The 57,671-nt window shown below is 27.8% G+C and carries 65 protein-coding genes (2 of these 65 running past the window's edge); 33 read left to right on the top strand and 32 right to left on the bottom strand.

All coding sequences use genetic code 11. From position 1 onward, the window contains the following. From pabB to rpoD, 10 genes are all read left to right on the top strand, one after another. A protein-coding gene (pabB, locus tag ACUSRV_RS04965; RefSeq protein ID WP_490140818.1) for an aminodeoxychorismate synthase component I crosses the window boundary here: on the top strand, positions 1 to 1,345 show its 3' portion. It extends 5 nt beyond the left edge of the window; the window shows 1,345 of its 1,350 coding nt (coding positions 6-1,350); its start codon lies beyond the left edge, outside the window; the stop codon is at positions 1,343 to 1,345. After that, the gene (locus tag ACUSRV_RS04970) at positions 1,335 to 2,075 is read left to right on the top strand and encodes an aminotransferase class IV (RefSeq protein ID WP_490140819.1); all 741 of its coding nucleotides are present in this window, start codon (positions 1,335 to 1,337) and stop codon (positions 2,073 to 2,075) included. The genes pabB and ACUSRV_RS04970 overlap by 11 nt, the downstream gene beginning before the upstream one ends. Before the next feature lie 27 nt (positions 2,076 to 2,102). Next, positions 2,103 to 2,813, top strand: coding sequence for a hypothetical protein (locus tag ACUSRV_RS04975; protein ID WP_490140820.1), 711 nt, complete (start codon positions 2,103 to 2,105; stop codon positions 2,811 to 2,813). 12 nt (positions 2,814 to 2,825) lie between these two features. Then, on the top strand, positions 2,826 to 3,398 hold the full coding sequence (folE, locus tag ACUSRV_RS04980) for a GTP cyclohydrolase I FolE (RefSeq protein WP_490140821.1): 573 nt from the start codon (positions 2,826 to 2,828) through the stop codon (positions 3,396 to 3,398). 14 nt (positions 3,399 to 3,412) lie between these two features. Further along, on the top strand, positions 3,413 to 4,204 hold the full coding sequence (folP, locus tag ACUSRV_RS04985) for a dihydropteroate synthase (protein WP_490140822.1): 792 nt from the start codon (positions 3,413 to 3,415) through the stop codon (positions 4,202 to 4,204). A gap of 7 nt (positions 4,205 to 4,211) precedes the next feature. Further along, positions 4,212 to 4,577, top strand: a complete 366-nt coding sequence (gene folB, locus ACUSRV_RS04990; protein WP_490140823.1) for a dihydroneopterin aldolase — start codon at positions 4,212 to 4,214, stop codon at positions 4,575 to 4,577. Next, positions 4,570 to 5,064, top strand: coding sequence for a 2-amino-4-hydroxy-6-hydroxymethyldihydropteridine diphosphokinase (folK, locus tag ACUSRV_RS04995; protein WP_490140824.1), 495 nt, complete (start codon positions 4,570 to 4,572; stop codon positions 5,062 to 5,064). The genes folB and folK overlap by 8 nt, the downstream gene beginning before the upstream one ends. Next, complete coding sequence (gene aroF / locus ACUSRV_RS05000) at positions 5,057 to 5,848, top strand: 3-deoxy-7-phosphoheptulonate synthase (protein ID WP_490140825.1); 792 nt, start codon at positions 5,057 to 5,059, stop codon at positions 5,846 to 5,848. The genes folK and aroF overlap by 8 nt, the downstream gene beginning before the upstream one ends. 184 nt (positions 5,849 to 6,032) lie before the next feature. Next, on the top strand, positions 6,033 to 7,847 hold the full coding sequence (dnaG, locus tag ACUSRV_RS05005; RefSeq protein ID WP_490140826.1) for a DNA primase: 1,815 nt from the start codon (positions 6,033 to 6,035) through the stop codon (positions 7,845 to 7,847). A gap of 21 nt (positions 7,848 to 7,868) precedes the next feature. Then, a complete protein-coding gene (gene rpoD / locus ACUSRV_RS05010; RefSeq protein ID WP_490140827.1) occupies positions 7,869 to 9,023 on the top strand; it encodes an RNA polymerase sigma factor RpoD in 1,155 nt (384 codons plus the stop codon). A 47-nt stretch (positions 9,024 to 9,070) separates the two neighbouring features. Here the strand turns inward: rpoD and ACUSRV_RS05015 are convergent, their stop codons facing one another. Continuing rightward, the gene (locus ACUSRV_RS05015; RefSeq protein ID WP_490140828.1) at positions 9,071 to 9,259 is read right to left on the bottom strand and encodes a hypothetical protein; all 189 of its coding nucleotides are present in this window, start codon (positions 9,257 to 9,259) and stop codon (positions 9,071 to 9,073) included. 68 nt (positions 9,260 to 9,327) lie between these two features. Between ACUSRV_RS05015 and ACUSRV_RS05020 the strand changes: the two genes are divergently transcribed. From ACUSRV_RS05020 to ACUSRV_RS05030, 3 genes are read left to right on the top strand one after another with little or no spacing between them, the layout of a single operon-like run. Then, positions 9,328 to 10,026 (top strand): tRNA (adenine(22)-N(1))-methyltransferase, encoded by a 699-nt coding sequence (locus tag ACUSRV_RS05020; RefSeq protein WP_490140829.1) that lies wholly within the window; start codon positions 9,328 to 9,330, stop codon positions 10,024 to 10,026. Further along, positions 10,016 to 11,116: a Nif3-like dinuclear metal center hexameric protein gene (locus tag ACUSRV_RS05025; protein WP_490140830.1), complete on the top strand. Its 1,101-nt coding sequence runs from the start codon at positions 10,016 to 10,018 to the stop codon at positions 11,114 to 11,116. Before ACUSRV_RS05020 ends, ACUSRV_RS05025 begins: the two co-directional genes overlap by 11 nt. 37 nt (positions 11,117 to 11,153) lie before the next feature. Continuing rightward, entirely contained in the window at positions 11,154 to 12,551 is a 1,398-nt protein-coding gene (locus ACUSRV_RS05030; protein WP_490140831.1) for an MATE family efflux transporter, read from the top strand. 1 nt (position 12,552) lies between these two features. On the opposite strand, the gene ACUSRV_RS05035 is transcribed toward ACUSRV_RS05030, so the two are convergent. Next, the gene (locus ACUSRV_RS05035) at positions 12,553 to 12,792 is read right to left on the bottom strand and encodes a hypothetical protein (protein ID WP_490140832.1); all 240 of its coding nucleotides are present in this window, start codon (positions 12,790 to 12,792) and stop codon (positions 12,553 to 12,555) included. A 133-nt stretch (positions 12,793 to 12,925) separates the two neighbouring features. Between ACUSRV_RS05035 and splB the strand changes: the two genes are divergently transcribed. The 10 genes from splB (at position 12,926) to truA (ending at position 22,078) form a co-directional block, all read left to right on the top strand. Beyond that, positions 12,926 to 13,948: a spore photoproduct lyase gene (splB, locus tag ACUSRV_RS05040; RefSeq protein WP_490140833.1), complete on the top strand. Its 1,023-nt coding sequence runs from the start codon at positions 12,926 to 12,928 to the stop codon at positions 13,946 to 13,948. An 85-nt stretch (positions 13,949 to 14,033) separates the two neighbouring features. Continuing rightward, complete coding sequence (larE, locus tag ACUSRV_RS05045) at positions 14,034 to 14,849, top strand: ATP-dependent sacrificial sulfur transferase LarE (RefSeq protein WP_490140834.1); 816 nt, start codon at positions 14,034 to 14,036, stop codon at positions 14,847 to 14,849. Between the two features lie 10 nt (positions 14,850 to 14,859). Beyond that, positions 14,860 to 16,002: a THUMP domain-containing class I SAM-dependent RNA methyltransferase gene (locus ACUSRV_RS05050; RefSeq protein ID WP_490140835.1), complete on the top strand. Its 1,143-nt coding sequence runs from the start codon at positions 14,860 to 14,862 to the stop codon at positions 16,000 to 16,002. Between the two features lie 164 nt (positions 16,003 to 16,166). Next, positions 16,167 to 16,424, top strand: a complete 258-nt coding sequence (locus ACUSRV_RS05055; RefSeq protein WP_490140836.1) for a hypothetical protein — start codon at positions 16,167 to 16,169, stop codon at positions 16,422 to 16,424. 85 nt (positions 16,425 to 16,509) lie between these two features. After that, positions 16,510 to 17,136, top strand: a complete 627-nt coding sequence (locus tag ACUSRV_RS05060; RefSeq protein WP_490140837.1) for an HD domain-containing protein — start codon at positions 16,510 to 16,512, stop codon at positions 17,134 to 17,136. Between the two features lie 72 nt (positions 17,137 to 17,208). Continuing rightward, positions 17,209 to 17,736 (top strand): (Fe-S)-binding protein, encoded by a 528-nt coding sequence (locus ACUSRV_RS05065; protein WP_490140838.1) that lies wholly within the window; start codon positions 17,209 to 17,211, stop codon positions 17,734 to 17,736. Between the two features lie 73 nt (positions 17,737 to 17,809). Then, positions 17,810 to 19,174 carry a hypothetical protein gene (locus tag ACUSRV_RS05070; protein WP_490140839.1) on the top strand — a complete coding sequence of 455 codons (1,365 nt, stop codon included), beginning with the start codon at positions 17,810 to 17,812 and terminating at the stop codon, positions 19,172 to 19,174. A 15-nt stretch (positions 19,175 to 19,189) separates the two neighbouring features. Continuing rightward, positions 19,190 to 19,888 (top strand): cell wall metabolism DNA-binding response regulator WalR, encoded by a 699-nt coding sequence (walR, locus tag ACUSRV_RS05075; protein ID WP_490140840.1) that lies wholly within the window; start codon positions 19,190 to 19,192, stop codon positions 19,886 to 19,888. Positions 19,889 to 19,890: 2 nt separating this feature from the next. After that, positions 19,891 to 21,321, top strand: coding sequence for a sensor histidine kinase (locus tag ACUSRV_RS05080; protein ID WP_490140841.1), 1,431 nt, complete (start codon positions 19,891 to 19,893; stop codon positions 21,319 to 21,321). Between the two features lie 16 nt (positions 21,322 to 21,337). Beyond that, positions 21,338 to 22,078 (top strand): tRNA pseudouridine(38-40) synthase TruA, encoded by a 741-nt coding sequence (gene truA, locus ACUSRV_RS05085; RefSeq protein ID WP_490140842.1) that lies wholly within the window; start codon positions 21,338 to 21,340, stop codon positions 22,076 to 22,078. Positions 22,079 to 22,119: 41 nt separating this feature from the next. On the opposite strand, the gene ACUSRV_RS05090 is transcribed toward truA, so the two are convergent. Further along, positions 22,120 to 22,500: a DUF4363 family protein gene (locus ACUSRV_RS05090; protein WP_490140843.1), complete on the bottom strand. Its 381-nt coding sequence runs from the start codon at positions 22,498 to 22,500 to the stop codon at positions 22,120 to 22,122. 5 nt (positions 22,501 to 22,505) lie between these two features. Continuing rightward, entirely contained in the window at positions 22,506 to 23,177 is a 672-nt protein-coding gene (locus tag ACUSRV_RS05095) for a DUF421 domain-containing protein (protein ID WP_490140844.1), read from the bottom strand. Between the two features lie 188 nt (positions 23,178 to 23,365). On the opposite strand from ACUSRV_RS05095, the gene miaB reads away from it, so the two are divergent. From miaB to ACUSRV_RS05125, 6 genes are all read left to right on the top strand, one after another. Further along, positions 23,366 to 24,799, top strand: coding sequence for a tRNA (N6-isopentenyl adenosine(37)-C2)-methylthiotransferase MiaB (gene miaB, locus ACUSRV_RS05100; RefSeq protein ID WP_490140845.1), 1,434 nt, complete (start codon positions 23,366 to 23,368; stop codon positions 24,797 to 24,799). A gap of 52 nt (positions 24,800 to 24,851) precedes the next feature. Next, positions 24,852 to 27,494: a DNA mismatch repair protein MutS gene (gene mutS, locus ACUSRV_RS05105; protein WP_490140846.1), complete on the top strand. Its 2,643-nt coding sequence runs from the start codon at positions 24,852 to 24,854 to the stop codon at positions 27,492 to 27,494. 28 nt (positions 27,495 to 27,522) lie between these two features. After that, entirely contained in the window at positions 27,523 to 29,403 is a 1,881-nt protein-coding gene (mutL, locus tag ACUSRV_RS05110; protein WP_490140847.1) for a DNA mismatch repair endonuclease MutL, read from the top strand. Positions 29,404 to 29,423: 20 nt separating this feature from the next. Beyond that, positions 29,424 to 30,365 carry a tRNA (adenosine(37)-N6)-dimethylallyltransferase MiaA gene (gene miaA, locus ACUSRV_RS05115; protein ID WP_490140848.1) on the top strand — a complete coding sequence of 314 codons (942 nt, stop codon included), beginning with the start codon at positions 29,424 to 29,426 and terminating at the stop codon, positions 30,363 to 30,365. A 69-nt stretch (positions 30,366 to 30,434) separates the two neighbouring features. Next, positions 30,435 to 30,689, top strand: a complete 255-nt coding sequence (gene hfq, locus ACUSRV_RS05120) for an RNA chaperone Hfq (protein WP_490140849.1) — start codon at positions 30,435 to 30,437, stop codon at positions 30,687 to 30,689. A gap of 205 nt (positions 30,690 to 30,894) precedes the next feature. Beyond that, complete coding sequence (locus tag ACUSRV_RS05125; protein ID WP_490140850.1) at positions 30,895 to 32,172, top strand: methionine gamma-lyase family protein; 1,278 nt, start codon at positions 30,895 to 30,897, stop codon at positions 32,170 to 32,172. A 26-nt stretch (positions 32,173 to 32,198) separates the two neighbouring features. Here ACUSRV_RS05125 and lexA read toward each other — a convergent pair whose 3' ends face one another. The 23 genes from lexA to ACUSRV_RS05240 all read right to left on the bottom strand — a co-directional run bounded on the left by lexA (position 32,199) and on the right by ACUSRV_RS05240 (position 51,137). Continuing rightward, entirely contained in the window at positions 32,199 to 32,834 is a 636-nt protein-coding gene (gene lexA / locus ACUSRV_RS05130) for a transcriptional repressor LexA (protein ID WP_490140851.1), read from the bottom strand. Between the two features lie 93 nt (positions 32,835 to 32,927). Then, positions 32,928 to 34,085, bottom strand: coding sequence for a tyrosine-type recombinase/integrase (locus ACUSRV_RS05135; RefSeq protein WP_490140852.1), 1,158 nt, complete (start codon positions 34,083 to 34,085; stop codon positions 32,928 to 32,930). A 633-nt stretch (positions 34,086 to 34,718) separates the two neighbouring features. Further along, positions 34,719 to 35,054 carry a hypothetical protein gene (locus ACUSRV_RS05140; protein ID WP_490140853.1) on the bottom strand — a complete coding sequence of 112 codons (336 nt, stop codon included), beginning with the start codon at positions 35,052 to 35,054 and terminating at the stop codon, positions 34,719 to 34,721. Positions 35,055 to 35,182: 128 nt separating this feature from the next. Next, positions 35,183 to 35,443 carry a stage V sporulation protein S gene (locus tag ACUSRV_RS05145; RefSeq protein ID WP_490140854.1) on the bottom strand — a complete coding sequence of 87 codons (261 nt, stop codon included), beginning with the start codon at positions 35,441 to 35,443 and terminating at the stop codon, positions 35,183 to 35,185. Positions 35,444 to 35,572: 129 nt separating this feature from the next. Continuing rightward, the gene (locus ACUSRV_RS05150) at positions 35,573 to 36,529 is read right to left on the bottom strand and encodes an acetyl-CoA carboxylase carboxyltransferase subunit alpha (RefSeq protein ID WP_490140855.1); all 957 of its coding nucleotides are present in this window, start codon (positions 36,527 to 36,529) and stop codon (positions 35,573 to 35,575) included. A gap of 17 nt (positions 36,530 to 36,546) precedes the next feature. Next, a complete protein-coding gene (gene accD, locus ACUSRV_RS05155; RefSeq protein WP_490140856.1) occupies positions 36,547 to 37,401 on the bottom strand; it encodes an acetyl-CoA carboxylase, carboxyltransferase subunit beta in 855 nt (284 codons plus the stop codon). A 2-nt stretch (positions 37,402 to 37,403) separates the two neighbouring features. Next, positions 37,404 to 38,771 carry an acetyl-CoA carboxylase biotin carboxylase subunit gene (gene accC, locus ACUSRV_RS05160; protein ID WP_490140857.1) on the bottom strand — a complete coding sequence of 456 codons (1,368 nt, stop codon included), beginning with the start codon at positions 38,769 to 38,771 and terminating at the stop codon, positions 37,404 to 37,406. Positions 38,772 to 38,793: 22 nt separating this feature from the next. Then, on the bottom strand, positions 38,794 to 39,267 hold the full coding sequence (accB, locus tag ACUSRV_RS05165; protein ID WP_490140858.1) for an acetyl-CoA carboxylase biotin carboxyl carrier protein: 474 nt from the start codon (positions 39,265 to 39,267) through the stop codon (positions 38,794 to 38,796). Between the two features lie 167 nt (positions 39,268 to 39,434). Further along, the gene (locus ACUSRV_RS05170; RefSeq protein ID WP_490140859.1) at positions 39,435 to 40,481 is read right to left on the bottom strand and encodes a 30S ribosomal protein S1; all 1,047 of its coding nucleotides are present in this window, start codon (positions 40,479 to 40,481) and stop codon (positions 39,435 to 39,437) included. 21 nt (positions 40,482 to 40,502) lie between these two features. After that, positions 40,503 to 41,342 (bottom strand): 4-hydroxy-3-methylbut-2-enyl diphosphate reductase, encoded by an 840-nt coding sequence (locus tag ACUSRV_RS05175; protein WP_490140860.1) that lies wholly within the window; start codon positions 41,340 to 41,342, stop codon positions 40,503 to 40,505. Between the two features lie 14 nt (positions 41,343 to 41,356). Further along, a complete protein-coding gene (locus ACUSRV_RS05180; protein WP_490140861.1) occupies positions 41,357 to 41,956 on the bottom strand; it encodes a lysophospholipid acyltransferase family protein in 600 nt (199 codons plus the stop codon). Positions 41,957 to 42,039: 83 nt separating this feature from the next. Beyond that, positions 42,040 to 42,699 (bottom strand): (d)CMP kinase, encoded by a 660-nt coding sequence (cmk, locus tag ACUSRV_RS05185; RefSeq protein ID WP_490140862.1) that lies wholly within the window; start codon positions 42,697 to 42,699, stop codon positions 42,040 to 42,042. A 1-nt stretch (position 42,700) separates the two neighbouring features. Then, entirely contained in the window at positions 42,701 to 43,078 is a 378-nt protein-coding gene (aroH, locus tag ACUSRV_RS05190) for a chorismate mutase (protein WP_490140863.1), read from the bottom strand. Between the two features lie 39 nt (positions 43,079 to 43,117). Next, positions 43,118 to 44,323 carry a BaiN/RdsA family NAD(P)/FAD-dependent oxidoreductase gene (locus tag ACUSRV_RS05195; RefSeq protein ID WP_490140864.1) on the bottom strand — a complete coding sequence of 402 codons (1,206 nt, stop codon included), beginning with the start codon at positions 44,321 to 44,323 and terminating at the stop codon, positions 43,118 to 43,120. Positions 44,324 to 44,344: 21 nt separating this feature from the next. Beyond that, positions 44,345 to 44,983, bottom strand: coding sequence for a histidine phosphatase family protein (locus ACUSRV_RS05200; protein ID WP_490140865.1), 639 nt, complete (start codon positions 44,981 to 44,983; stop codon positions 44,345 to 44,347). A gap of 141 nt (positions 44,984 to 45,124) precedes the next feature. Then, on the bottom strand, positions 45,125 to 45,985 hold the full coding sequence (locus tag ACUSRV_RS05205) for a MurR/RpiR family transcriptional regulator (RefSeq protein ID WP_490140866.1): 861 nt from the start codon (positions 45,983 to 45,985) through the stop codon (positions 45,125 to 45,127). A gap of 13 nt (positions 45,986 to 45,998) precedes the next feature. Next, positions 45,999 to 46,547, bottom strand: a complete 549-nt coding sequence (locus ACUSRV_RS05210; protein ID WP_490140867.1) for a 2-oxoacid:acceptor oxidoreductase family protein — start codon at positions 46,545 to 46,547, stop codon at positions 45,999 to 46,001. A gap of 26 nt (positions 46,548 to 46,573) precedes the next feature. Next, positions 46,574 to 47,392 (bottom strand): 2-oxoacid:ferredoxin oxidoreductase subunit beta, encoded by an 819-nt coding sequence (locus ACUSRV_RS05215; RefSeq protein WP_490140868.1) that lies wholly within the window; start codon positions 47,390 to 47,392, stop codon positions 46,574 to 46,576. Further along, a complete protein-coding gene (locus tag ACUSRV_RS05220; protein ID WP_490140869.1) occupies positions 47,377 to 48,525 on the bottom strand; it encodes a 2-oxoacid:acceptor oxidoreductase subunit alpha in 1,149 nt (382 codons plus the stop codon). Before ACUSRV_RS05220 ends, ACUSRV_RS05215 begins: the two co-directional genes overlap by 16 nt. A gap of 29 nt (positions 48,526 to 48,554) precedes the next feature. Next, positions 48,555 to 48,752, bottom strand: a complete 198-nt coding sequence (locus ACUSRV_RS05225) for a 4Fe-4S binding protein (protein ID WP_490140870.1) — start codon at positions 48,750 to 48,752, stop codon at positions 48,555 to 48,557. Positions 48,753 to 49,048: 296 nt separating this feature from the next. Beyond that, complete coding sequence (gene surE / locus ACUSRV_RS05230) at positions 49,049 to 49,804, bottom strand: 5'/3'-nucleotidase SurE (protein WP_490140871.1); 756 nt, start codon at positions 49,802 to 49,804, stop codon at positions 49,049 to 49,051. 14 nt (positions 49,805 to 49,818) lie between these two features. Further along, on the bottom strand, positions 49,819 to 50,400 hold the full coding sequence (gene mnmM / locus ACUSRV_RS05235; protein ID WP_490140872.1) for a tRNA 5-(aminomethyl)-2-thiouridylate-methyltransferase MnmM: 582 nt from the start codon (positions 50,398 to 50,400) through the stop codon (positions 49,819 to 49,821). Between the two features lie 20 nt (positions 50,401 to 50,420). Next, positions 50,421 to 51,137: a pseudouridine synthase gene (locus ACUSRV_RS05240; protein ID WP_490140873.1), complete on the bottom strand. Its 717-nt coding sequence runs from the start codon at positions 51,135 to 51,137 to the stop codon at positions 50,421 to 50,423. 197 nt (positions 51,138 to 51,334) lie between these two features. Between ACUSRV_RS05240 and ACUSRV_RS05245 the strand changes: the two genes are divergently transcribed. The 4 genes from ACUSRV_RS05245 (at position 51,335) to ACUSRV_RS05260 (ending at position 53,160) form a co-directional block, all read left to right on the top strand. Next, entirely contained in the window at positions 51,335 to 52,426 is a 1,092-nt protein-coding gene (locus ACUSRV_RS05245) for an AI-2E family transporter (RefSeq protein ID WP_490140874.1), read from the top strand. 114 nt (positions 52,427 to 52,540) lie between these two features. Then, positions 52,541 to 52,735, top strand: a complete 195-nt coding sequence (locus tag ACUSRV_RS05250; RefSeq protein ID WP_490140875.1) for a hypothetical protein — start codon at positions 52,541 to 52,543, stop codon at positions 52,733 to 52,735. Between the two features lie 12 nt (positions 52,736 to 52,747). After that, positions 52,748 to 52,942 carry a hypothetical protein gene (locus tag ACUSRV_RS05255; RefSeq protein ID WP_490140876.1) on the top strand — a complete coding sequence of 65 codons (195 nt, stop codon included), beginning with the start codon at positions 52,748 to 52,750 and terminating at the stop codon, positions 52,940 to 52,942. A gap of 17 nt (positions 52,943 to 52,959) precedes the next feature. Further along, a complete protein-coding gene (locus ACUSRV_RS05260; RefSeq protein ID WP_490140877.1) occupies positions 52,960 to 53,160 on the top strand; it encodes a hypothetical protein in 201 nt (66 codons plus the stop codon). 19 nt (positions 53,161 to 53,179) lie between these two features. On the opposite strand, the gene ACUSRV_RS05265 is transcribed toward ACUSRV_RS05260, so the two are convergent. The 5 genes from ACUSRV_RS05265 to ACUSRV_RS05285 form a co-directional block, all read right to left on the bottom strand. Next, a complete protein-coding gene (locus ACUSRV_RS05265; protein ID WP_490140878.1) occupies positions 53,180 to 54,391 on the bottom strand; it encodes an ABC transporter permease in 1,212 nt (403 codons plus the stop codon). Positions 54,392 to 54,404: 13 nt separating this feature from the next. Next, positions 54,405 to 55,112, bottom strand: a complete 708-nt coding sequence (locus ACUSRV_RS05270) for an ABC transporter ATP-binding protein (protein ID WP_490140879.1) — start codon at positions 55,110 to 55,112, stop codon at positions 54,405 to 54,407. Beyond that, a complete protein-coding gene (locus ACUSRV_RS05275) occupies positions 55,112 to 55,993 on the bottom strand; it encodes an efflux RND transporter periplasmic adaptor subunit (RefSeq protein WP_490140880.1) in 882 nt (293 codons plus the stop codon). The genes ACUSRV_RS05270 and ACUSRV_RS05275 overlap by 1 nt, the downstream gene beginning before the upstream one ends. Positions 55,994 to 56,323: 330 nt before the next feature. Beyond that, complete coding sequence (locus ACUSRV_RS05280) at positions 56,324 to 57,109, bottom strand: TPM domain-containing protein (RefSeq protein WP_490140881.1); 786 nt, start codon at positions 57,107 to 57,109, stop codon at positions 56,324 to 56,326. A gap of 59 nt (positions 57,110 to 57,168) precedes the next feature. Continuing rightward, on the bottom strand, positions 57,169 to 57,671 hold the 3' portion of the coding sequence (locus ACUSRV_RS05285) for a LemA family protein (RefSeq protein WP_490140882.1). The gene runs 61 nt beyond the window's last position; the window shows 503 of its 564 coding nt (coding positions 62-564); the start codon falls outside the window, past its right edge; it ends in the stop codon at positions 57,169 to 57,171.

The following is a 57,671-nucleotide window of genomic DNA, read 5'->3' on the forward strand; positions in this document are numbered from 1 at the left end:
AATAGAATTAAATACAAAACTAAATTCTTTTGAATTATTTACTATATTTAAAAATGATGACCATAGTTTTATATTAGATAGTGCAATGGATGAAAATAAGTTAGGTAGATACTCTTTTATAAGCGCAAATCCATTTAAAATATTAAAATATAAAAATAGTAATGAAAACCCAATTAATTTTTTAAAAGAAGAATTAAGTAAATATAATGTAACTAATAATTCGGATTTGCCATTTATAGGAGGTGCAGTAGGGTATTTATCTTATGATCTAGGTAATTATATGGAGAAACTACCTAGAAATGCTGTAGATGATACTAATGTACCAGATCTATACTTTGGATTGTATAATTGGGTAATAGTAATAGATCATTTAGAACATAAAACTTATGTAGCTACCCCTGATATAGACAGACAGGAAGAAGAAATCCTAGTAGATAAAACAAGAAAAAAAATAGCTAAAGCTGAAATGTATGGAATAGATTCAATATGTTATGAAGAAAAAGAAATAGAACCAACTAAACTAGTTTCTAATTTCAAAAAAGAAAACTATTTACAAGCAGTAGAAAAGGTTAGAGAATATATAAGAAGTGGAGATATATATCAAGCAAATCTAACACAGAGATTTAGTGGTAAGACATCTCTTTCTAGTTATGAACTATATAGAGATTTAAGAAGAATAAGTCCAGCGCCATTTGGAGCATTTTTAAACTTCGAGGAAACACATATTATATCTAATTCTCCAGAGAGATTTATAAAATTTTTCGGAAATAATATAGAAACTAGACCAATAAAAGGAACAAGACCTAGGGGTAAAACAATAGAAGAAGACTTGTTACTTCAAGAAGAGCTTAGAAATAGTGAAAAAGATAAATCAGAGCTTTTAATGATAGTAGATTTAGAAAGAAATGATCTAGGTAAAGTATCTAAAATAGGAACTGTTAAAGTTCCTGAATTATTTGTAATAGAACCATATGCAAATGTTCATCATTTAGTATCAACGGTTATAGGAGAATTAGAAGAAGGAAAAAACTGTATAGATATAATAGAAGGAACTTTTCCGGGAGGCTCTATAACTGGAGCTCCAAAAATAAGATCAATGGAGATAATAGATGAACTTGAACCAACTCAAAGAAATGTATATACAGGATCTATAGGATATATAGGTTTTAATGGAGATATGGATTTGAATATAGCTATAAGAACTATTATAAAACAAGATGAAAATGTACACTTCCAAGTAGGCGGTGGTATAACTTGGGACTCAAATCCAGAGGATGAGTATCGAGAAACAATAGATAAAGCAAAATCTATGATGAAAGCATTAAGGGGATATTATGAAGAATAATGTGTCTTTTGATAGTACACTTTCTAAATTTGGAATAGGATTATTTGAAACTATAAAAATTAAAAATAAAAGCCCTATATATATAGATAAGCATTTAGAAAGATTATATAATTCTATTGATAAACTAAATATTAATTTTAGAATAGATAAAAATGAAATATATAAATTAATAAATTTATATATTGAAGATGAAAATATTTTAAATAGTGCTCTCAGAGTTACAATATTTGATGAAGGATATAACTTCTCCACAAGAGATATACCGTACACAAAGAAACATTATGAAATAGGATTTAAAGTAACTGTGTCTCCAATTAAAAGAGGTTTAAGTGAGATATACAGGCATAAAACTACAAACTATTTTGAAAATATATATTCTAAAAATTATGCATTACAAAAGGGATTTGATGAAGGGTTATTTATAGATTTAAATGGGTATATACTTGAGTGTTCTATGAGTAATATATTTTTTATAAAAGAAAATAAGTTATATACTCCAAAAAAAGAGTCATCAATATTAAATGGGATAATGAGAACTCGTGTTATAGATATTTGTAAAACTCTAGATATAATATGTATAGAAGATGATATAAATATAGGCGACTTAGATAAGTTCGATTTCTGTTTTATAACCAATAGCTTGATGGGACTTATGAAGGTACATTGTATTGATAATATCATATATGAAAATACAAATGCTATATTTGAAAACATACTAAATAATATATAATCATCTTTGTGTTAGGGGGCCTTATATATGGTGGATATAGAGTATACAAATATTAAAAAAATATATGAAAATGAACTTAATAACATAATACAAAATAAAAATGTAAAATCTGTATTGATAGTTGGATCAGCTAAAGATATAGATTTAGAAGATGACGAATATATAAACGATATAGATTTATTCGTTATTATAGAAGAAGGCTTAGGTCAAGTAAGAGAAATGAAATTAATTAACGGTATAGAATTTGATATAAACTATTTCCCTATATCTTTAGTAGACAACCTCGTAAGAAATAATGAATATTTCTTCATACAAGCTATGAAAAATGCAAAGCTTGTATATGATGAAGATGATTTAGGGAAATTATATATACAAAGATGTTTACGAAAATATAATCAAGGGCCAAATGAGCTTACTAAAAGTGAAAAATCTAAACTTTTATATGAAATCCAAAGTAGTTTAAAAAGATTAGAGAAAAATAATATTCATAATAAATTTGAATATGAATTGCTAGCTAATTTGTATATAAGAGATATTATGAGAAGTTATTTTATGCTAAATAAAAAATGGGTACCAAAAGATAAAAAGTTATTTAGTATTTTGAAAAAAGAAAATGAAGAATTATATGAATTAATCACAGAATTTTATCAAGATTACAGTCATGTCCAATTAGAAAAAATATATAATTATGTATTTAAAAATATAAAAATATCTGATTATATAAAGATAAATTATTAAGGAGGTATTATTATGGCAAATATGGATAGAGAAAAAATAAAAAGAGCAGTTAGGGATATATTAGAAGCAATAGGTGAAGATCCAGATAGAGAAGGACTTCTAGATACTCCTGACAGAGTAGCAAGAATGTATGAAGAGATATTTGGAGGCATTCATGAGGATGCTAGGAAACACCTTCAGGTATATTTTCAAGATGAAAAACATGAAGAATTAGTATTAGTTAAAGATATACCTTTTTATTCATGTTGTGAGCATCATCTAGTTCCATTTTTTGGTAAGGCACACATAGGATACTTGCCAAAGGATGGTAAGCTAACAGGCCTTTCAAAACTTGCGAGGGTAGTTGAAACTATAGCTAAAAGACCTCAATTACAGGAGCGTATAACTAAAGATGTAGCTGAGATAATAATGGAAGAGTTAGAACCTTACGGAGTTATAGTAGTTGTAGAAGCTGAACATATGTGTATGACTATGAGAGGTGTTAAAAAGCCAGGATCTAAGACAATAACATCAGCTGTAAGAGGTATATTCCAAAAAGACATAGCAGCAAGGGCTGAAGCAATGAGTTTAATAAATATGAGGTAGTAGGGGGTTATACAATGTTTGAATTTGGGGAAAAAACTTATATAATGGGAATACTGAATGTTACTCCAGATAGTTTTTCTGATGGAGGAGATTTTACAAATATAGATATTGCAATTGACCATGCCAAAAAAATGGCTAAACAAGGTGCAGATATAATAGATTTAGGGGCAGAATCTACAAGACCTGGATATACCAAAATTAGTGATGAAGAAGAAATAGAAAGACTTTTGCCAGTTGTAAAAAGATTAACAAAAGAAGTTAATGTTCCTATATCAGTAGATACTTATAAATCAGAGGTTGCTAATGCTGTTTTAGATAATGGAGTATATATGATAAATGATATTTGGGGACTTCAATATGATAAAAATATGGCAAATGTAGTAGCAAAGCATGATGCCTATGTATGTATAATGCATAATCAAGACGATACAAATTATAATAAAGATATAATGGATAGCATAAAAGATTTTTTATTAGAAAGTATAAAAATAGCAAAAGAATCTGGAATAAAAGATGATAAAATAATATTAGATCCAGGTATAGGATTTGGTAAAACATATGAACAAAATATAGAGGTATTAAGAAGATTAGGAGAACTTACTGACCTAGGATATCCTATACTTCTTGGAACATCTAGGAAATCTACAATTGGCAAAATACTTAATGTTGAGCCAAAAGAAAGAGTTGAAGGCACTATAGCTACAACTGTAGCGGGTATAATAGATGGAGTCGACATAGTTAGAGTACATGATGTAAAAGAAAATCTTATGGCAGCAAAAGTAGCAGACGCTATATATAGAAGGTAGGTATAGCATGGATAAAATATTGTTGAGTAATTTAGGATTTTATGGATATCATGGAGTTTTAAAAGAAGAAAATGTATTAGGTCAAAAATTCTTTTTAGATATTGAATTATATGTTGATACAAAAAAAGCAGGTATGACTGACAATATGTATGATTCAGTAAGCTATGCAGAAGTATATGAGTTAGTTAAAGATATAACGCAAAATGAAAGATTTAATCTAATAGAGGCTTTAGCGGAAAATATATCTACTAGTGTACTTGATAAATTTAACTTAGTTCAAGAAATAATGATAAGAGTAAAAAAACCTGAAGCTCCAGTTAACGGAATATACGATTATTTTGGGGTTGAAATAAGGAGAACTAGGAATGACTAAAGCTTATTTAGGATTAGGAACTAACATTGGAGATAGGCTGAACTTTTTAAGTGAAGCTTGTGAACTAATAAGTCAGATTCCCGAAACAAGTATAACTAAAAAATCTAAAATATATGAAACTAAAGCATGGGGATATACAGAACAAGCTGATTTCCTAAATCTGTGTTTAGAAATCAAGACAAACTTATCACCTATGGAACTACTAAAAACTTGCCAAAAAATAGAACTAGAATTAAAAAGAGAAAGAGTATTAAAATGGGGTCCAAGAACAATAGATATTGACATATTATTTTATGATGATATAATTTCAAATGATGAAATATTAACTATACCACATCCTAGAATTCATAAAAGAGCATTTGTCATGATTCCTTTAATGGATATAAATAAAAATTTAGTAATAAATAATAATACTATTAAGGAACATTTACAAAATCTTACTCAAGAAGAAATGGATGAAATAAAGGAGTTTATAGGTAATGAATAAAAACCTATCCAAAGATAATATAAATATAAAAATAAATGATAAATTGACAATACCTAAAGATAAACTTATAATAGCTGGACCCTGTGCTATAGAAAGTTATGAACAATTGTTAGAAACCGCGAAGTATGTAAAATCTAAAGGCGCCAATATGTTAAGAGGTGGTGCATATAAACCTAGAACTTCACCTTTTTCATTTCAAGGAATGAAAGAAGAAGGATTAGAAATATTAAGACAAGTTAAAAAAGAAGTAGATATGCCAGTTATAACAGAACTTATGGATATTAGAGAACTTGAAAAAGTTTACGAAGTTACGGATGTAATACAAATAGGATCTAGAAATATGCAAAATTTCTCTCTTCTTATTGAAGTTGGAAAACAAGATAAACCTGTTATGCTAAAAAGAGGGATATCAGCTACTATAAAAGAATGGATAAATTCAGCTAAGTATATATCAATGGGTGGTAATAATAATATAATTATGTGCGAAAGAGGAATAAGAACTTACGATGATTATACTAGAAATACACTAGATTTAGCTGCAGTCCCTATAATAAAAAAAGAAACAAATTTTCCAGTAATTGTTGATCCAAGTCATGCTACAGGAATAAGATATTTAGTAAAACCTATGTCTTTGGCTGCTTTTGCGGCTGGGGCAGACGGTATTATGGTTGAAGTTCATCCTAATCCCGAGCAAGCTCTATGTGATGGAGAACAATCTCTGTATTTTGAAGAATTTGAAGAACTTATTAATTCAATTAATTATATGAAAGAGAGGCTTAAATAAGCCTCTCTGTATTTTTTTGCTTATGGTGCAGATAATATCTTATATCATTAAAAAATAATTTTATAAATATAGAAGGATTTTTACAAAAAAAGTCGAAATATAGTAAAATGTGTATTTGACAAATTGTAAATATATTGTAAAATAGTAATGTTGCAATTACACCTATATTTAAGAAGGTGATAAAATGAGTACGAATATGCAAGATGTCATTGATGAAATCAAATCAAGATGCGACATAGTAGACATTATCTCAAACTATATATCTGTTAAAGCATCAGGAACAAACTATAAAGCAGTATGTCCATTTCATACGGAAAAGACACCATCTTTTTATATAAGTCCTCAAAAACAAATATATAACTGTTTTGGATGTGGTGAAGGTGGAGATGTAATAAAGTTTGTTATGAAAATGGAAAATATTGATTTTATGGATTCAGTAAAAATATTGGCAGAAAAATGTGGACTAGAGATAAATAATAACATGGATGAAGAAACAAAAAAGAATATTCAAAAGATGAAGCTTTTAACAGATATCCATGTAGAAACAGCTAGGTATTACTTGGCTATTTTAATCCAAACACAAAACAAAGGATATCAATATTTAAAAAACAGAGGTTTAGACGATAAGATTATGAAAAACTTTGGCTTAGGTTATGCACCTAATGATTGGCAAGGTTTATTTAACTATCTAACAAAGAAAGGTTATGAGATAGAAGATCTATTGGAAAGTGGATTAGTACTAAGGAAAAAAGATGGCAATGGATATCGTGATAGGTTTATAAATAGAGTTATTTTTCCTATATTTGATTATAGAGGTAGTGTAATAGGTTTTGGAGGTAGAGTGTTAGATGATTCACTGCCAAAATATTTAAATTCACCTGACACACCTATATTCAATAAAAGAAATAATCTTTATGGACTTAATTTTGCCAAAAAAAATATAGCAAATAACACTATAATATTAGTTGAAGGATATATGGACTTAATAAGTTTAGCCCAATATGGTATTAGAAATGTCGTTGCAACACTGGGTACTGCTCTTACAGAAAATCAAGGAAAATTAATTAAAAAATATATAGATACAGTTATAATTTCTTATGATTCCGATAATGCCGGAATAAATGCAACTTTAAGAGCAATTGATACTTTAATTAAACTAGATGTAAACGTAAAAGTATTAAATCTGGGAGAAAGCAAAGATCCAGATGAATTTATAAGAAATTATGGACTTCAAGAATTTAATAAAATTATAAATAATTCTATACATTACATACAATTTAAAATAAATATAATAAGAAAAAATTATAATCTAGACATTGGTGAAGATAAAATACAATTTACTAAAGAAATAGTAAAGTTGTTTAAATCTTTAAAGAGTCCAGTTGAAATAGATTATTATGTAAATTTATTAAGCAATGAAACTGGTATTAGTACAGATTCTTTGAAAAGAGAAATATATGGAAAAAACTATATAGAACCTATTAAAAAGAAAGGTTCTTGGCATAATAAATCTACAGATAATAAAGTAGAAAAACCTAAGATAATAGAAAAAGGTAAAGAAATAATAGAAAAGAAACTTATAAAAGTATTACTAGAAAATAAAGAAATTAGAAATAAAGCCTTATTAAAATTGGATAAAAAAGATTTTATATTGAAAGATAGCAAAGAAATAATAAATTATATGATTAAAAATGAAGATTTGGATAAAATAAGTATTGACAAATTAAAAGATTTGAACATATCTGAAAATTATATAAGTGATATAAATAATACTACAATGGATAATATAAATTATGAACATAACAAAAGTATGGAAGAACTTATAAAGACTATTAAAAAAAATAGTGTGCAATATAAAATAGATGAGTTGCTAAGAGAACAAAAAAATATAGAACGCTTATCAAAAAGCGAAAATATAGATGCGAAAGAGGTAGATGAAAAAGTTATGAAAATTGCTTTAGAAATAATACAACTTAGAAAATCTTTACATCAAATATAATTTAGGAAGGAGGTTATTGTGTTGGATAATGAAAATGTTAAAAAAAATAAAAAAGTAACAGCTAAGAGTTTAATAGAAAAAGGTAAAAAAGCGGGTTCTTTAACTCTTGGTGAAATAATGGAAGCTTTTGCTGAAACTGATCTAGATAAAGATCAAGTAGAAAATCTATATGAAACATTAGGTCATTTAGGTATAGAAGTTATTGAACAAAAAAATAATAAAGCGGATTTTGATTTTGGAAATGATGATTTGGAAGTCGGAGACATAGACGAAGATGGTAAGGAAGATGAAGAAGATGTTGAATTAATGGATTTACAAAATATAGACCTATCTCTTCCTAAAGGAATAAGTATCGATGATCCGGTTAGAATGTATCTTAAAGAAATTGGTAAGATACCTTTATTAAAGCCACATGAAGAGGTTGAATTAGCAAAAAGAATGCATGATGGAGACGAAGCAGCTAAAAAAAGACTAGTTGAAGCAAACTTAAGACTAGTTGTAAGTATAGCTAAAAGATATGTTGGAAGAGGAATGCTATTTTTAGATTTAATACAAGAAGGAAATTTAGGACTTATAAAAGCAGTTGAAAAATTTGATCATACAAAAGGATATAAGTTTAGTACTTATGCTACTTGGTGGATAAGACAAGCTATAACACGTGCTATAGCAGATCAGGCTAGAACAATAAGAATACCGGTTCATATGGTTGAAACTATAAATAAACTTATAAGAGTATCAAGACAACTTCTACAAGAATTAGGAAGAGAACCAAAGCCAGATGAAATAGCTGCAGAAATGGAACTTCCTGAAGAAAAAGTAAGAGAAATAATGAAAATAGCTCAAGAACCAGTATCTCTTGAAACGCCAATAGGTGAAGAAGAAGATAGTCATTTAGGAGACTTTATACCTGACGAAGATGCTCCAGCTCCAGCAGAAGCAGCTGCATATTCATTATTAAAAGAACAAATAGAAGAGGTTTTATCTTCGCTAAACGAAAGAGAACAAAAGGTCTTGAAGTTAAGATTTGGACTGGAAGATGGTAGAGCTAGAACTCTAGAAGAAGTAGGAAAAGAGTTTGATGTAACGAGAGAAAGAATAAGACAGATAGAAGCTAAAGCTTTAAGAAAGTTAAGACATCCGAGTAGATCTAAGAAATTAAGAGACTATTTAGATTAAAAAAATTCGCCTTTTGTATATAGGCGAATTTTTTTAATCTGCACTACTTAGTTCCAATAATTCTTTCTTTTTCCATAATCTATTTCCCTTTGAAGTTCTTGTTTACTTTTTTGAGGTTGTTTTTGCTTATCCTGTAATTCAGATAAAGCTTCAGTTTCATGTTGCCAAGTCACAGTATCCTCACCCCAACCATATTTTGGAATGTTTTTTAAAGCATCTTTATTGTTTTGAGACATAAGAAACACCTCCATGAACTTATTATTTGAATTTTATTAATATAAATACTAGGAAGGATGTGTATACATTGAAATTAAGTGATAGATTATTAGCAATTGCTAATTTAGTAGATAAAAATAATACTATAGCAGACATAGGAACAGACCATGGATATATTCCTGTATATTTACTAAATAATAATATTATACAATATGCTATAGCAGCAGATATAAATAAAGGTCCTCTTGACAATGCAAAAAAAGAGGTTCTGTTAAATAAACTGCAAGATAAAATAGACTTAAGATTAGGATCAGGATTAACAGTTTTAGAAGAAGGAGAAGTAGATGAGGCTATAATAGCAGGAATGGGTGGAGTTTTAATAAGTGAAATACTAGAAGTATCTAAAAAAGTTTCTAAGTCTTTTAAAAAAATTATACTTCAACCTATGCAAGCTTCTGATGAACTTAGAAGATATTTATGTGAAAATGGATATGAAATAATAGATGAAACCTTAGTAAGAGAAGATTTCAGATTATATGAGATTATAGTAGTTAAATATACAGGAAAAATAGAAGAATTAGAAAATGAAATATTTTATGAAGTAGGAAAAAAATTAATAGATAAAAAAGACCCACTAGTTTGTGAGTTTATCGATAAAAAAATAAAATCATATGAAAATGTATTAATTAAGTTAAAAGACAAAACTGGAGAAGTTATAGAAAATAGAAAAAAACAATGCTTAAATAAAATACATGAACTAAAGGAGGTCAAAAATATTGTACCTTAAAAAAATAATAAATATACTTGAAGAACAATATCCAAAAAATTTAGCTTATGATTGGGATAATGTTGGATTATTAATTGGAAATATAAATGCAGATATAAAAAATATATTAATATGTTTAGAGGCTAATGAATCCATAGTAGATGAAGCAATAGAAAATAAAGTTGACTTAATAATAACTCATCATCCATTTATATTTAAAAAGTTGTCATCTATAAATGAAAATGATATAAAAGGAAAATGTATATATAAACTAATTAAAAACAATATAAATATTTACTGTATGCATACAAATTTTGACATAGCATTTGGTGGCTTAAATGATGCTTTTGCTCATATGTTAAATCTTAAAAATGTAAATATATTGGAAAATACTAAAAGCGAAACCTTATATAAAATAGCAGTATATGTACCTAAAAGCCATGAAGAAGTAGTAAGAGAAGCTATGACTAATGCAGATGCAGGAAATGTAGGAAATTACAGTGATTGTACATTTAATATTAAAGGAATAGGAACGTTTAGACCTTTAGAAGGAAGTAATCCATTCATAGGAAGATCTGAGCTTTTAGAAAAAGTAGAAGAAGTTAAAATAGAGTCTATATGTGAGAAAAAGAATTTAAATAAAATAATAAATAATATGATAAAAGCCCATCCATATGAAGAAGTAGCATATGATACATATAAACTAGAAAACAACGGAAAATCATATGGCTTAGGAAGATATGGAAGCTTAGAATATGGAATGACATTAGAAGAATTATCTAACAAAATAAAAGTTGAACTAAATTCAAATAATTTAAGAATAGTAGGACCGCCAAATAATATTGTAAAAAAAGTTGCAATAGTTACAGGTTCTGGTGGTGAATTTGTAAAAAAAGCGTATCTAAGAGGATGTGATGTTTTAATAACTGGAGATGTAAAATATCATGATGCTCAAGATGCCATAGATTTAGGTATATCTATAATAGATGCAGGTCATTTTGAAACAGAAAATATTTTTATAGATATATTACACACTTATTTATATCAAAAATTATCTGATGTTAATATTATAAAGTCTAATATAGATATAAATCCTTTTTCTATAATCTAATGTTATATAAAATTTAGAATAATTATAGGAGTTTATAATGGAGAAAACTAGTAATTTAACTGAAGGTAGCATTATTAAATCGCTTATAAATCTTTCACTGCCTATTATGGGTACATCATTTATACAAATGGCTTATAACATGACAGATATGGTATGGGTAGGAAGAATAGGAAGTAAGGCAGTGGCAGCGGTTGGAACAGTTGGTTTTTTCCTTTGGTTTGCATTTGCATTTATACTTATATCGAAAATCGGTTCAGAAGTAATGGTAGGTCAGCATATAGGAAAAAAAGATTATACTGGAGCACGGGAATTTGCTATACATAGTATTCAAATAAATATTATACTGGCCATATTGTATGGAATATTTTTGATTGTATTTAGAGATAGCCTAATAGGCTTTTTTAACTTAGGAGACATGGAAGTTATAAAAATGGCTAAAAAATATCTCGTAATAGTATCTATCGGCATACCTTTTTACTTTATAACTCCTGTCTTAACAGGTATATTTAATGGTGCTGGAGACAGTAAAACACCCTTTATTATAAATACTATAGGACTAATTTCAAACATAATATTGGATCCTATATTTATATTTGGAATAGGTATATTTGAGCCTCTGGGCGTTTCTGGTGCTGCTATAGCAACTGTACTATCTCAACTTACTGTCACATTGTGTTTTATATATAAGATGAAACAAAAAGAAGAAGTTTACTTTAAAATAAACTTATTTAATAAACCTAAACTTTTTTATATAAAAACTATATTTAAATTGGGATTCCCTGTAGCACTTCATAATGGACTATTTACTATATGCTCTATGATATTAGCTAGAATTATATCTGATTGGGGACCAACTGCAATAGCAGTGCAAAAGATAGGCTCACAAATAGAGTCTATATCTTGGATGACTGCAGGAGGTATATCAACAGCATTAGGAGCATTTATTGCCCAAAACTATGGTGCGAAAAAATGGGATAGAATATTTAAAGGGTATATAACTACTATGATAATAGCTGCTTTTGTAGGAATATTTGCAACTATACTTCTTGTATTTTTCGGTGATACAGTATTTTCATTCTTTATACAAGAAAAACAGGCTATAAATATAGGGATAGATTATCTAAAAATATTAGGTTATTCGCAACTATTTATGTGTATAGAAATAGCAACAACTGGTGCGTTTAATGGTCTTGGAAAAACCACAATACCAGCAGTTATAAGTATACTATTTAATGCATTACGTATACCAAGTACTATATTTCTAGCCAAACCAGAACTACTTGGACTAGACGGAGTCTGGTGGAGTATAAGTATAAGCAGTATGATAAAGGGAATATTAGTTTTTATATTATTCGCTATACTAGTATTATATAAAGAGAGATACGTTATAAAAAGTTCTATTTTTCAGGAGCAACAAAAAAGAATTGCTGATTAATTTAGCAATTCTTTTTTGTATAATATATTTTTGGTATATATAAATTTATTCCATTTAAATTAGTAATAGTATCATATATAAGTGTGACATTATCTTTTATTATATTATTTTTAAGTTCTATGGTAGATAAAAGGTTATTATTAGATTTTATTTCTAAAACATTTGTATTTTCAATAAACTCAATTTTTATATGTTTATTAAGCCTTAATAAGTTTTCTAATATTTTAATATCTATAATCATTTCTATCACTCCTAAGTTGTCATTTGATTTTATATTATAACATCTATAAAAACTTTTCAAATTTAAATAATGTATAATAATATGTACCTTTAAAACAAACAATAGTTATATATTGTTTGAAAGGAGAGAAAATATGTTTGTACCTAAAAGAATAATTTTTGAAAAAGGTGCTCTTGATTATGAATTAGGAAAAGAGATATATAATGAGTTTAAAGATAAATTAGATGTGGAAATTATAAAATTATCATCAAATAAGATTAATACATATATACCTGGTGATAATTTACATGATAAGTATAGAGAAGGGAAAAAAACTTTAGTTGTTGGTATCAAGAAAAGTCTTAAATTTCAAACATGTAAGCCATCTGCTCATTATCAATTGCCGTTGGTTAGTGGATGTATAGGTCAATGTGAATATTGCTATTTAAATACTCAACTTGGAGACAAACCCTTTATAAAAGTACATGTAAATACTGACGAGATATTAAGGCAGACTCAAAAGCATATAGATGTAAGGTGTCCTGATATAACTATATTTGAAGGAGCTGCAACCTCAGATCCAGTACCAATTGAACCTTATACAAATTCACTAAGAAAAGCTATAGAATATTTTGGATCACAAGAACACGGTAGATTTAGATTTGTAACAAAATACAATGATATAGATACACTTTTAGATGCAAATCATAATGGACATACTGTAATAAGATTTAGCCTAAATACAGAGAAAATTATAAGTGAGTATGAACACTTTACAGCATCAGCTAAAAAAAGAATTGAAGCTGCAGCTAAATTATCTCAACATGGATATCCAATTGGATTTTTAATAGCTCCGGTATTTATATATGAAAATTGGAAAGAAGAATATAGAGATTTAATAAATAATTTAGCTAAAATTTTGCCTAAAGATACTCCATATCCTGTAGATTTTGAGGTAATATCACATAGATATACTACGAAAGCTAAAAATAGAATTAATGAAATATTTCCGAGTACTTCTTTACCTATGAAAGACGAAGAAAGAAAATTTAAATATGGTCAATTCGGATATGGAAAATATGTATATCCAAAGGAAGATATGAATGATATAAAAGAATTCTTTAAAGAAGAATTAGATAAAGCTTTTTCAAATAAAAACATTAAATATATAATATAAAATCTATCAACCTTTTATATTTGATTTTATTCTAACTATTAGTATATAATTAACATTAATAGAAATATATAGGAGGTCGTCTTAATTGGATAGATATCAAAAGCTAGATTTATTAAAATCTAATTTAAAAAAGTTAGGAAGTTTAGCAATAGCATTTTCTGGAGGTGTAGACAGTACATTTTTACTAAAAGTAGCTTATGATACTTTAGGAGAAAATGCTATTGCTATAACTATTAAAGGAATTATGCACAGTAGTAGAGAGATAGAAGAAGCCAAAGAATATGCAAAACAAATTGGCGCAAAGCATGTATTAGTTCCTGTTGAAAAATTTGATGTTAAAGAGTTTATAGATAATGATCCTCTAAGATGTTATTACTGTAAAACGGCAGTATTTACTAATATAAAAAATATAGCAGCATCAAACAATATAATATATGTTGCCGATGGTACAAATATAGATGATTTAGGCGACTATAGACCAGGAATGAAGGCTTTACAGGAATTAGATATTATAAGTCCTTTAAAAGAAGCGGGAATGACTAAAGAAGATATAAGAATGTTATCAAAAGATTTAGAATTAGAAACCTTCGATAAGCCTTCATTTGCTTGTTTGGCATCTAGAATACCTTATGGAGAAAAAATAACAAATGAAAAACTTAGAATGGTAGAAAAATGCGAAGATTATTTATTAAAATTAGGATTTAAACAGTTTAGAGTAAGATGTCATTTAGATATAGCTAGAATAGAAGTATCACCAGATGAAATATCAAAGTTTTTTGATGAAGATTTCATGAAACAAACCCATGATGAATTTCAAAGATTTGGATTTAAGTATGTAACTTTAGATATGTTTGGATATAGAACAGGAAGTATGAATGAAGTATTAGATACAAACAACTAGGAGGAATTATATGAATAAGTATACACTTGTAGCCCCATGTTTTTTTGGAGTAGAAAAAATGCTTTCCAGAGAAATAACAAATTTAGGATATGAAATCGAAAAAGTAGAAGATGGTAGGGTAACATTTTCAACAGATGAGTATGGTATAAGCAAATCAAATATGTGGCTTAGATGCGCAGAAAGAATACTATTAAAAGTAGGAGAATTTGAAGCTACTACATTTGATGATTTATTTGAAAATACTAAACGTATAGATTGGAGCAAGTTTATACCATATGATGGTGAATTTCCTGTACATAAAGCTACATCTATAAAATCAAAGCTTTTTAGTACACCAGATATACAAGCTATAGTAAAAAAAGCAGTTGTAGAAAGTATGAAGAAAAAGTACGATGAAAATTGGTTTCTAGAAAATAAAGAAAAATATCCAATATATGTGTTTCTAAATAAAGATAAAGTTACTTTATGTATAGACACAAGTGGAGAAGCGCTTCACAAAAGAGGATATAGAGAAAAATCAAACCAGGCTCCTATAAGAGAGACATTGGCAGCAGCTCTAGTATACTTAACACCATGGAGACCAGGAAGACCCTTAATAGACCCATTATGTGGATCAGGAACTATACTAATAGAAGCTGCTATGATAGGATTGAATATGGCACCGGGTTTAAATAGAGAGTTCATATCAGAAAAATGGAGATCTATAGATAAAAAAATATGGCCTAGTGTTAGAAAAGAAGCTCGTGATGCTGTAAAAAGTGAAAAATTCAAGATAAAGGGTTATGACATTGATTCAGAATCTATAGAAATAGCTAAAGAAAACGCAAAACTTGCAAATGTTAGTCAATACATAGACTTTGAAGTACAGGATGTTAAAGATTTGAAAATAAATGATGAGTATGGATTTTTAATAACAAATCCTCCTTATGGCGAAAGATTAGAAGATAAAGAAAGTGTCAAAGCGTTATATAAAGAAATGGGAAAAGTATTTAAAAAGTTGAATACATGGTCATATTATATTATAACTTCTCATGAAAAATTCGAATATGAATTTGGAAAAAAATCAGATAGAAATAGAAAGTTATATAATGGAATGCTAAAAGCCTACTATTATCAATACATGGGTCCAAAACCACCAAAAAACAATAATTAGTAATAAAAAGAGTCTGTGTCTTAATTATACAGGCTCTTTTTATTACTAATTATTGTCCTAGTAGGTTATAATACTTAATTAAATTTAAAATAAATGTAACAAAAACCTAAAAAATAAATATTATATATATTGGAATGAATAAAATTATTTGGGGGTATAGATTAATGTCAAAAATGAAATTTAGAATAAAAAAAAGAACTAAAAAAAACAACACAAATGTTAAACTAGACAATAATATAGAAAAGTATGACAACGATATAATACAAGAAGATAGAATAACAGAAAATTCATGTCAAGACTTAAATTTAGAACAAGATGCTACTGAGGAGATAATTGAAAAAAAATCTAAATCGAGAAAGAAAAAAGGAAAAATGAAAATGAGACTTAGAAATCCATTAGTAAAATTAATAAAAAAATTATAAATAAAAAAATATAAAAAACGTTAAAATAAATAATAGAGCTTAGTTATTCTAAGCTCTATTATTTATTTTAATAGGAGATGAATTTATGACTAATACACAATTATTTATCGATATAAATAATCATTTATTAAATGATGAAAAACCATCTATTTACTTAAATAAATTAAAAAATGAAGATCAATTAAATAAAGAACCCTTTGTTTGGTTACTTAACTTAGAAAAGATAGAACAATCTAAAAAATATCATCCTGAAGGTAGTGTATGGAATCATGTTATGTTAGTTATAGATAATGCAGCTAAATTAAAAAATAAAAGTGAAAATAAACAAGCATTTATGTGGGGTGCTCTTTTACACGATATAGGTAAGTTAACTACAACTAAATTAAGAAAAGGAAGAATAACATCTTATAATCATGATGTAGAAGGAGAACAATTAGTTAAAAAGTTTTTAAAGATGCTAATAGATGACGAAGATTTTATAGAAAAAGTATCAAAACTTACAAGATGGCATATGCAGCCTTTATTTGTTAGTAAAAATTTACCTTTCTCAGATTTAACAGAAATGATATCCCAAATCAATATTGATGAAATTGGTTTAATATCCTTAGCGGACAGACTTGGGAGAGGGAATATGACAGAGGAAATAGAAAACAAAGAAAGAGAATCTATAAACAAGTTTTTAAAAGTAGGTAAAGATATAGAGAATAACTAAAAAAGGTATATACTTTCTTATATTTAATATTATAATTATAAATAAAATATTAAATATAAGGAAGTGAATTTTATGTATTTAGATGAAATAAATATAACTTTTATGGAGCCATGCACATCCCTAGCTGGTTCTGTTTTATTTAAAGCAAAGCTTTCAAAAGATGTTTCAGAAATTTTACCATACATAAATGCTGTTATGAATGATGCTATGTATAACAAAAATTCTAATACTTTGAGTTTTAAACAAGGATTTACCATAATTACTATAAAAAATAATACTCTTTCAGTATGCAAAGCATTGAATGAAACACATGCATATGAGATAATAGACATGATAAAATCTTTGGTAAATAATACATATTCTCAAAAACAAAATATAACCCCTCTATATGATATGAGATTAAAACCAAAACCATTGGATATATATAAGTATCTTCCTAAAACAAACTGTAAATTATGTGGGGAATCTACATGCATTGCTTTTGCATCTAAACTTATTTTAGGACAAAACAATCTAAAACAATGTAGCCCTCTTTATGAAAATGATAATACTAAAAATCTAGATTATCTTAAGAATTTAGTTCAAATGTTAGGCCTATAAAATAAGAAATTTATAATTTAAAGTAAAATATAGTACTTTTGCAATATGTTTTTTACAACTTAGGAGGTTTTAAATGAGACGTATTATTATATGTTTTTTGGCGATATTAACTTTAACAATATCCTCTGGATGTACTAGTTCGAGAACTCCTGAGCAGCTAATAAACAAGCCTATTGATAATAAAGAACAGGAAGAATTATATAAAAATATAAATCAACTTTTACCACCAAAAGCTTCTTTAATACTTCCTTCAAATTCATCTGAAGTAGGGACTATAAATAAAGTAGATTTAAATAATGATGGGATAAAAGAAGTAATTGCTTTTGAAAAAAAGGAAGATGTATATACTGAAAATAATGAAATTGGGTTTATGATTTTAAATGAAGAAAAACAATCGTATAAATTAGTAGATACAATATCAGAAAAAGGAACTCGTTTAGAGTATGCTAATTTCTATGATTTAAATAATGATGGAACAAAGGAAATTATACTTATATGGAGTATCGCCGACACAATAAATACAAAAATGAGTATTTATAATTTTGATAAAGATAAGATAGAGAATATTTATAATCTAAATCATAATTGGTTACCTGAAGAAGTTAAGAATTATCCTATGAAAATAAAAATAGGCCATTTAGATAATGACAATATAGTAGATATAGTACTATTTAACTATAATGGTACAACTTATGATATGTATGCAAGCTTATGTAATTTCGACACTAAACTTAACCTAGTAGATCATATTAAACTTAAATCAAATTATGACATATCAGATTCTTATATAACCTTGGGGAATATTTCTTCAGAAAAGAAAGGGATTATGATGGATATACCCCTAACACAAGATAGTTATTATACGCAGATTTTATATAAAAGAGAAGATACATTAGAAAAGGCTTTTGATGACTACTATCCAGCTACATATAAATCTTATTATATATCAAATCAAGATGTAAATAATAATGGGATATTAGATATACCTGTTGTTACAGAAAAAAATAATTATAGAATAAAGAGCTCTTCCACAGTAACTTGGTATGAATGGAATAATAAAAATGATGAAAATAACGAAGATTTAAGGTTTACATCACAAATCTATTATAATTATAATTACAACGTAGAATTTAAAATTCCATCGCCACTTGTGAATAAGCTAAGAGTAGAGGAAGAATATAAAGGAAATAATGTTTATTTTAAATTTTATTATTCTGATCCACATTTGTCACAACAAAAAAACATATTTACTATAGGTTATCTAGACAAAAATACTTTAGATGATACCCAAAAAGTTCCTAGCATGGGGGATACAAGTTTTCATATAGCAGAAACTGATACAAAAGTATTTATGGGTGTTATGGATAAATCAAATATCCCTAAATCTATAGAAATAACGCAAAAAATGATAAAAAATAGTTTTAAACTAATATATTAATGTAAGGGTGATTGTATGAAAGATAAAATACTAATACTAGAAGATGAGATAGGTATAAGAAGTTTCGTTAGTATAAATTTAAAAAGAGAAGGTTATGAAGTTATAGAAGCATCTACAGGACAAGAAGCTATAAATAAAGTAAATGAAGAAAAAGATATATCAATAGCATTACTTGATGTAATGCTTCCAGATATCAGTGGTATAGAAGTATGTAAATATATCAGAAATAATTTTGATTCTGTAGGAATAATAATGATAACTGCAAAATCTCAAGAAGAAGATAAAATAGAAGGTTTTATTTCAGGAGCGGACGATTATATAGTTAAACCATTTAGTATAAAAGAATTGCTCGTAAGGGTAAGTGCACTTCTTAGAAGAATAAAAAAGGATGAAGTTAAAAAAGATAATAGTATTATACAAAGTGATCCATTTACACTAGATACAAATAAAAGAAAATTACTTAAACATGGTCATGAAATAGATTTAACACCTACCGAGTTTTCTATAGTTAAATATCTAATGATAAATGCAAAAAAGTCACTAAGTAGAGATCAAATACTAGATGAGGTTTGGGGTAAAAATTATTTATATGACTTTAAAATAGTAGATGTAAATATAAGAAGAATAAGAAATAAAATAGAAGATGATCCGTCAAAACCTAGATACGTTCAAACTGTATGGGGATATGGTTATTGTTGGAGAAAGGAAGAGTAATATTGTTACATTTTGAGGGACTACATTTTGAAGGGCTAAGAAAAAAGATAATATTAAATTATTTCAAAATAATAATAATAACAGTAGTTTTATTTGAAGCCTTATTTATCTTCTATATTAAATTTTATTATTATAACTCAGTTGAGCAATCACTATTAAATAAAGCCTCTTATACCTATGATTTTTATAGTAAATATATGGCTAGTGATAATTTAGAATCAAAACTAAACCACATATATTCCAAAGAAATCTCTAATAAGAACTTTGAATTTGCAGTTCAGGTAATAGATAACAACTATAATATGATAATAGACCAATATGGCTTTAGTTCTGATAAAAAAATACAATATGAAGATGTAAAACAAGCTTTAAAAGATAAAATATATCCTTATGTATATACTACCAAAGACACAAAGGAACATGTTATGAGTGTGTCCGTTCCTTTAAAAGTAAACAATAAAATAGAAGGATTAGTTAGATATACAGTATCTTTAGAAAATATAGATATAACAATAATAAAGATAATAGCTGGTCTTATACTAGCAGGTATTATTATATTAGGTATTGCCTTATCTCTTAGTTTGAAATTTGCTAATACATTAGTAGTTCCATTAAGAGAATTGAAGGTTTTTGCAAATGAATTAGCTCATGGAAATTATAATATAAAATTGAAAAACAGAAAAATATCAGATGATGAAATAGGAGAATTGGGGCAAACTTTCGAATATATGGCGGAAGAAATAGATAAAAGTGAAAAGTTAAAAGATGAGTTTATATCCTCTGTTTCTCATGAACTTAGAACCCCCTTAACATCTATTAAAGGGTGGAGTGAAACTTTAAGTTATGGAGCTACACAAGAAGAATTAGATTTAGGGTTAGGCATAATACAAGACGAAACAGATAGATTAATAAAATTAGTAGAAGAACTTTTAGATTTTTCTAGACTATCATCCGATAGAATTAAGCTTCAAGTAGATATAGTAAATCTATATGCTTTACTTAGAGATACAATAAATCAATTTAGAATAAAGGTTAATGAAAGAAATATCAATTTATCATTAGATATAGATGGAGATCTTAAAAATATACAAGGAGATAAAAATAGATTAAAACAGGTACTAATAAATCTTCTTCAAAATTCATTAAAATTTACCAAAGAAAATGGTTATATAGTTGTAAAGGTCTACCAAGATGAAGACTATACTTATATAAAAGTTATAGATAATGGAGAAGGTATTAGTAAAGCAAATCTTGAAAAGGTATTTGATAAATTTTTTCAAGAAAATTACAATAAATCTGGTAGTGGTTTAGGTCTTGCTATAAGTAATGAAATTGTTAAGCTTCATGAAGGCGAAATGAATATAGAAAGTGTAAAAGATATAGGAACTACGGTTACAGTAAAAATCATTAATAAGTTGTTAGAATCTGTATAACAAGAAAGGGTATAATATGAGAAATATAAAACTAATTATTCAATATGATGGTTCAAGATATAAAGGATGGCAAAGACTTGGTGATACAGACATGACAATACAAGGAAAAATAGAGTCTGTTCTAAGTAAAATTAATAATGAAAATATAGAATTAACAGGATCAGGAAGGACAGATGTAGGGGTTCATGGACTTGGACAAGTAGCAAATTTCAAAACTAGCAGTGACATGAGTATTGAAGATATAAAGTTATATCTTTATAAATATCTTCCTGAAGATATAGTGGTAAATGATGTAGAAGAAGTTGACGATAGATTTCACTCTAGATATAACTGTACCTCTAAAACATATTTATATAAAATATGGAACTCTAAATATCATAATCCATTTTTAAGGAAATATACAAATCATGTTGAAAAAGGTTTAGATATAGATCTTATGAAAAAAGCATGTATATATCTTATAGGAGAACACGATTTTACTAGCTTTGCATCTTCTAAATCTAAGAAAAAGTCTAATGTACGTGAAATATACTCTATAGATATTGAAAAACAAAATGAATCAGTAGAAATATACGTACATGGGAATGGATTTTTATATAATATGGTTAGAATAATATCGGGAGCATTAATAGATGTAGGACTAAAAAGAATAAAGCCAGAAGATATAAAAAATATGTTAGAAGCCAAAGATAGAACTAAAGCTTCAGACACAGCACTTGCAAAAGGATTATATTTATATAAAGTTAATCATAAATAAAATAAAAAAGAAATCTCATATAGTGCGAGATTTCTTTTTTATTAAAATATATTTTGTAGACTATATGATTCTTTTTCTATTATATGATGGAACGAATGCTGTATAAGTTCAACTTGTTCTACACATAAAGCTGGATCTTCCATTTCTATCCCATCTCTTAATATATGAAGATATAGTGTTACAGTATCTAATTCTCCATGATTTAATACTACATACCATATGCCTTTTTCTTTAACCCAATTCGTATAGGTTTCTTCTAATTCGCTAGTTGCTTCATCCCATTTTTTATTTTCTACATATTCATCAATTAACTTGATTTTATCAGTATAATAATTTACAAATTCATTAGCTTCCTTATTAATATAAACACCTGACATAACTAATAAAAACGTCCATATCATAACTCCAATAAAAGCCTTCATAAATACTACTCCTTTTTCTGCTTTATTTGTGCGTATATGTTATCGTCTTCATCTAATATACATATGAAGGTACTTTTAAAATCATTTATACCTTTCTTTTTGAGTTCATTCAATAACCATTGTTCACCTTTATTTATCATTTTTAGATTTTCTTTTAAAATTTTACCATCTAAAACTAGCATAATAGGAAGGTGCTTGAACTCTTTAGATTGAGCTTCATCGTCTGAACTTAACCCTGGAGCTGGAACTACACTTAAATCTCCATCTGTTTCCAATATTGCATATTGAACTTCTCTTAAGTTAAAATAGCCTTGTAATCTTAATTGTTCTAGTAATTCATCTATACCTAATCTTTCTTTTCTCATTGATTTTTCGTCTAATTTACCTTTTCGTATTAATATAGTAGGTTTTCCAGATATTATTTCTCTACCTTTAGTACTTTTCACACTTATATAAGAAACTATCATTTGTATAAACATAAGACCTGTTATTGCTGCTATACCATATGTAATTGGAACTTTATTATCTTCCATTGGAAAGGCTGCAACTTCTGCAATCATAAGAGTTATAACTAATTCAAACGGATTCATTTCAGAGAGTTCGCCTTTTCCCATTACTCTTAATGCTATTAAAACCGCTATATACAATATTATTGTTCTCACTAATACTACTATCATCTTAATTCCCCTTATAAAATTATTTTATATATATATTTTTACTAGTTAATAAGTTTTTATTCCCATAAGAATAAATTATAAATGCTTCTTTACTAATAACGTCTTTAATTTTACAAATATCTTTGATATAATAAGCTTTGAAACTCGATAGTATCGACAGAAAATGATATTTGTAAGGAGGCATTATAATGGGAAAAAGAAAACAAGTACATGTTTCAATAGATAAAATACAGGAACAAGAAAGATTTATAGAAGCTGTAGGCGAAAGAAACAATAGATATTATGCTATACATGAAAGAAATCCGAAATATATAATACAAACATTTGGATGTCAAATGAATGAACATGATTCAGAAAAGTTATGTGCTATGCTTGATACTATGGGATATGAAAGAGGTTTCGCGCCTGAAGAATGTGACCTAATAATATATAACACTTGTGCGGTTAGAGAAAATGCAGAACTTAAGGTCTATGGAAACTTAGGACATCTTAAATCACTAAAAGCTAAAAATCCTGATCTAGTAATAGCTGTATGTGGTTGCATGATGCAACAACCTCATGTTGTTGAAGAAATAAAAACTAAATATAGACATGTAGGATTAGTATTTGGTACTCACAATCTTTACAAATTTCCTCAATTATTAACAGAATCTATAGAATCAGATAATATGTTAGTAGACATATGGGATGTTGATGGAGAAGTTGTTGAGGGTCTTGCAAGTAACAGAAAATACGATATAAAAGCATTTGTAAATATAATGTATGGATGTAATAACTTCTGTACTTATTGTATAGTTCCTTATACAAGAGGTAGAGAAAGAAGTAGAAACCCGCAAGATATAATAAATGAAGTTAAAGATTTAGTTGCAAATGGAACTAAGGAGATAACACTTCTTGGCCAAAATGTAAACTCTTACGGCAAGACATTAGAAGAAAATTATACTTTTGCTCAATTACTTATAGAAGTAAATGAAATAGAAGGGCTAGAAAGAATAAGGTTCATGACACCACATCCAAAGGATTTATCTGACGATGTTATATATGCTATGAGAGACTGTGATAAAGTATGCGAATATTTACATTTACCAATCCAATGTGGAAGTACAAGCCTACTTAAAAAAATGAATAGACATTATTCTAAGGAAGATTATCTAAATCTATTTGAGAAAGTAAAGAAAGAAATACCTGATATAGCTCTTTCAACAGATATAATGATTGGATTCCCTGGAGAAACTGAAGAAGACTTTGAAGATACTTTAGATGTAGTTAGAAAAGTTAGATACGACTCTGCATTTACATTTATATATTCTATAAGAAAAGGTACTCCAGCAGCTACTATGGAAGACCAAATACCAGATGATGTAAAACATGAAAGATTTAATAGATTGCTCAAAGAAATTAATCAGATATCAGCTGAAATAAACGAAAGCTATAGAGATAAGACAGTTGAAGTTTTAGTTGAAGGAAAAAGTAAAAATGATGAAAATAAGTTAGCAGGTAGAACTAGACAAAACAAATTAGTTAATTTTGAGGGAAATGATGAATTAATAGGTAAAATTGTTAATGTTAAAATAACTGATCCTAAAACATTCTCATTAAACGGTATAGTTGTAAAAGAATAAGCTATTTAAAGCACTCTATATAGAGTGCTTTTGAATTAAGGGGGTATATATAATGAATATAAAAAGTATAAACACTAATAAACTTACTCCAATGATGAAACAATATTTTGAAATAAAAGATAAGTACAAAGACTGTATAGTTTTCTTCAGACTTGGAGACTTTTATGAAATGTTTTTTGAGGATGCTATAGCTGCTTCTAAAACCCTTGAAATAGCACTTACAGGTAGGGAATGTGGCCTTGATGAAAGAGCCCCTATGTGTGGTATACCTTATCATTCTGCAAACAATTATATATCAAGGTTAGTGGAAAGTGGATATAAGGTTGCTATATGTGAGCAAGTTGAAGATCCATCTATAGCTAAAGGAATAGTAAAAAGAGATGTTACAAGAGTAGTAACTCCAGGTACTATAATGGAAGGAAATCTGCTTGAAAATAAAAAAAACAACTACCTTATGGCATTGTATGTAGAAGATGATAAATCAGGAATTGCTTATGTTGATATAAGTACTGGGGAGCTATATTGTACATCACTTAAAGAAGATAAAATTATTGAAGAAATAGCCAAAATAAATCCAAGTGAAATTATTTCAAATAAAAATGATTATTTAGATAATTTAGAAACAATAGCATTGCTTAGCAATATATATATTAATAAAATTTTTAATGAAAACTTTTTAGATGAACAAATATTGAATGAGTATTTTTCTAATGAATATATTTCTTCTATTAATATAAATAAAGATAAATTTACATTAAAGAGTGTGGTTATACTTTTAAATTATGTATTTAATACTCAGAAACAAGTAACTAGTAATATAAACAGTATAAACATATATGATTCTGAGGAATTCATGATACTTGATATGTTTACTCGTTCTAACTTGGAATTAACTAGCACTATGAGAAATAATCAAAAAAAAGGTTCTCTACTTGCTGTACTAGACAAAACTAGTACAGCAATGGGTGGAAGATTAATTAGAAAGTATATAGAACAACCACTTATTAACAAAGCAAAAATAGAAGAAAGATTAAATGTTATAGAAGAAATAAAAGATGATTTTATACTAAGAGAAGATATTAATGATACATTAAGAAATGTATACGATATAGAGAGAATATGCGGTAAAATAGCATTTGAAAAAGTCACTCCAAAAGAAATGATAAATCTTAAAAACTCTATAGAAAAGCTTCCGAACTTAAAAAATATAATATTAAATTCAAATGCGAAAAAGTTAAAAAAATATATAGAAAAACTAGATGATTTGCAAGATATATATGACTTAATAGATAATTCTATATTAGAAGAACCAGCTCTTACTATAAAAGAAGGTGGAATAATAAAATCCGAGTTTAATTATGAGTTAAATAGTCTTAGAGAAATATCTCAAAACGGAGCTCATATGATTAAAAACCTAGAAAATAGTGAAAGAGAAAAAACAGGTATAAAATCTCTTAAAATAGGATTTAATAAAGTTTTCGGATACTATATTGAGATTACAAAAAATAATTTAAAACAACTAGATTTATCAAATAATTATATAAGAAAACAAACGCTAAGTAATGCAGAGCGATTTATAACTCAGGAACTTAAAGAAATTGAAGATAAGATACTAAATGCTGAGGAAAAAATAAAGCAATTAGAGTACGATTTATTTGTAACTATAAGAAATAATATATATATAAATATAGATAGAATTCAAAATGTGGCTAAACTTATAGCAAACATAGATGTATTTCAATCTTTGGCAACAATAGCTTATACTAATAACTATTGTAAACCTTTAATAAATAATAATGGATTAATAGATATAAAAAACGGTCGTCATCCAGTTGTTGAAAGTATAATAGGAGAAGAAAATTTTGTGCCTAATGATACTTCCTTAAATGATAATGAAAATATGATAGATATAATTACTGGACCTAACATGGCTGGTAAATCAACATATATGCGTCAATGTGCAGTTATAAGCTTATTGGCTCATATAGGGTCCTTTGTACCGGCTGAATATGCTAATATACCTATAATGGATAGAATATTTACTAGAGTTGGCGCAAGTGATGATTTATCTCAAGGTCAAAGTACATTTATGGTTGAGATGACTGAAGTTTCTCATATATTAAGAAATGCTACAAGAAATAGTTTAGTAATACTTGATGAAATAGGACGTGGTACTAGTACTTATGATGGTATAAGCTTAGCTTGGTCTATTGTTGAATATATTCATGAAAATATAGGGTGTAAGACTTTATTTGCAACTCATTATCATGAACTAACAGATTTGGAAGCTGATTTTAAAGGCGTTAAAAATTACTCTGTTGCTGTTAAAGAACAGGGAGAAAATATAGTGTTTTTAAGAAAGATAGTATCTGGTGGAGCTGATAAAAGCTACGGTATACACGTTGCTAAGCTTGCAAACCTACCAAGTGGTGTAATTAAAAGAGCTAGTAATATACTTAAAGATTTAGAGAAGAATCATATAAATACAACAGTTCAATTAGAAAACAATAAAACTGAATATGGAGATGCTATAAAAGAAACTGCTATTTCTATAGAGCCTAATGAACAATTATCTTTTGCAAGTTTTGAAAACAATAATTTAATACAAGAACTCAAAAGTTTAGATATAATAAATATGACTCCTATGGAAGCTATGAATATTTTATATAATCTTCAAGCAAAAGCTAAAAAATAAACGGATAAATATATGGGGATGATCTAAGATGATAAAGAAAATTAATATATTAGATGATTTAACTATAAATAAAATAGCTGCAGGAGAGGTTGTTGAAAGACCCTCTTCTGTAGTTAAAGAACTTGTAGAAAATGCAATTGATGCGAATTCTTCTAAGATAACTATTGAAATACAAGACGGGGGCAAAAAATTAATAAGAATAACTGATAATGGTGAAGGTATAGCATCAAGTGAGGTAGAAAAATCATTTTTAAGACATGCAACAAGTAAAATAACTAAAGTAGATGATTTGTACGATTTATATTCTCTAGGTTTTAGAGGTGAAGCTCTTGCTAGTATATCATCGATTTCTAGAATAGAAATAATAACTAGAACTAAAGATGAACCAATAGGTACCAAGATGATAGTAGATGGAGGAAAACTTGTATCTAAGGAACCCGTTGGCACTACTGTAGGTACTACTATAATAGTAAAAGACTTATTTTTTAACACTCCTGCAAGACAGAAGTTTTTGAAATCATCTAATGCTGAAAATATGAATATAAGCGATCTAGTAAATAAGTTAGCTATAGGTAATTGTAATATACAATTTAAATATATAAATAATAATAAAGTCATATTGAATACACCTGGAGATACAAATTTATTAAATACAATAAGAAGTGTATATGGCAAAGAAATTTATAATAACTTAATAGGGATTGATATAGACAACAATTTAATACAAGTTGACGGATATATAGGAAATAATAATATATATAGAGCTAATAGAAGTTTACAACATATATATGTAAACAAAAGGTATGTAAAAAGCAAAGTTATTTTAGATGCTATACAGGAAGCTTATAAATCAATAATTCCTATAAATAAACATACAATATGTTTTTTGAATATAAGCTTGGATCCATCTAAAATAGATGTAAATATCCATCCAACTAAACTCGAAATAAAATTTGAAAAAGAAAATGATATATATATCACTTTGAGAGATGCTATAAAAAATAAACTTTTAAATTCTACGTTATTTGGTAAATACGAAACTCCAGAAATAAACTCCAATCTAAATTTAAAACCAATACAAATAGATAAACTAAACTTTAATCAAGATGATATAAAAATCATAGAAGAAAATAAAGTCGATATTATAAATGATAGCAAACAATTGGATATAATAGATATAAATTTAGAAACAAATAATTTTAATTTAAACAAGGAATTTGAGTTTAATGATTTTATCAATTTAGACAAACCTATTATACAGGAAAATCTACAAATTAAAGAAACTACTGATGATTATCTAAATAATGATATTAATAAACATAAAAATGAATGTTCTTTCAAAGATTACAAAGTAATAGGAACTTTATTTAAAACCTATATAGTTCTTGAAAAGGGAAGCTCATTATTTTTATTAGATCAACATGCTGCTCATGAAAGGATAATATATGAAAAATATATGGACAAGTTTAATAGAGAAAAAATAAACATGCAATTACTTCTAGACCCTATAGTACTAGAGATTTCTAGTAAAGACATGTTATTGATGGAGGAAAACTTAGATTTATTTTTAAAACTTGGTTTTGAGGTAGAGATTTTTGGCAATAATCATATTATGGTAAGAAGTGTCCCTAATCTATTTGGATTGCCTCAATCTGAGAAATTCATATTAGATATAATAGATAATATGGATAATATAACAAGTAATTACGAACTAAAAAAAGAGAAAATAGCTTCTATGGCTTGTAAATCAGCTATAAAAGCTCATGATCATATACACGATATAGAAATAGATAAACTTATAGAAGAACTTGAAAAATGTATAAATTCATTTACATGCCCTCATGGAAGACCAATAATAGTAGAATTGTCTAAGTATGAAATAGAAAAAATGTTTAAGAGAATAATGTAGAAATGGAAGGGGCTATGAAATTGAGTAAAATTCCTTTAATAATATTAACTGGTCCAACTGCTGTAGGAAAAACTGATTTATCTATAAACATTGCTAAAAACTTAAATTGTGAGATTATATCAGTTGACTCTATGCAAGTTTATAAGTATATGGATGTTGGTACAGCTAAGATAACATACGATGAAACGCAAGGGATTAAGCATTATTTAATAGATGAAGTAGAACCAGATTTTGAATTCTCTGTTGCAGAATTTCAACTAAGATCTAAGAAATATATAAAAGAAATATATCAGAAAAACAAATTACCTTTAGTTACTGGTGGAACTGGACTTTATTTAAATTCACTAATATATAATATGGATTTTGCAAAATCAAATGCAGATAGTGAAATAAGAGAGAAACTTGCTAATGAAGCTAACGAATTTGGCCCAGGTTATTTACATAATAAACTAAAAGAAATAGATCTAGAAGCTGCAAGTAGAATACACCCTAATAATGTAAAAAGAGTCATTAGAGCTCTTGAAGTATGTTATCAAGGTAAGCAAATGGATGACTTTAGTTCAGATTTAAAATATAACCCAGAGTATAAACCAATAATTATAGTTTTAAATAGAGATAGACGACATTTATATGATAGAATAAATAGACGTGTAGATATAATGATAGAAAATGGCTTAGTTGATGAAGTTAAAAAATTATTATCTATGGGATATACTAAAGATATGGTGTCTATGCAAGGAATAGGTTATAAGGAAATAATAAGGTATTTAGATGGTGAATATTCTTTAGATGAAGCTGTAGAAATTGTAAAAAGAGACTCAAGAAGATATGCTAAAAGACAAATAACTTGGTTTAAGAGATATGAAGAAGCTAAGTGGTTTGATTTAAATGAATATCTAGATTTACAAAAATTAGAAAATGATATATTGTCATATATTGAAAATGCAAAAGAAATTATGTAGAATATAATATAGTATGCTTTTTATTATTTAAATAAACATATATAAAAAATTCTCGGGAGGGCTTAACGTATGAGAAATACTGTTTTAAATTTACAAGATTTATTCTTAAATCATGCTAGAAAAGAAAAGGTAGCTGTAACTATCTTTTTAATGAATGGGGTTCAAGTAAAAGGATTTGTAAAAGGATTCGATAGCTATATAATATTAGTTGAAGGCGAGAACAGAAAGCAAAATATGATATATAAACATGCTGTATCTACAATAATACCTGATAAGCATGTAGCATTTACTAACAACAACCAAAACCAAACTCAAAGTAGATAACAAATATTATTTAGCAGGGTAAATAGTCGCATGATTCTATTTACCCTGTTTTTTATTTATACAAATGCTATATTTTCAACATAAGAACAAATGTTCTTTTTAAAATATAATAAATATGATTTTACAAACATTGCAATATAGTAGCATATTATGTTAAAATTCTAATGGTGCTTTTGAAATATTTACATAAAGACAGGTGGTTTATATGCTTAAAGAAACAAAAGATTTATTAATTGATTTTTACAAAATAGATGAAGAACTATTTTCTTTGTCTGAAGAAGTAATGAAAGATGTAAGTATTATGTTTGAAGAAATAAAGCAAGTAAGAGAATACAATCAATATAAAGTATTAAAAGCTATGCAAGAATCTAATTTGAGTGATATTCACTTTAATTGGACAACTGGATACGGGTATAATGATATAGGTAGGGATAAAATAGAAGAAATCTATTCAAAAGTATTTAATACAGAAGATGCTATTGTAAGACCTATAATAGTAAATGGTACTCATGCATTAACATTATGTATAACAGGATTAGTAAGGCCTGGAGATGAGATTTTATCTGTTACAGGCAAACCCTATGATACTTTAGAGGAAGTTATAGGAATAAGAGAATCTAAAGGTTCATTAAATGAATTTGGAGTTACATACAATCAAGTAGACTTTTTAGATAATGGAAATATTGATTATCAAGGTATAAAGAATTCAATAAATAATAAAACTAAGTTAGTTTTAATACAAAGATCTAAAGGATATAGTTGGAGAAAATCATTGACTATAGATGATATAGAAAAAATAATAGGTACTATAAAGTCAGTAAAACCTGAAGCTATTGTTATGGTTGATAACTGTTATGGAGAGTTTATAGAAACTAAAGAGCCAACAGATGTAGGTGCTGATATTATGGCTGGATCCCTTATAAAAAACCCTGGTGGGGGCATTGCTCTAACTGGAGGTTATATTGTAGGAAAAAGAGAGTTAGTAGAACTTATATCATATAGACTTACATCTCCGGGTATAGGTAAAGAATGCGGCCTTACATTTGGTACATCAAGAACTGTACTTCAAGGATTTTTCTTAGCTCCGTATATAGTATCACAAGCTTTGATGGGCGCTATATTCTGTGCAAGATTATTTGAGAAAGTTGGATATAGTGTTTTACCTAAATACGATGACTTAAGAAGTGATATTATTCAATGTATAAGGCTTAATAGTGACAAGGAAGTTATAGATTTTTGTAAAGGGATTCAATCTGCAGCCCCAGTAGACTCATTTGTTAAACCAGAGCCTTGGGCAATGCCTGGCTATGACTGTGACGTTATAATGGCAGCTGGAGCCTTTATACAAGGTTCTTCAATAGAACTTAGTGCAGACGCTCCTGTTAAACCTCCTTATAATGTATACTTTCAAGGAGGGCTTACCTTTGATCATTCAAAATTAGGAGCTTTAAAAGCATTACAAAACATAAAATCAAAGAAATAAAATAGGACTTCTATTATATAGAAGTCCTATTTTATAACCCTAAACACTCCTGTTACTTTTCCTATAATACCAACTTTATTTGCATCAATTAGTATAGGTTCCATAAAATCATTTTCAGGTTGTAGTCTTATAAGGTTTTTCTCCTTAAAAAATCTCTTGACAGTAGAAGATTCATTTTCTATTAAGACGACAACTATATCTCCATTGTGGGCAATTGGAGTTTTATCTACTACGATATAGTCTCCATCTAATATACCAGCATTTATCATACTTTCGCCTTTTACTTTTAATAAAAAGTTCTCCTTACCAGATACTAAGTTTGCTGGAAGTGGTATGTATTCATCTATATTCTCAACTGCTAATATAGGTTGACCTGCTGTTATTTGACCTACCAGCGGAATTTGTAGTATTTCTTGTTTAGTACCTGTAGTATCATTTAAGTTAGCAGCATCTAATATTTCTATAGCTCTAGGTTTAGTAGGATCTCTTCTTATATATCCTTTTTTTTCTAGTTTACTTAAATGTGAATGAACTGTTGACGTAGATTTTAAGTTAACAGCTACGCATATTTCTCTAACTGATGGAGGATATCCTTTTTCACTGAGTTGACCTTTAATATAATTTAATATCTGAACTTGTTTATCATTTAAATCTAGATACATTGTATATCACCTCATTTCTACTTAGTATAATATTATGGTTATATTTTACCACAGTATATATTTAAATACAAACGTTTGTTCTGTTAGGCATATTTATATTTTAAATAAATCATCTTTACTTTTATTATCATTTTCGTCTATCCATTCGAAGTTTTTAACGATATCTCTTTTAACATTTTTTTTGTGAGCAGCATAAAGCTGTGTAGTTGTTACATTATCGTGATCTAATAAATTTTGAACATCATATATAGAGAAACCATACTGTATAAGAGAAGTAGCTGCAGTAGCTCTTAATTTATGAGGACTATATCCATTTTCTCTAGAAGTTTGCATAGCTATGGAAGTATATTTTTTTACCAATTCTCTTATAGCTTTTGGAGTCATTCTTTTATTTTGTAAAGATAAAAATAAAGCATCTTTTATATCTTCTGTTAAAATTTCACTTAAAGGCCTTTCGTTATTGATATAATTTTTTACTAAAAGTTCACATGTATTATTAATAGGCATTAAAACTTCTTTTCCTCGTTTTCTATATATTTTAAACTCTCCTCTAGAAAAGTTAAAAGAAGAGATATTAAGTTCTCTTAATTCACTAAGTCTTAGCCCATATGTAACAAATAAGGCAAGTATAGCCTTATCTCTTAATTTTGTTTTTCTCCAATAAACCTTTTCTTTATCTGTTAGATTTTCGCCAGACTCAACTATATCAAGCATCTTTGCAACTTCATCTATTTCTAAACGTTTTATAGAGTCTGGTTGAGGCTTAGGAAGCTTTATAGGATTAAGCCCATCTGTTATATTGTTTTCTAATTGTTCATTCCTATATAGAAATTTAAATAGAGTAGATAAAGATGATTTTTTTCTAGCTAAAGCTCTATTATTATTTTCGAATATTAAGGTATTTTTTTCTGTGTTTTTATAATATCTAGAACAATAGTCCCCTAAAAATATATTAATATCTCTTGCCTTTATAGTATTAAACTCATTTTGTTTTATATCTATAGATTCATTAGCTGATGTTAGACTTGTATTTTCAACTAAATATTTACAGAAAAATAATATGTCTTCTAAGTATGCAAGTCGGGTAGACGAAGCTACAGCGCCTTTAAGATATATAGAATAATCTTTCATAAAATTAGGTAATTGATGCTCTATATTTATACACTTTTCTATGATTTGGTGTTCTTTTAAGACTATATTATCTGGTTTATCTGATTTATTGTGAATTTTTATTATTTTTTTATCCTTCATTAAAACACCCCAAAATTTAACATATTTTATTTAAATTAAATATATCATAAAACTTAGTTATATTCAACTATACCTTAAATTTTATCGAACGTATGTTTTGGAAGTGAAAAAACAGCATATTGAACATGAATAAAGACCAAATAGAATTTAAACGTATAAAGATAAGAAAAATATCAGTAAAAAACTTAATAAAAGCTCAATGAGTTAATAGATATAAATACATATAGATATATAGAAAAGATACAATGGATTGTAAAAAAAATAGAATAAACTATAATTAGTATTATTATTTATAGTTTAAAATTAAATATAATGTCAATAATATAGATATAACAATTAAATTGATTTAGATGAATTACCATAATAAATTAAAGAAAATTCAATAATTAGAGATACAATTATAAAATTAATTCAACAAAAGTATTATATGAAAATATAATAAAAAAGTTTAATCATTAAGCAACATATTTAGCATTCAAAAAGACTAATTAAGATGAGTACTAATTTGAATAAATACAACTATTCCCTAAATATACATTTAAAGACTAGTTACATTTTAGTTAAAAATAATAAGATAAGTGCTCTTTTTTGCTTACAAGAACATTTGTTCTCGTTTTAAATAAAAAACTTTGATTAATTTTTTTTATCATTATAAACATCTATCTTCTTATTAATTTTGTTGATAAAATATAAAGTAAAAATAAACACACACATCAATGTAATTAATAAAAGACCTCCTGTAAATATGGATAATGGTTTATAGTTAAAACCATATTGATTTATTAAGATTTCAAAACTCCCAGATTCCTTGATCTTATCACTAAATTCGATATATCCACCACATCGATCTACAAGTTTTTGAAATTCAGAATTAAATTCTAGTTCTTCAGTTTTTCCTACAATAAACAAAGCTGAAGTTAATGTCACTATAGAAATCAATATTATATGTTTTTTTATAAAATTTAACATTTAAATTCCTCCATATCTCCATATATTGTAAGTGTCCTTATAAGTATTATGAATAAATATAAATGTAATTATACTATTATAAAATGGAAATAAAAAAGAACCTCGTAAAGAGATTCTTCTTTATTATACTATCTAGGTTCTACTATAAGTTTTATAGCAGTTCTTTCTTCACCATCTATTTCAACATCAGTAAACGCCGGTATACATATTAAATTCATTCCACTTGGAGCTACAAAGCCTCTTGCTATTGCCACTGCCTTAACTGCTTGATTTAAAGCTCCAGCGCCTATTGCTTGAATTTCAGCTGATCCCTTTTCCCTTAAAACCCCTGCTAAAGCACCTGCTACAGAATTTGGATTAGATTTTGATGAAACTTTTAATACTTCCATTTGTTTATCCCCCTCTTTGTTAGTTATAATATACTTTTCTACATTTAGCATAGCAATTAATTAAAATGTTTATTCTTTAACTATATAATTCTACAGTAAATTATTAATTCCTTTTATTTTAATATGCATTTATATATTATATACAGACTTTCCGATGTTTCTAAACTTTTCATACCTTTGATTTATTATTTCATCTTTATCAAATTTCATTAATCTATTTAATTCATCTACTAAATATTTTTTTATGTTTACTGATGTAGATTCCACATCAGTTTGAGCACCACAAAGAGGTTCTTTTATTATAGTATCTATTACTTCAAGTTCCATTAAATCTTGACTAGTCATTTTCATGGCTTTAGCAGCTTGTGAAGATTTACTAGAATCTTTAAACAATATACTAGATAAACCTTCTGGAGATATAACAGAGTATACTGAGTGTTCAAGCATTGCTATTTTATTAGAAACACCAAGCCCTAGAGCTCCACCACTTCCGCCTTCTCCTATAACTACCGATATTATAGGTACAGAAATATTGCTCATTTCTAATAAATTTCTAGCTATAGCTTCACCTTGACCTCTTTCTTCTGCCTCAAGTCCGCAAAATGCACCAGGAGTATCTATAAATGTTATTATAGGTCTATTAAATTTTTCAGCTTGTTTCATAAGTCTCAAAGCTTTTCTATATCCTTCTGGATGTGGCATGCCAAAATTTCTCTCTATATTATCTTTAATATCTTTTCCCTTTTGATGGCCTATAATAGTTACATTTATGTTATCTATAATACCTATTCCACCAATGATAGCTTTATCATCTTTATATAGTCTATCCCCATGTAGTTCAATAAATTCAGAACATATATTTTCTACATAATCTTTTGTAGTAGGTCTATCCATAGCTCTACTTAAAGTTACCTTTTGCCATGGATCTAAGTTTACATATGCTTTATCTTTTAGTTCATCTAATTTTTTGTTTAAAGAATCTATTTCATTGGATAAATCTAAACCTGTTTCTTGAGATAGCTTTTGAAATTCTTTTATCTTAGTTTGAAGTTCTAAAATGGGCTTATCTAATCCTATATTATTCACCTTGAGCCCTCCTTAAATTAAAAATTATGCATTTTTAATACATCATATAAGATTTTTTTCATTTGTAGTCTACTAACTACTATATCTACAAAACCATGTTCTAATAAAAACTCAGAACTTTGAAATCCTTCAGGCAGTTTTTGCTTTATTGTTTGTTCTATAACCCTAGGACCTGCAAACCCTATTAAAGCATTAGGCTCACCGATTATTATATCTCCAAGCATCGCAAAACTAGCTGTAACTCCCCCCGTAGTAGGATCTGTAAGAATTGATATATATGGTAAATCATTATCAGAAAGTTTGCTTAAAACCTGAGAAGTTTTAGCCATTTGCATCAAAGAAACTATACCTTCTTGCATTCTGGCTCCACCTGAAGCACAACATATTATAACAGGCAATTTATTTTGTATAGCATACTCTACGCAGCTAGTTATCTTTTCTCCGACTATAAAACCCATACTTCCCATCATAAAATCAGGATTCATAACACAAAGTGCTGCACTTATTCCATTTATTTTTCCATAGCCTGTTATAACAGCGTCATTTTCTTTGCTCTTAACTTTAGCTAATTCTAGCTTTTCGCTGTATTCAGGGAAATCTAATATATTACTTGATTCAAGTTCTTTGTTAATTTCAACAAATGTACCTTCGTCTATAATTAAATCAACTCTTTTTCTTGCTGCAAATTTATAGTGATGGCCACATTTAGGGCAAACATCAAAATTTTCTTCTATATCTTTTTTAAATGTATAAGCATTACATCCACTACAATGAATCCAAAATCTTTCATCAACACTGTTATCTTTAAATCTTTTTTCTATAGAGACTGTAGCATAATTCTTCTCTTTATTAGATAATAATTTTTTTATCATAATTATTCACCTCTAAATTTGTTGACTCTATCTAAGAATATAGTTTCTATGAATTTAGTATGATGGGTATTGTTATTAAATTCTTCAGAGTTTATAAGTTCTTTTTGAAACTCTATATTAGTAACTACTCCTTCTATTATAAGTTCATCTAGAGCTCTATTCATCCTAGATATACATTCATTTCTATCTTTACCCCAGCATATTAATTTGCCTATCATAGAATCATATAAAGGTGGAATAGTATATCCAGGATATACAAATGTATCAAACCTTACTCCAAATCCACCTGGTGTATAAATAGACTCTATTTTACCTGGACAAGGTCTAAAATTTTGAGATGGATCTTCAGCGTTTATCCTACACTCAATAGCATGACCATTAAATATTATATCTTCTTGTTTAAAAGGTATAGCTTTTTTATTAGCTATTTCAAGTTGTAATTTTATTAAATCTACACTTGTTATCATTTCAGTTATAGGATGTTCAACTTGTATTCTAGTATTCATTTCTATAAAATAAAAATTTCTATCTTGATCAACTATAAACTCTACTGTGCCTGCTCCTATGTAGTTTATATCTTTAGCAGCTTTTACTGCAGCTTCATATAATTTAGATTGTTCTTCTTTATTTAAATAAGGTGTTAAACATTCCTCAATAACTTTTTGATTTCTTCGTTGCATAGAACAATCTCTATCTCCAAAATGCACAACATTGCCAAAATGATCTCCAAATACTTGTACTTCTATATGACGAGGATTTTCTATATATTTTTCCATATACATTTCATCATTTCCAAAAGAAGATAAAGCTTCTGACTTAGCTATATTAAAATTAGACATAAGTTCTTCTTCATTATAAGCTATTCTCATGCCTTTTCCACCGCCACCGCTAGATGCTTTAACAAGTACAGGGTATCCTATTTCTTTCGCTATATTAACTGCATCTTCTAGAGCATTTATAATACCTGGAGAACCAGGAACTACAGGAACATTAGCTTTTATCATTGTCTCCCTAGCTTTGGCCTTATCTCCCATTAAAGTTATTTGATCATAGTGAGGGCCTACAAATATTATTCCATTTTCATAGCATTTTTTAGCAAAATCATAGTTCTCTGATAAAAAACCGAATCCTGGATGTATAGCATCGCATTTCATTTTTAAAGCTAGATATACTATGTTATCTATATTATTATAACTTTTGCTTATATTATTAGGACCTATACATATAGACTCATCAGCCAGGTATCTATGTAATGAATCTTTATCAGCTACAGAGTATATAGCAACAGTTTTTATTCCCATTTCCTTACAAGATCTTATTATTCTAATTGCTATCTCGCCCCTATTAGCGACAAGTAATTTTTTTATCATATAGTCGCCTCCTATAAATAATTTACGATAATCTTATTTTAAAAAGTGGTTGATCGTATTCAACCAAGTCTTCATTCTTAACTAATATTTCTACTATTTCGCCATTTACATCACTTTGTACCTCGTTCATAAGTTTCATAGCTTCTAGTATACATAAAGTAGATCCTTCGTTTATTGTATCTCCTATCTTAACAAATAAAGGTTCATTTGGGCCGGAAGATGAATAAAAGGTACCCATAATAGGAGCTCTAACTATATATAAATCTTCACTAGAATCGTAATTTTCTATAGATATTTCCCCTTGTATAGATTGATTTTCTAATTGTATAACTTCATTGTCTAAAACAAGATTTTTACTAACTCTATTTTCTTTTATCTCAACAAAATTTTGTTCTTTACTTACACTTAATTTAAGATTATCTAATTCCAAATCTAATTTAGTTATACTTGTTTTATCTATGGTAAGTATCAAATCTCTAAGATCTTTTATATTCATACTTATTATTACCTCCTCGTATTATTACCTGGTGCTAATAGTATATCATATTATCAAAAATAATTGAATATGTCAAAAAAATATTTTACCTAAAAAATCCAATGTCAAAAATATCCTAAACTAAAATAAGCCTAGTTAGTACAACAAACTAGACTTATTTTCTTAATTTATTGTTCTCCATTTACTCCAAGCATAGATAATTCAATTCTATGATTGGAGATATCTATACTAAGTATTTTAGCTTTAACTTCTTCTCCCACTTTAACAATATCTTTTGCGCTTTTTACAAATTCGTGTGATAAATTAGATATATGAACAAATCCATCCATTAAATTATCTATAGTTACAAAGACACCATAATCTTTTATACTTCTAATTGTCCCTTCTACAATATCTCCCACTTCATAAGTTTCTACGAAAGTTTCCCATGGACTTTTTTGTAGAGCTTTGATACTCAATGATAATCTTTCTTTTTCTTTATCAAAAGATAAAATTTTAACTTTTACTTTATCTCCTTTATTAAACACCTTGGTAATATCTTCATTTCTATTCCATGTTGTTTCAGTTTTATGAACAAGGCCAACTATTCCATTTATATCTACAAATAGTCCATATTCTTTAACGTCTTTTATTATTCCGTCGTAAATTTCATTTTCGTTTAAACTTTCTAAAGCTGTATTCTTCCTTTGTGTTTCTTCTTTCATTAGTATATTTTTTAAAGAAACTACAAGTTTATTTTTTCTATTGTCAACATCTAATACTTCAGCTTTAATTTTTTTGTTTTTATAATCATCAAAGTTTATATCTCTAGTAAATCTTGTATTTACATGACTAAGTGGTATAAATGCTCTTATACTTTTATACTTGCATATAAGTCCACTATTATTTTTATCTACTATAGTTACATCTATTACATTCCCAATTTTTAGGTTTTTCCATGTATTAATTTCTTCAGCCTTAATTTGAGACAATATAACTTCGTCAGATGATTTTTTTACAACTATTAAGTCTATTTTGTCATCAATATTAAGTTGTAAATCTTCATCTACTTCATTTGCAGGAAGTATTCCATCAATTTTGTATCCGAAACTTACATAATATTCGTCATTTTTCTTTCCTATTATAGTTCCTCTTACTATATCACCTTTGCCAATGTTGTTTCGAAAAGAGTACTCCTCCATTTTTAGTAGCTCATTCATATCCATCATATCCATATTAATTACAACCCCTTTTAACTATATATTTTGTAGGTAGTTAACAACATCTTCTATAATCCAATTAGGAGTAGAAGCACCTGCTGTTATACCTATATAATCATATTTTTTAAAATTCTCAGTACTAAGATCATCTTTTGTCTCTATTGCAAATGTTGGAACATTTTCCTCACAAATTTGAACTAATTTTTGAGTATTAGAGCTATGTTTTCCACCTATAACTACCATAGCTTCAACTTCTTTTGATAGTTCTTTAGCAGATTCTTGTCTTACTTTAGTCGCTGAACATATAGTATTGTGAAGAACTACATCTTTTAGTTGTTTAGATATTTCATCAACTATTTTATTATACAAGTCTACGTTTATGGTAGTTTGAGCAACTACACAATATTTTTTATTTTTATCTAAATTAGCCTTTTCTATGTCTTCTAATGTTTTTATTATTATAGCGTCATTATTACACCATCCATTTATACCTATAACTTCTGGATGAGTAGCATCTCCTATTATTATTATCTTATAACCATCTTTATAATATCTATTACCTATGTCGTGTATTTTTTTTACAAAAGGACATGTAGCATCCAATATATTTATATCATTTTCTTTAGCCTTATTATATATTTCTTCACCTACACCATGAGAACGTATTATCATATTAGAATTATGTTGCACCTCATTTATGGACTTTATTGTTTTAAGTCCTTTTTCTTCATATTTTTGTACTGCTTGATTATTATGTATAAGAGGACCTAGTGAGTATATTGTATCTTCATTATTTTCAAGTTCATGCCAGGCCATTGTCATAGCTCTTTTAACTCCAAAACAAAACCCTGCATTAGAAGCTATCTTTATTTTCAAAACACCCATCTCCCTTAAAATCTGTTCTTAAAAATATTTTTCTTTATAATTGACATTATTTCATTTGATAGTCTATCGTAGTCTTCATTAACTAGCTTTTCTTTATAGTATTCTTCAAATGATACTGGTTTATCGATATAAACAATTATCTTATTAAATAGCTTATAGTTACTTATTATTGATATAGGAACAACAGGTGCTTTTCCTTTAATAGCAAACATGGCAAGGCCTGATTTAGCTTTCCCACACCCATCTGGTCCTGTATATCGTCTTCCTTCAGGAAATATACCTATTGCTCTACCTTCTTTTAATTGTTTTATAACCGTCTTTAAAGTACTTATATCTGGATTGTCTCTATTTATTGGTATAACATTTATTTTCTTAAGGAAATATCCAAAAGGCTTAAAGCTAAATAACTCTTTTTTTGCTATAGCAGATATATCTCTTGTTTTAACAGCAACAGCTATAATCACTGGATCTAAATTTGATTTGTGATTTGCAGCTAAAATAATTGGTCCTTCTTTAGGTATATTTTCAAGACCCTTAACTTCTATAATAAATAATATTCTAACAAAAAACGCAACAAAATTTCTTACACCATTGTAAAAAGTCACAATAATCCCACCCTATCTAAAAAATTCGCTATGCTCATGTCGCCAACGACCTTGGAAAGCAGGTCTGTTGCTCAAATTAATAACTATTTGTTATTTTCACATATCTTATTTATTATTTCATCTACTACATCTCTAATATTTTTAGAACTTGTATCTATTTCTGCAGCATCGTATGCTTTTATTAGTGGAGCAAATTCTCTAGTTGAATCCATTTTATCTCTGTTTTTTATGTCTTGTATTATTTCTTCAAGGTTTATATTATATCCTTTATCTTTTAGCTCTTTATATCTTCTTTTTCCTCTTTCTTCTGGGCTTGCAGTTAAGAAAAATTTACAGTTTGCATTAGGAAATACATAAGAACCTATATCTCTGCCATCTAGTATAACTGAATGTTTTTCGCCTATTTTCCTTTGAATATCTACCATAAGTTCTCTTACTTCTTTTATTTGAGCAACTTTTGATACGTTATTGCTAACTTCTGGAGTTCTTATTTCTGTATTTACTATTTTTCCATCTAAATATATATTATTATCTCTAAAATCAATTTCAGTATCTCTTGCCACATCTATAATAGCTTCTTCATTATCAATGTCTATATTACTAACTAAAGCTTTATAAGTAAGAGCTCTATACATAGCGCCTGTATCTATATAGTCTATATTTAATCTTTCTCCTATTATCTTCGCTACTGTGCTTTTTCCTGCGCCTGCTGGTCCGTCTACTGCTATGATTATATTTTCCATATTAGCCCTCCTTGTTATAAATAAGATCTTTTCTTAAGTTAATAGCTTCGTTTATATATATATGTTGTATATCCTTTTTTTCTTTAGTTGTATTTATATTTATAAGGACTCTTATGCATTTTTGTAAACTTCCCACTATATACTTTTCTTCAAAGTTTAAAAGAGGAACATCAGTTATATTTAATATTTCCCTTACTGCAATAGAAGGATACGCAGCATCTAAGTCTTTAGTCATCGTAAATATAATACTTATAATATCTTCTTTATTTATATTGTTATTATTCAATATAGAATTAATAAGTTTTGCAGTTTCTTTTAAAATTTCTTCTTTTAAGTTGTTTTCAACAGTAGTTGCACCTCTTATAGCTAAAACTCTCATATAATAATCACCATCACAATATTTAGATTATATCAGAAACTAAACGCTTGTACCAGCAAGATATCCAGTTGAAAATGCTATTTGCAAATTGTATCCTCCAGTTTGGGCATCTATATCTATAACTTCACCACAAAAGTAAAGATCTTTAATTAACTTAGATTCCATATTAGAAGAATTTATTTCTTTTGTATCTACACCTCCAGAAGTAATTATAGCTTCATCTATACTTCTTGTACCTATACAAGTTAGTTTCATTTCTTTTAGACTTTCTATAATAGATTTTTCTTCAAGCTTAGTCAGTTCATTAGCCTTTTTATCTTTTATATCTAAATTACAAAGAATTTGTTTTATAAAATTTTGAGTTAATATTCCCTTTAAATTATTTTGAACATTTTTATTTATATTTGACCTTAACATATTAGATAGTTCTTCCTTAGATATGTTAGGTATAAAATCCAGTATAAGTTCTATGTTTTGCTTTTTAAGATATTTTGTTATATATGAAGATAAATTTAATATAGCAGGTCCAGTTATCCCAAAATGAGCAAATAATATATCTCCATTCATTGATATTTTTTTATTTTTTATTTTACAAGAAATCAATATGTCTTGCAGAGATATACCTTGTAGAGACTTTACCCAATTTTCTTTTACTGTTAAAGGTATAAGTGATGGATATAACTCTTTTATATTATGCCCATGTTTTTTAAGTATATTGAATATTTCACCATTGGAACCTGTCTTTGGATAACTTCTTCCTCCTGTAGCTATAATTACTTTGTCACATTTTAAAATATCACTATTATCTAACATTACACCTTTTATTTTCTTGTCTTCTATTACTAGATCTTTAACTGTTCTTTGATATAATATATTAACATTGTTTTTTATAAGATCACTTCTTAATATATCTATAATTTGAGTTGATTTATCTTCTTCAGGATAAACTTTTTTATCTTCTTCTATTTTGTATTTAAGTTTATTTATTTTAAAATAACTTAGCAGGTCCTCATTTGTAAAATTGTAAAAGCTACTATATAAAAATTTTGGATTTGTAACAATTTTATCAAAAAAGTCATCTATATCTCTTTTATTAGTTATATTACATCTACCACCACCAGTTATTTTTAATTTTTTGCCTAATTCATTATTCTTTTCTATTAAAATCACTTCATGTTTTTTAGAAGCAGAAATAGCAGCAAACATACCTGATGGACCTGCACCTACAACTATTATTTTATCCATATTTTCACCTTTCCCATAAATTTATTCTAATGCTGAATTTGTAATTGTATTAATTCCATCTAGATGACTCGTATCATTTACCTTTACAACAACTGGGCCATAATTTCTTATCTCAACTATATTAAGAGCCGTATTGTCTTGTTTTATTCTATATACATTACTTAAATCGGATCCAATAAGACTAAGTATCATTATTCTAACAGACATAGAATGAGATACTAAAACTATATGAGAATTTTCATGTTTTTTATCTATGCCTTGGATACAATTCAAAAGTCTTTCCTTTAATAATTCTAATTTTTCTCCATTTGGTATTTCTGCTTTGTGTGGTTCGTTTCTCCATGTTATATATATATCCCCATATCCTTGTTGTATTTCTTGTATGGTTAAACCTTCCCAAGTTCCAAAACTCATCTCTCTTAAACCTTCTGTATATACTACATCTTTATTAAATTCATTACCTATAATTTTAGCGGTTTGTTTTGCCCTTCCTAAGTCGCTACTATATATATAATCTATAGGGTATTTAACCAAGTGTTTAGATAGTCTTTGTGCCTGATCTATTCCTTTTTCTGTTAAACTAGAATCCCCATGTCCTTGTGTCTTTCCTAGTATATTCCATTGAGTTTCACCGTGTCTTACTATGTAAAAAGTATTCATTATGTCCTCCTTATTTAACAAACCTATATAATATTTTTATACTAACTAAAAAAACATTATACACCATTTCTTGTAATAATTTAATACAAGTTACATTATTACAAGAAAAAACCTTTCTAAAGTTAATTAGAAAGGTTTTTTTTATTCGTATATATCGTATTGTTTCCAAATGTGTTCTAAATCATCAAAATAAGATTTAATTTCTTCTTTTTCCCTCATACCTACAGCTATTATAAGAGCATTTATAACACTTAAAGGTGCAACTAGAGAGTCAACAAAAGAGGCCATATTACTTCTCATTAATAATGTATGATCAGATAATGAAGATACAGGGGCAAATAAACTATCTGTCATCGATATTATCTTAGCTCCTTTAGATTTAGCATAGCTTACAACTTGATACGTTTTCTTTGAATATCTAGGAAAGCTCATAGCTATAACTACATCATCTTCGTTTATCCTTACCATCTGTTCATATGCATCTCCTATATCCGCTCTAACAACATGAACATTATCTAATATTACATTAAGATAAAATCCTAGATATTGTGCTATTGCAAATGAACTTCTCATACCTATTATATATATTTTTCTAGCATGTAGTACTTTATTTACAGCTTCTTGAAATACTTGTTCATCCATTTCTTCTAAAGTTTCTCTTATGTTTTCTATGTCACTCTTTAGTACCTTATTAAGTATTATATGATCACTAGAATATTCATTTGCCATTTCAACTCTTTGTACCGTAGTTAGTTTATTTTTTATAAGTTCTTGAAGTGATGCTTGAAGCTTAGGATATCCACTAAATCCTAAAACATTAGCAAATCTAACTACCGTAGATTCACTAACACCTACTGTTTCTCCTAGTTTAGACGCTGTCATAAAAGCAGCCTTATCATAATTTGATAAAATATATTGTGCGATTAGTTTTTGTCCTTTACTCAATTTAGGATATTGAGATTGTATATTGGATATAAGGTGTTTACCATCTTGTGATGTCATATGCATATCTCCTTTATTCATTCGTTTTTAAAATATTTTTTATTAATAAAGCGCCTTCCTCAAATGCTCTAATATTTAATTCTTCTGTTCCTTTTGGAACTCTACCTAATATAGCTTTTTTAAGATTTTCCGTGTCTATTATATCTAAAACTTCTCCGATGACTCCAAGGGCAACTATATTTGCAACCATTTCTCTACCAATTAAATCTCTTGCAGTTTGAATTATTGGTATTTTATAGACATTTTTGATATTTAAGTTAGAATTTAATTTTACCGAAGAATCTACTATTAGTATACCATCTTTTTTTAAATCTTTTGAGTACTCATCATAAGATTTTTGAGTTAATGATAATAACATATCTGGCATTCTAACTTTTGGAAAGTTTATTTCTTCATCAGATAATATAATTTCTGACTTACTTGCTCCACCTCTAGCTTCAGGCCCATAAGATTGACTTTGTACTGCATTTAATTTCGATATTAAAGCACCTTCAGCGAGAATTATACCAGCAAGTATAAGACCTTGACCACCTGAACCACTTAATCTTATCTCTTTTTTCATTTTTATCCCCCTATAACGCAACTATATTACAGTTGCATAAAACGATCTATTATTTTTTTATATTCCTCAATATATTCTGGAGCTATTTCATTTTTAAATTCTCCCATAAAGATTTTACCATCTAACTTTTCCTGAGTAAGCTTATCTTTTAGTTTTATATCAACGAAATTGTCTTTAAGTGAATTCATTAATGCTACTGCAGATCCTTTTTTGTTTTTTCTCCCATAATAAGTTGGACATACACTTACACCTTCTATTAATGAAAATCCTTTATGAGATATACCTTTTTTTACATAGTCTATCATGCGATTAGCATGATATGCAGTTGATCTTGCCACATAAGTAGCGCCTGCACCACAAGCTAAATTACATATATCAAATGGTTTATCTATATTGCCATATGGAGCAGTTGTTGCCAAATCATTAGTTGGAGTAGTAGGAGAAAACTGTCCTCCTGTCATCCCATAGATATTATTATTAAATACTATAGTAGTTAGATCTATATTTCTTCTACAAGCATGTATTAAATGATTACCGCCTATAGCCGTAGAGTCTCCATCTCCACTTATTACTATTACATGTAAATCAGGATTTGCAAGTTTAAGTCCAGTAGCAAAAGCTAAAGCTCTCCCATGTGTGGTATGAAGAGTATTAAAATCTAAATAGCCAGCTGCTCTAGAAGAACATCCAATTCCAGATACTATGCAAACTTTATCTTTATCTAAACCTAGATCTTGTATAGCAACTCCTATAGATCTCATTAAAATTCCATGACCGCATCCTGGGCACCATATGTGAGGTAATCTATCAGTTCTAAAGTTATTTTCTATTATTGAACTTGGCATTGCAATACCTCCTTAACACTTACTATTATGTCTTCTGGCGTAATTATTTCCCCATTAGCTTTATTTATTCCTTTAATAGCACAGTCTTTATCTGCAATTCTTTGAACTTCTAATTTCATTTGTCCTAAATTCATTTCAGGAACAAATATCAAATTAATTTTTTTGCTTAATTCATTCACTTTCTCTTCTGGAAATGGCCATATAGTCTTAGCTACAAACATTCCAGCCTTTATGCCTTCTTTTCTTAAAGTATTTACAGCTTCCTTTGAAGACCTAGCCATACATCCAAAAGTAACAAACAATATCTCGCAATCATCCACTAGATATTCTTCGTATATTAATATATCATCTAAATTTTTGTTTACCTTATTCATGAGTCTATCAATTAACTTTCCTGCTTCTTTAGTACTATTAGTAGGAAAGCCTGTTTCATCATGCACAAGTCCTGTAACATTATATCTATATCCTTCTCCAAAATTAGCCATTGCTGGAACATAGTCTTCTGTATATTGATAAGCTTTATAGTCCTTTGGTGAGCAATTAGGTTTTTTTCTGTCTATAACTTCTAATTCTCCTGATTCTGGAAGCTCTACCTTTTCTCTCATATGCCCTATAACTTCATCTAAAAGCAATATTACTGGAGTTCTGTATTTTTCGGAAAAATTAAATGCTTTTACAGTCAAATCAAATGTTTCTCTAACAGAAGTTGGAGATAAAACTATTACTGGATGATCCCCATGAGTTCCCCATTTAGCTTGCATAACGTCACCTTGTGAAGGCTGAGTTGGAAGTCCTGTACTTGGACCTGATCTTTGAACATTTACAACGACACAAGGTATCTCAGTTAAAGTAGCGTATCCTAAGTTTTCTTGTTTTAAAGAAAATCCGGGACCACTTGTAGCAGTCATTGATTTTAATCCTGCTAAAGATGACCCTATTATTGCAGCCATACCTGCTATCTCATCCTCCATTTGTATAAACTTACCACCTATTCTTGGAAGCATTGCAGCTGATACTTCTGCTATTTCAGTGGAAGGAGTTATTGGATAACCAGCAAAAAATTTCATTCCTGCATATAGAGCTCCATGTACACAAGCTTCATTTCCTTGAAGTAACTTTATTTTCCTAGCCATTTTAGATATTTCCCCCTTGAATCTCTATTCTATTTATTTAACTCTTTAAGATATATGGCATAATCAGGACATCTCAGCTCACATTGACCACATTGTATACACTTGGTTATATCGATTATATCTACGTTATTTTCTTTTAACTCTAAAACTTTTTTTGGACAATATTCTATACATATGCTACATCCCTTGCACCAACTTTTTTCAATTATAAGTTGTTTGCTATTCAATACAATACCCCCCTATATTTCTAGCTAATTTCTATTTATTGTTAATTCTATAGTATCAAAATATTTTAACAAATGCAATTTAAAATTCACATGGATTTTAAATTGTTTCATTTGAAAGATTTTCTTCATTATTATATATTAAAAGAATTGTTAATAAATTCGTGTTAAATAAAATTTACATAGTATATAGTAATATGGTTTTAGTATACGCACAAAAAATCAACTCTAGATATATTTATCATAACTAGAGTTGAACTATAGTGTTTAATTAGGAATTTCATTTTTAAAACTTGTTTTTATTTAATAATATCGCCTAATATCTTTATTTTATTGTAGTTTGTTAAATCAAAATAAAGAGGAGTTATAGATATGTAACCATTTTCTATAGCAACTACATCACTGTCTAAATCTTGAGGAAGTTCTCTTAATTTTCCACCCATCCAGTAATACTTTCTGCCCATTGGATCTACTCGTTCTTCAAACGAGTTTTCATATTTTCTATTACCTAGTTTTGTTACTTTATATCCTTTTATATCAGAATTTGGTATATTTATATTTAGTATACAATCATCTAACAAGTTTAATTTATCTTCTATATCTTTTATTATAGTGATTATATAATCACAAGAGTTTGTATAAACTTCTTTAGGTATATTAAATTCATTATATGATATAGCTATTGATGGCTTGTCTTGTACAAGTCCTTCAATAGCCCCTGATACAGTTCCAGAATATATTACATCTGTTCCAAGGTTAGGTCCATTGTTTATTCCACTTAAAACCAGATCTATATTCCTATCTTTTGCTATAACCTCCACTCCAAGCTTTATACAATCTGCAGGAGTACCACTTACAGCATAAGCTTCTATATTGTCTCCTATATCTGTTTTTACTACTCTTAATGGATGATGCATTGTTATTGCATGACCTACAGCGCTTTTTTGAGAATCAGGTGCTACAACACATACATTTGCTATTTTTGATACTGCCTTTGCAAGTTCTATTATACCTTCTGCGAATATTCCATCGTCATTAGTTATAAGTATATTCATATTCAATCTCCTTTTTAATATTCCTTTTTCTTTTCTATTAGTAAAAGTTGTGGTGGATTATTTTTTTGATTCATGAAATCGCATCTTAGTACATTAAAATAAGTCTGATCTAAATTCATAATATAGTCATATACTAAATCTTTTTCTTCTAAACCACCTTCATGACCTGTATATAAAGCTAAACTTACTATTCCATGAGGTTTTAATAATTTTAAAGATTTTTCAATAGCTTTTATTGTAGTATTAGGTTTAGTTATGACAGAATGGTCTGCACGAGGTAAATAACCTAAATTAAACAGTATACAAGATATTTCTTTATCTATATAATTGTCTATATTTTCATGTCCATCAAGTATAAGTTTTGCCCTACTTAATAAGTTGTTTTTTTCAAGTAACTTTGTACTTGCATCAATAGCTACTTGTTGTATATCAAATCCGTATACAAATCCATTTTCTCCAACTTTTTCTGCTAAATATTTAGTGTCATATCCATTTCCAACAGTGGCATCTACTACTATATCTCCTTCTTTTATAATGTTTTCTAATATTACCTTGTTTATATCAGTTACTTTAGTTATATATTTAGCTTTTATCAAATTTATTCTCCTCTCACAATTTATGTTAATGATTTTAAGTAAGCTAATTCTTCTTTAGTTAAATACCTCCACTTTCCTTTTTCTAAATTTGATAAATTTATTTTACCCATACTTACCCTTTGTAAATGTTGTACAGGATAGCCTATTTCTTTGCACATTTTTCTTACTTGTCTATTTTTTCCTTCATGAATTATAATCTCACATATACTATAGTTTTTATCTTTATTAACCTCTAATACTTTAAATTTAGCTGGAGCTGTTATATAGTCTTCAATTTTTAAGCCTTTTTCAAAATTCTTTATCTCATAATTGCTTGGTATTCCTCTAACCCTTGCTATGTAAGTTTTGTTTACTTCGTGTTTTGGATGAGTAAGTTTATAAGTTAAATCTCCATCATTAGTCAAAATTAAAAGTCCACTAGTTTCATAGTCTAATCTACCAATAGGGTAAATTCTTTCTTTTATTTCCTTTACCAAATCAATTACATTTTGCCTATTAAATTGGTCCTTAACTGTTGTTACGTAACCTTCTGGTTTATTTAACATTATGTATATTTTCTCTTCTTGTGGTTTTATTATGTTGCCATTGACTTTTATTATATGCTTATACTCATCTACATCAAAACCCATTTCCTTTATTAGTTGGCCGTTTACCTCGACTTTACCACTTTCTATAAGTTCATCTGCTTTTCTTCGTGATGTAATTCCACATAGAGCTATATATTTATTAAGTCTCATATTAAACTCCTTTTCACTTTAATTTATAATAATTTATTTTTTAAGTAATATAATAATATAATACATATTATATTAAATGAACAAAATATTGTAAAATTAACTAATATTTTATTAAATAGTTCGTAAGTTGACCATAATTAAATATATATTTACAATATAATATTAAATTATATACATTATAATTGTAGGAGGAATGTATGTTTTCTAGAGAAAATATTAAGTATTCTATATTAATTGCATTTGTTTCAGTTTTATTTTTTAAATTTATAGACAGTCCAACAACTTTTATAGCAGGGATTGATGGATTTTTAAATTTCCTAAGTCCGTTTTTAATAGGTATATTTATATCGCTATTAATAAATCCTATAATGATGGGTATAGAAAGAAAGTTTAAAACACCTAGAATGATAAATATAGCTATAGTTTATGTATTTGTAGTAATATTATTATTTATAGGATTTAGAATAGTAATACCTTCTATATTAAGCAGTATAAACAATATAATTGTAGAATTACCTAGTTATATGAAAGAAGCTCAAGTTTGGATAAACAACTCTTTAACAAAATCTAAATTTTTAAATAATACAGCCCCTTTAATACAAAGTAATATAGATTCAATATTAGGCAAAACAGGTCAAATTTTAAGTAGAATTTCTTCTGATATCCTTTTATATGCTGTTGGATTAACTTCAAATCTATTTAATTTAATAATAGGAATAACTATATCCGTATATGCTTTAAAGGATAAGGAAAAAATAGGACTAGGTTTTAAAAGATTACTATATGCAACTACAACTAGAAATAGAGCAAATAATATAGTTGGTGTTTTTAAGCTCTCTCATGATATATTTCAAAGTTATTTAGTTGGTATATCTATAGAAGCTTTAATAGTAGGGATTCTAGCTTTTATAGGCCTATCTTTACTACATATAAAATATGCTTTGTTACTATCTACAATAATAATGGTAACTAATGTAATCCCTTATTTTGGACCTTTTATAGGAGCTGTACCAGCTGTTATTATGACTTTGATATATGATCCTATTAAAGCATTTTGGGTTGCAATATTTATATTGATATTACAGCAATTAGACGGTAACGTAATAGGACCTAAAATAATGGGAGATATTGTAGGACTTGATCCATTATGGGTTATTTCTGCTATATTAATAGGAGGCGCATTATTTGGTTTTTTAGGTTTTTTTATAGCAGTTCCTATAGCAGCTGTTATAAAAGTCATTTTAGATAAATATGTTGATGGAAAACTTTATATTAAAAATTCAAAATAAAAGCGATGAATTAAATTCATAGCTTTTATTTTTATATTTGTTGAAAATTTCCTATTATTACAGAACTTTATTGGTTAAATTAATTATAACAACTTCTTAAAGGAGGACTTTATAATGGCATTAGATAAACATAAAAGAGAAGATTCTAAAACTAGATTTAATAGAAATGACAAGAAAAACCCTCATTTTAATTTAGAACTTGGAGAGGAACTAAATCTTCCACCTAGACTTAGACCAAAAAAATCAGGATCTGTAGCTCAAAATACTGCAAGGCCTATATCTAAACATAAAAATCATCAAGATCATTAGGAGGATTTTGTCATGGATAACAATAAAAATCGTATGAAGGATAGACCAAAATCACATGCTGAATTAAGAAAGATGGTTTTTCAACATGGAGCAGAGATGGGAATAATTGATACTGATAAAATAGGAAATACAGAAGCTAAGCTTACTAAACGTTCTAAGCTTTCTCATAAGAAACAACATGGTGACTCAAATACGACTAAACAATAAATAAGGAGAGATATGCTATGGGAAAAGATAAAAAGCCTTCTAAAATACAAATTACAAAGAAATTTACTGGATTTGATAATGTAGATATTGAGTTAGGTCCAGAACTTGGTGTAAACTTTGATGCAAACGGCAATCCAACAGGAAAGCATTCTAAGAAATTTTTACAGGAAAGAAAAAATGAACCTGCTTTATTCGATTACGATAAAGATAAAAAGTAGGGCTAATTAGCCCTACTTTTTATTCATATCTTAAAGCATCTATAGGATTTAGTTTTGCTGCTTTTCTAGCTGGATATATTCCAAAGAATATACCTACAACAGAAGAAAATAATATTACTCCTATAACTGCTATTGGAGACACAACGGGTGTTATATTAGCAATACTACCTAAGCCATAAGCTGAAACTATTCCGAAAATAAGTCCTATTAACCCACCTATGACAGTTATAATTACAGACTCTGTTAAAAACTGTATAAGTATAGTATAAGTAGTAGCTCCTAAAGCCTTTCTGATACCTATCTCTCTAGTTCTTTCAGTTACAGATACTAACATTATGTTCATAACACCTATTCCTCCTACTAAAAGTGCAATAGATGCTACTGCTGCTATAAAAGAAGTAAATATAGCAAATATGGAGTTGATTTGATCCAATTGTTTCATAACACTTTCTGCTTTATACACATCTCTATCTTGATTGTGATGCATATTTTCTAGAATTCTAAGGGATAAGTTTCCAGCTTCTTCTGTTTTATCTTTTGAAGAAGCTATAATATTTATAGAATTTATTAATATATTTGGATATAGTTTTTGTGTAAAAGTAATCGGAGTATATACAAATATAGGCATTTCAGTTCCCTCTCCAGCAAATAAAAGCCCTGAAGACTTAGATACCCCTATAATTTTAGCTTTTTTAGGAGAAAGTGGAGATCCTATATTTACAGATTGACCAACTACATCTTCATATCCAAATAAATTTTTTGCACTTACCTGATCTATAACGATTACATTATTTCCTTTAAGAGAATCTCTTTGACTAAAAAATCTTCCATATAACATTTCAAGTCCATTTATTTGCTGTAAATCATCATTTCCGCCTGAAATGATAGCAAGTTTTGATTTTTTATGAGTTTCTATACTACCTTGAATTTGAGTTACAGGAGATGCAAATTTTACGGAATTAATTCTTTTAATTAACATATCTGTGTCTTTTATATCAAAATAATCACTTTTTTGGGCTTTTTGTTCATTAACTTGTATACTGACAGTAGATGCCCCAATTTTTTCAAACTGGCCTGTTATAGAAGCTGTTCCTCCAGCTCCAAGAGATAATATAGTTATAACTGAACTTATACCGATTATTATCCCTAACATGGTAAGGAAGGATCTTAACTTATTAGCTCTTATACTATCCAAGGCCATTTTAAAATTTTCAGCAAAGTTTATTCTCACATCCTCACCCCTTTTATTCTTTACTTATTATTTTTCTATTTAAAACTGCATTTTCAGATATTATAGTTCCATCAGAAAACTTTACTATTTTTTTAGTATACTGGGCTACCTCTGGTTCATGAGTGACCATTATTATAGTAGAACCTTCTCTATTTAAATCTTGAAATATTTTTAGTATTTCTGCAGTTACAACAGAATCTAAATTACCTGTTGGTTCATCTGCCATTATTACAGCAGGATTATTTACTATAGCTCTAGCTATAGCAACTCTTTGCTTTTGTCCACCAGATATTTCATTTGGCTTATGTTTTCTCCAATTTCCAAGACCGACCTTTTCTAGTGCATCCATAGCTTTTTTTCTCCTAATTTTACTATCAATTCCAGCATAAATCATAGGAAGTTCTACATTTTCTAATATACTCATCCTTGGTAGCAAATTAAAAGCTTGGAATACAAAGCCTATTTCTTTGTTTCTTATATAAGCCAACTCATTATCAATTAGATTAGTTACATCTTGACCGTTTAATATATAGCTTCCTGAGTCCATTTTATCAAGACATCCTAATATATTCATAAAAGTAGACTTACCAGACCCGGACGGACCCATTATAGAAGTAAATTCACCTTTTTCAACTTTAAAATCCACACCACTTAAAGCCTGAAATTTTATATCTCCAGTTACGTATGTTTTATATACATCCTTAACTTCTAACATATTCATTACTTATTTTCCTCCTTAGGACTAACTATAACCTCTACTTCATTAGATATGTTAGTTCCAGGGTTTAATATTAACTCTTCACCTTTAGTCAAACCTGATTTTATCTCTGCTTCAATATCTGATACTATACCAAGTTCAACATTCTTTTTAGAAGCTTTACCGTTTCTTAATAGATATACAAAATCAGTTCCGTTATTGTCAGAAATTACAGCTTCTATAGGAATAACTAATGTTTTTTCGTTTTGAGCTGTTAAAATATCAACATCTACATTAAATCCTATTACCAAACCTTCAGGATTTTCTATATTAATATATGCATTTTGGTATACTTCAGAAGAATTAGCACTCATAGATTGATTTGAGCCTTTATCTGCTGTAGGATCTATCGAAGAAATCTTTCCTTTGTATAATTTATCATTATAGGTTATATTTACAATTTGATTAACTTTAACTGTAGGAGCATCATATTTACTTAGTTGGATTTTCACTTGCAGGTTTTTTGTATCCTGAACAACTACTACAGGTTGCGACAATGAATTCATTTGACCTTCAGAAACGTTTAACTCTGTTACAATTCCATCAATATCAGTTTTTAATTTCTTAGTTCCGTAACCCGTTTTAAAAGTCATAAGAACGTCGCCCTCTGTTACTTCATCTCCTACTTCTATATCTATATCATCAACTATACCTTGCTCTCCAAAGTACAATTGCTTATCTTTAGATATTATATCTCCTGTAGTAGATAAATAAGCTTTTATTTCCTTTTCTTGTACCTTATCAGTTTTGACTTCTACTCCTTTAGGTTGGTTAGAATAAATCATCCAAGTTCCAATTCCAACAATAACTACTATGCTTAGTATTATCCAAATCCATTTTTTCATATTATCCTGATCTAGATCAGGTACTCACCATCCTTTCTCTAATTTTAATAAAATTGTCTAATTATTTTAGATTAAAACAATTATAAGTTATATACCACAATCTGTAAATAATTTAAATGTAAAAAATTTAAAGTTAAATCTAATAATTAACAATAATATAATATTCTTTTAAAAATAAAAAGAAACCGTTTTATTTTTAAATTTTACACTCTATCTATTATGTTATTATCAATTTGTATAGAATTAATACCTTTATAAAAATACTATTTTATATAAAAATAAACCTTGCTTTAACTAGTTATTTAAAACCAATTTAAGCAAGGTTTAAAATTAAAAATCTCTACCAGAGCCGCCTCCACCAGAACTTCCTCCACCTCCGGAAGAACCGCCTCCACCATTAGAATTATTTCTTCCACCAAACATAAATGCCATATAAATTATTGTCTCTGTTATTGATCCATTAAAATATCTATAGTCAATTATTATTAATATAGCAATACCTATTGCAGCTATTATTCCAAATGCTATCTTATGTTCTTCAATAAAACTGGGTTTAACATTAGCATTATTATTTGGAGTAGGCACATTTCCATTGATATTTATATCTGAATAATTATACTCTTTATTTATTTCGTAGGCGACTCCATTGAATATATTTTTTATCCCTGAAGAATAATCACCTACACCTAATAGCTCTTTGCTATTATCGATTATAGAGCCTGCTATACTATCTGGTATAGCACCTTCAAGTCCATATCCTACTTCTATACGTATTTTCCGCTCATTAGGAGCTAAAATTATAAGAACTCCATTATCTAATTTAGCACTTCCTATTTTAAACTTTTCAAATAATTTTACAGAGTACTCTTCCATAGATAGATTATCTAATGTTTTGACTGTTACAACTACTATTTGGGGTTTTTCAGGAGTTTGTTCGTATTGTTTGTTTAAGTTTAGTATATAGTCTTTTGTTTCTGTACTTAAAACATTTGCATAATCGTTTACATAAAACTCTTTTGTAGGATTTACTATATCATAAGCATAAGACACATTAAACATAATCAATAATGTGAGTATAGTATACATAAACAATTTTATAAGTTTATTTTTCTTCAATATAACACCCCCTTATATAAAATAGAGCTATTAAGCTAAGCACTTAATAGCTCTTGGAGTTATAGATTTACATTAGGTGCTTGTTGTGCCTGAGGGTTAGCTTTAAAGTAATCTTTAGATTCAAAACCAAACATATTGGCAAATATATTTGATGGGAATCTCTTTATTTTTTTATTATAATCTCTAACAACTTCATTATATCTATCTCTTTCAACTGATATTCTATTTTCAGTTCCTGCTAACTCATCCATAAGCTTAGTTACATTTTCATTAGATTTTAGTTGTGGATAGTTTTCCATAACTACTAATAATCTTCCTATAGCTCCTTCTAATTCATTTGAGGCATTTACCTTCTCATTTACACTTGTAGCTCCTGCCATTTTAGATCTAGCATCTGCTATATTTGAAAATACTTCTTGTTCTTGCTTCATTGCCCCTTTTACAGAGTTTACTAAATTTGGTATTAAATCATATCTCCTCTGTAATTTACTTTCTACATTTGCATATTGCTGTTCTGTTGTTTCATTTAGATTTACTAACGAATTGTATGTTGTAAATCCTA

Source organism: Sporacetigenium sp. TC11 (genome assembly GCF_058146105.1).

What these genes read in the sequence shown, in the direction of transcription:
- splB (WP_490140833.1), top strand. Translation starts at nt 12,926, where the DNA reads ATGTTTGTACCTAAAAGAATAATTTTTGAAAAAGGTGCTCTTGATTAT.
- ACUSRV_RS05065 (WP_490140838.1), top strand. Translation starts at nt 17,209, where the DNA reads ATGTATTTAGATGAAATAAATATAACTTTTATGGAGCCATGCACATCC.
- ACUSRV_RS04970 (WP_490140819.1), top strand. Translation starts at nt 1,335, where the DNA reads ATGAAGAATAATGTGTCTTTTGATAGTACACTTTCTAAATTTGGAATA.
- ACUSRV_RS05260 (WP_490140877.1), top strand. Translation starts at nt 52,960, where the DNA reads ATGGGAAAAGATAAAAAGCCTTCTAAAATACAAATTACAAAGAAATTT.
- hfq (WP_490140849.1), top strand. Translation starts at nt 30,435, where the DNA reads ATGAGAAATACTGTTTTAAATTTACAAGATTTATTCTTAAATCATGCT.
- ACUSRV_RS05090 (WP_490140843.1), bottom strand. Translation starts at nt 22,500, where the DNA reads ATGAAGGCTTTTATTGGAGTTATGATATGGACGTTTTTATTAGTTATG.
- ACUSRV_RS05270 (WP_490140879.1), bottom strand. Translation starts at nt 55,112, where the DNA reads ATGAATATGTTAGAAGTTAAGGATGTATATAAAACATACGTAACTGGA.
- cmk (WP_490140862.1), bottom strand. Translation starts at nt 42,699, where the DNA reads ATGGAAAATATAATCATAGCAGTAGACGGACCAGCAGGCGCAGGAAAA.
- ACUSRV_RS05035 (WP_490140832.1), bottom strand. Translation starts at nt 12,792, where the DNA reads ATGATTATAGATATTAAAATATTAGAAAACTTATTAAGGCTTAATAAA.
- ACUSRV_RS05095 (WP_490140844.1), bottom strand. Translation starts at nt 23,177, where the DNA reads ATGATAGTAGTATTAGTGAGAACAATAATATTGTATATAGCGGTTTTA.
- folP (WP_490140822.1), top strand. Translation starts at nt 3,413, where the DNA reads ATGTTTGAATTTGGGGAAAAAACTTATATAATGGGAATACTGAATGTT.
- folB (WP_490140823.1), top strand. Translation starts at nt 4,212, where the DNA reads ATGGATAAAATATTGTTGAGTAATTTAGGATTTTATGGATATCATGGA.
- ACUSRV_RS05015 (WP_490140828.1), bottom strand. Translation starts at nt 9,259, where the DNA reads ATGTCTCAAAACAATAAAGATGCTTTAAAAAACATTCCAAAATATGGT.
- ACUSRV_RS05140 (WP_490140853.1), bottom strand. Translation starts at nt 35,054, where the DNA reads ATGTTAAATTTTATAAAAAAACATATAATATTGATTTCTATAGTGACA.
- ACUSRV_RS05170 (WP_490140859.1), bottom strand. Translation starts at nt 40,481, where the DNA reads ATGGATATGATGGATATGAATGAGCTACTAAAAATGGAGGAGTACTCT.
- folK (WP_490140824.1), top strand. Translation starts at nt 4,570, where the DNA reads ATGACTAAAGCTTATTTAGGATTAGGAACTAACATTGGAGATAGGCTG.
- ACUSRV_RS05195 (WP_490140864.1), bottom strand. Translation starts at nt 44,323, where the DNA reads ATGGATAAAATAATAGTTGTAGGTGCAGGTCCATCAGGTATGTTTGCT.
- surE (WP_490140871.1), bottom strand. Translation starts at nt 49,804, where the DNA reads ATGAATATACTTATAACTAATGACGATGGAATATTCGCAGAAGGTATA.
- aroH (WP_490140863.1), bottom strand. Translation starts at nt 43,078, where the DNA reads ATGAGAGTTTTAGCTATAAGAGGTGCAACTACTGTTGAAAACAACTTA.
- ACUSRV_RS05135 (WP_490140852.1), bottom strand. Translation starts at nt 34,085, where the DNA reads ATGAAGGATAAAAAAATAATAAAAATTCACAATAAATCAGATAAACCA.
- ACUSRV_RS05145 (WP_490140854.1), bottom strand. Translation starts at nt 35,443, where the DNA reads ATGGAAGTATTAAAAGTTTCATCAAAATCTAATCCAAATTCTGTAGCA.
- ACUSRV_RS05070 (WP_490140839.1), top strand. Translation starts at nt 17,810, where the DNA reads ATGAGACGTATTATTATATGTTTTTTGGCGATATTAACTTTAACAATA.
- ACUSRV_RS05205 (WP_490140866.1), bottom strand. Translation starts at nt 45,985, where the DNA reads ATGACATCACAAGATGGTAAACACCTTATATCCAATATACAATCTCAA.
- truA (WP_490140842.1), top strand. Translation starts at nt 21,338, where the DNA reads ATGAGAAATATAAAACTAATTATTCAATATGATGGTTCAAGATATAAA.
- mutS (WP_490140846.1), top strand. Translation starts at nt 24,852, where the DNA reads ATGAATATAAAAAGTATAAACACTAATAAACTTACTCCAATGATGAAA.
- ACUSRV_RS05200 (WP_490140865.1), bottom strand. Translation starts at nt 44,983, where the DNA reads ATGAATACTTTTTACATAGTAAGACACGGTGAAACTCAATGGAATATA.
- ACUSRV_RS05250 (WP_490140875.1), top strand. Translation starts at nt 52,541, where the DNA reads ATGGCATTAGATAAACATAAAAGAGAAGATTCTAAAACTAGATTTAAT.
- mutL (WP_490140847.1), top strand. Translation starts at nt 27,523, where the DNA reads ATGATAAAGAAAATTAATATATTAGATGATTTAACTATAAATAAAATA.
- accC (WP_490140857.1), bottom strand. Translation starts at nt 38,771, where the DNA reads ATGATAAAAAAATTACTTGTCGCTAATAGGGGCGAGATAGCAATTAGA.
- accB (WP_490140858.1), bottom strand. Translation starts at nt 39,267, where the DNA reads ATGAATATAAAAGATCTTAGAGATTTGATACTTACCATAGATAAAACA.
- ACUSRV_RS05215 (WP_490140868.1), bottom strand. Translation starts at nt 47,392, where the DNA reads ATGCCAAGTTCAATAATAGAAAATAACTTTAGAACTGATAGATTACCT.
- ACUSRV_RS04975 (WP_490140820.1), top strand. Translation starts at nt 2,103, where the DNA reads ATGGTGGATATAGAGTATACAAATATTAAAAAAATATATGAAAATGAA.
- folE (WP_490140821.1), top strand. Translation starts at nt 2,826, where the DNA reads ATGGCAAATATGGATAGAGAAAAAATAAAAAGAGCAGTTAGGGATATA.
- lexA (WP_490140851.1), bottom strand. Translation starts at nt 32,834, where the DNA reads ATGTATCTAGATTTAAATGATAAACAAGTTCAGATATTAAATTATATT.
- aroF (WP_490140825.1), top strand. Translation starts at nt 5,057, where the DNA reads ATGAATAAAAACCTATCCAAAGATAATATAAATATAAAAATAAATGAT.
- ACUSRV_RS05210 (WP_490140867.1), bottom strand. Translation starts at nt 46,547, where the DNA reads ATGAAAAAAGAGATAAGATTAAGTGGTTCAGGTGGTCAAGGTCTTATA.
- ACUSRV_RS05060 (WP_490140837.1), top strand. Translation starts at nt 16,510, where the DNA reads ATGACTAATACACAATTATTTATCGATATAAATAATCATTTATTAAAT.
- dnaG (WP_490140826.1), top strand. Translation starts at nt 6,033, where the DNA reads ATGAGTACGAATATGCAAGATGTCATTGATGAAATCAAATCAAGATGC.
- ACUSRV_RS05055 (WP_490140836.1), top strand. Translation starts at nt 16,167, where the DNA reads ATGTCAAAAATGAAATTTAGAATAAAAAAAAGAACTAAAAAAAACAAC.
- ACUSRV_RS05255 (WP_490140876.1), top strand. Translation starts at nt 52,748, where the DNA reads ATGGATAACAATAAAAATCGTATGAAGGATAGACCAAAATCACATGCT.
- ACUSRV_RS05240 (WP_490140873.1), bottom strand. Translation starts at nt 51,137, where the DNA reads ATGAGACTTAATAAATATATAGCTCTATGTGGAATTACATCACGAAGA.
- ACUSRV_RS05125 (WP_490140850.1), top strand. Translation starts at nt 30,895, where the DNA reads ATGCTTAAAGAAACAAAAGATTTATTAATTGATTTTTACAAAATAGAT.
- ACUSRV_RS05050 (WP_490140835.1), top strand. Translation starts at nt 14,860, where the DNA reads ATGAATAAGTATACACTTGTAGCCCCATGTTTTTTTGGAGTAGAAAAA.
- miaB (WP_490140845.1), top strand. Translation starts at nt 23,366, where the DNA reads ATGGGAAAAAGAAAACAAGTACATGTTTCAATAGATAAAATACAGGAA.
- ACUSRV_RS05030 (WP_490140831.1), top strand. Translation starts at nt 11,154, where the DNA reads ATGGAGAAAACTAGTAATTTAACTGAAGGTAGCATTATTAAATCGCTT.
- ACUSRV_RS05220 (WP_490140869.1), bottom strand. Translation starts at nt 48,525, where the DNA reads ATGGCTAGGAAAATAAAGTTACTTCAAGGAAATGAAGCTTGTGTACAT.
- ACUSRV_RS05275 (WP_490140880.1), bottom strand. Translation starts at nt 55,993, where the DNA reads ATGAAAAAATGGATTTGGATAATACTAAGCATAGTAGTTATTGTTGGA.
- accD (WP_490140856.1), bottom strand. Translation starts at nt 37,401, where the DNA reads ATGATAAAAAAATTATTATCTAATAAAGAGAAGAATTATGCTACAGTC.
- ACUSRV_RS05245 (WP_490140874.1), top strand. Translation starts at nt 51,335, where the DNA reads ATGTTTTCTAGAGAAAATATTAAGTATTCTATATTAATTGCATTTGTT.
- walR (WP_490140840.1), top strand. Translation starts at nt 19,190, where the DNA reads ATGAAAGATAAAATACTAATACTAGAAGATGAGATAGGTATAAGAAGT.